General features: G+C 72.4%; 56 protein-coding genes (1 of these 56 running past the window's edge). 25 read left to right on the plus strand and 31 right to left on the minus strand.

From position 1 onward, the window contains the following. The first annotated feature begins 110 nt into the window (after positions 1-110). The 4 genes from ABD831_RS04850 (at position 111) to ABD831_RS04865 (ending at position 3559) form a co-directional block, all read left to right on the plus strand. Positions 111-1187 carry a semialdehyde dehydrogenase gene (locus ABD831_RS04850; RefSeq protein WP_344942336.1) on the plus strand — a complete coding sequence of 359 codons (1077 nt, stop codon included), beginning with the start codon at positions 111-113 and terminating at the stop codon, positions 1185-1187. Next, positions 1184-2485, plus strand: a complete 1302-nt coding sequence (locus tag ABD831_RS04855) for an NAD(P)/FAD-dependent oxidoreductase (protein WP_344942338.1) — start codon at positions 1184-1186, stop codon at positions 2483-2485. Before ABD831_RS04850 ends, ABD831_RS04855 begins: the two co-directional genes overlap by 4 nt. A gap of 142 nt (positions 2486-2627) precedes the next feature. Beyond that, complete coding sequence (locus ABD831_RS04860; RefSeq protein WP_425582777.1) at positions 2628-2888, plus strand: DUF4287 domain-containing protein; 261 nt, start codon at positions 2628-2630, stop codon at positions 2886-2888. Further along, positions 2885-3559 (plus strand): class I SAM-dependent DNA methyltransferase, encoded by a 675-nt coding sequence (locus ABD831_RS04865; protein ID WP_344942344.1) that lies wholly within the window; start codon positions 2885-2887, stop codon positions 3557-3559. The genes ABD831_RS04860 and ABD831_RS04865 overlap by 4 nt, the downstream gene beginning before the upstream one ends. A 13-nt stretch (positions 3560-3572) precedes the next feature. Here ABD831_RS04865 and ABD831_RS04870 read toward each other — a convergent pair whose 3' ends face one another. After that, positions 3573-3959, minus strand: coding sequence for an iron chaperone (locus ABD831_RS04870; protein WP_344942347.1), 387 nt, complete (start codon positions 3957-3959; stop codon positions 3573-3575). A gap of 135 nt (positions 3960-4094) precedes the next feature. Between ABD831_RS04870 and ABD831_RS04875 the strand changes: the two genes are divergently transcribed. Continuing rightward, complete coding sequence (locus tag ABD831_RS04875) at positions 4095-4961, plus strand: thermonuclease family protein (RefSeq protein ID WP_344942349.1); 867 nt, start codon at positions 4095-4097, stop codon at positions 4959-4961. A gap of 137 nt (positions 4962-5098) precedes the next feature. Here the strand turns inward: ABD831_RS04875 and ABD831_RS04880 are convergent, their stop codons facing one another. From ABD831_RS04880 to gndA, 4 genes are all read right to left on the minus strand, one after another. Further along, complete coding sequence (locus ABD831_RS04880; RefSeq protein ID WP_344942352.1) at positions 5099-5863, minus strand: GNAT family N-acetyltransferase; 765 nt, start codon at positions 5861-5863, stop codon at positions 5099-5101. A 50-nt stretch (positions 5864-5913) separates the two neighbouring features. After that, complete coding sequence (locus ABD831_RS04885) at positions 5914-7989, minus strand: VWA domain-containing protein (RefSeq protein WP_344942355.1); 2076 nt, start codon at positions 7987-7989, stop codon at positions 5914-5916. 146 nt (positions 7990-8135) lie between these two features. Then, positions 8136-9530 (minus strand): sigma 54-interacting transcriptional regulator, encoded by a 1395-nt coding sequence (locus ABD831_RS04890; RefSeq protein ID WP_142175588.1) that lies wholly within the window; start codon positions 9528-9530, stop codon positions 8136-8138. Positions 9531-9627: 97 nt separating this feature from the next. Then, positions 9628-11079 carry an NADP-dependent phosphogluconate dehydrogenase gene (gndA, locus tag ABD831_RS04895; protein WP_344942360.1) on the minus strand — a complete coding sequence of 484 codons (1452 nt, stop codon included), beginning with the start codon at positions 11077-11079 and terminating at the stop codon, positions 9628-9630. 100 nt (positions 11080-11179) lie between these two features. Between gndA and ABD831_RS04900 the strand changes: the two genes are divergently transcribed. Both ABD831_RS04900 and ABD831_RS04905 read left to right on the plus strand, forming a co-directional pair. Further along, positions 11180-12058 (plus strand): DUF429 domain-containing protein, encoded by an 879-nt coding sequence (locus ABD831_RS04900; RefSeq protein WP_344942363.1) that lies wholly within the window; start codon positions 11180-11182, stop codon positions 12056-12058. A gap of 37 nt (positions 12059-12095) precedes the next feature. Continuing rightward, positions 12096-12560 carry a GNAT family N-acetyltransferase gene (locus tag ABD831_RS04905; protein ID WP_344942366.1) on the plus strand — a complete coding sequence of 155 codons (465 nt, stop codon included), beginning with the start codon at positions 12096-12098 and terminating at the stop codon, positions 12558-12560. A 101-nt stretch (positions 12561-12661) separates the two neighbouring features. Here ABD831_RS04905 and ABD831_RS04910 read toward each other — a convergent pair whose 3' ends face one another. From ABD831_RS04910 to ABD831_RS04930, 5 genes are all read right to left on the minus strand, one after another. After that, positions 12662-13768, minus strand: coding sequence for an SGNH/GDSL hydrolase family protein (locus ABD831_RS04910; protein ID WP_344942369.1), 1107 nt, complete (start codon positions 13766-13768; stop codon positions 12662-12664). A 162-nt stretch (positions 13769-13930) separates the two neighbouring features. Beyond that, positions 13931-14755, minus strand: a complete 825-nt coding sequence (locus ABD831_RS04915) for an SDR family oxidoreductase (RefSeq protein ID WP_344942372.1) — start codon at positions 14753-14755, stop codon at positions 13931-13933. Between the two features lie 352 nt (positions 14756-15107). Continuing rightward, positions 15108-16001, minus strand: a complete 894-nt coding sequence (locus ABD831_RS04920; protein WP_344942375.1) for an alpha/beta fold hydrolase — start codon at positions 15999-16001, stop codon at positions 15108-15110. Next, positions 15998-17236 (minus strand): RNA polymerase sigma factor, encoded by a 1239-nt coding sequence (locus ABD831_RS04925; RefSeq protein WP_344942378.1) that lies wholly within the window; start codon positions 17234-17236, stop codon positions 15998-16000. The genes ABD831_RS04920 and ABD831_RS04925 overlap by 4 nt, the downstream gene beginning before the upstream one ends. Before the next feature lie 13 nt (positions 17237-17249). Beyond that, positions 17250-17645 (minus strand): YciI family protein, encoded by a 396-nt coding sequence (locus ABD831_RS04930; protein ID WP_344942381.1) that lies wholly within the window; start codon positions 17643-17645, stop codon positions 17250-17252. 163 nt (positions 17646-17808) lie between these two features. Between ABD831_RS04930 and ABD831_RS04935 the strand changes: the two genes are divergently transcribed. Both ABD831_RS04935 and ABD831_RS04940 read left to right on the plus strand, forming a co-directional pair. After that, positions 17809-18945, plus strand: coding sequence for a glycoside hydrolase family 76 protein (locus ABD831_RS04935; protein ID WP_344942383.1), 1137 nt, complete (start codon positions 17809-17811; stop codon positions 18943-18945). A 169-nt stretch (positions 18946-19114) separates the two neighbouring features. Continuing rightward, positions 19115-20203: an alpha/beta hydrolase family protein gene (locus ABD831_RS04940; RefSeq protein ID WP_344942384.1), complete on the plus strand. Its 1089-nt coding sequence runs from the start codon at positions 19115-19117 to the stop codon at positions 20201-20203. Here the strand turns inward: ABD831_RS04940 and ABD831_RS04945 are convergent. Both ABD831_RS04945 and ABD831_RS04950 read right to left on the minus strand, forming a co-directional pair. Then, positions 20196-21119 (minus strand): amidohydrolase family protein, encoded by a 924-nt coding sequence (locus tag ABD831_RS04945; RefSeq protein ID WP_344942386.1) that lies wholly within the window; start codon positions 21117-21119, stop codon positions 20196-20198. The genes ABD831_RS04940 and ABD831_RS04945 overlap by 8 nt on opposite strands. After that, a complete protein-coding gene (locus ABD831_RS04950) occupies positions 21116-22450 on the minus strand; it encodes a C1 family peptidase (RefSeq protein ID WP_344942389.1) in 1335 nt (444 codons plus the stop codon). The genes ABD831_RS04945 and ABD831_RS04950 overlap by 4 nt, the downstream gene beginning before the upstream one ends. Positions 22451-22626: 176 nt before the next feature. Between ABD831_RS04950 and ABD831_RS04955 the strand changes: the two genes are divergently transcribed. Beyond that, positions 22627-23145, plus strand: a complete 519-nt coding sequence (locus ABD831_RS04955; RefSeq protein WP_344942392.1) for a hypothetical protein — start codon at positions 22627-22629, stop codon at positions 23143-23145. 3 nt (positions 23146-23148) lie between these two features. On the opposite strand, the gene ABD831_RS04960 is transcribed toward ABD831_RS04955, so the two are convergent. Continuing rightward, positions 23149-23778 (minus strand): DNA topoisomerase IV subunit B family protein, encoded by a 630-nt coding sequence (locus ABD831_RS04960; RefSeq protein WP_344942395.1) that lies wholly within the window; start codon positions 23776-23778, stop codon positions 23149-23151. A gap of 174 nt (positions 23779-23952) precedes the next feature. Here ABD831_RS04960 and ABD831_RS04965 point away from each other — a divergent pair, with 174 nt between their 5' ends. After that, positions 23953-24948 (plus strand): NAD-dependent epimerase/dehydratase family protein, encoded by a 996-nt coding sequence (locus ABD831_RS04965; RefSeq protein WP_344942398.1) that lies wholly within the window; start codon positions 23953-23955, stop codon positions 24946-24948. 22 nt (positions 24949-24970) lie between these two features. Here the strand turns inward: ABD831_RS04965 and ABD831_RS04970 are convergent, their stop codons facing one another. Beyond that, positions 24971-25549, minus strand: coding sequence for a CGNR zinc finger domain-containing protein (locus tag ABD831_RS04970; RefSeq protein WP_344942401.1), 579 nt, complete (start codon positions 25547-25549; stop codon positions 24971-24973). A 57-nt stretch (positions 25550-25606) separates the two neighbouring features. On the opposite strand from ABD831_RS04970, the gene ABD831_RS04975 reads away from it, so the two are divergent. Continuing rightward, entirely contained in the window at positions 25607-26917 is a 1311-nt protein-coding gene (locus ABD831_RS04975) for an MFS transporter (protein WP_344942404.1), read from the plus strand. On the opposite strand, the gene ABD831_RS04980 is transcribed toward ABD831_RS04975, so the two are convergent. Next, positions 26839-27315, minus strand: coding sequence for an ATP-dependent zinc protease family protein (locus ABD831_RS04980; protein ID WP_344942407.1), 477 nt, complete (start codon positions 27313-27315; stop codon positions 26839-26841). The two genes, ABD831_RS04975 and ABD831_RS04980, sit on opposite strands and share 79 nt — an antisense overlap. A 24-nt stretch (positions 27316-27339) precedes the next feature. Here ABD831_RS04980 and ABD831_RS04985 point away from each other — a divergent pair, with 24 nt between their 5' ends. Beyond that, positions 27340-28533, plus strand: coding sequence for a RimK family alpha-L-glutamate ligase (locus ABD831_RS04985; protein WP_344942410.1), 1194 nt, complete (start codon positions 27340-27342; stop codon positions 28531-28533). Between the two features lie 167 nt (positions 28534-28700). Here the strand turns inward: ABD831_RS04985 and tatA are convergent, their stop codons facing one another. From tatA to ABD831_RS05005, 4 genes are all read right to left on the minus strand, one after another. Continuing rightward, a complete protein-coding gene (gene tatA, locus ABD831_RS04990) occupies positions 28701-28943 on the minus strand; it encodes a Sec-independent protein translocase subunit TatA (protein WP_344942414.1) in 243 nt (80 codons plus the stop codon). Positions 28944-29064: 121 nt separating this feature from the next. Further along, positions 29065-29892, minus strand: a complete 828-nt coding sequence (locus ABD831_RS04995) for a DinB family protein (RefSeq protein WP_344942418.1) — start codon at positions 29890-29892, stop codon at positions 29065-29067. 106 nt (positions 29893-29998) lie between these two features. Continuing rightward, complete coding sequence (locus tag ABD831_RS05000) at positions 29999-30664, minus strand: peptidoglycan DD-metalloendopeptidase family protein (RefSeq protein WP_344942421.1); 666 nt, start codon at positions 30662-30664, stop codon at positions 29999-30001. A gap of 37 nt (positions 30665-30701) precedes the next feature. Next, positions 30702-31424 (minus strand): DUF4396 domain-containing protein, encoded by a 723-nt coding sequence (locus tag ABD831_RS05005; protein ID WP_344942424.1) that lies wholly within the window; start codon positions 31422-31424, stop codon positions 30702-30704. A gap of 136 nt (positions 31425-31560) precedes the next feature. Here ABD831_RS05005 and ABD831_RS05010 point away from each other — a divergent pair, with 136 nt between their 5' ends. The 5 genes from ABD831_RS05010 to ABD831_RS05030 all read left to right on the plus strand — a co-directional run bounded on the left by ABD831_RS05010 (position 31561) and on the right by ABD831_RS05030 (position 35462). Next, positions 31561-32457 (plus strand): hypothetical protein, encoded by an 897-nt coding sequence (locus ABD831_RS05010; protein WP_344942427.1) that lies wholly within the window; start codon positions 31561-31563, stop codon positions 32455-32457. Between the two features lie 103 nt (positions 32458-32560). After that, positions 32561-33343 (plus strand): ABC transporter ATP-binding protein, encoded by a 783-nt coding sequence (locus ABD831_RS05015; RefSeq protein WP_344942430.1) that lies wholly within the window; start codon positions 32561-32563, stop codon positions 33341-33343. Next, a complete protein-coding gene (locus tag ABD831_RS05020) occupies positions 33340-34128 on the plus strand; it encodes an ABC transporter permease (RefSeq protein ID WP_344942433.1) in 789 nt (262 codons plus the stop codon). The genes ABD831_RS05015 and ABD831_RS05020 overlap by 4 nt, the downstream gene beginning before the upstream one ends. Positions 34129-34228: 100 nt before the next feature. After that, positions 34229-35002, plus strand: a complete 774-nt coding sequence (locus ABD831_RS05025) for a MerR family transcriptional regulator (RefSeq protein WP_344942436.1) — start codon at positions 34229-34231, stop codon at positions 35000-35002. A gap of 10 nt (positions 35003-35012) precedes the next feature. Further along, positions 35013-35462, plus strand: coding sequence for a VOC family protein (locus tag ABD831_RS05030; protein ID WP_344942439.1), 450 nt, complete (start codon positions 35013-35015; stop codon positions 35460-35462). A 55-nt stretch (positions 35463-35517) separates the two neighbouring features. Here ABD831_RS05030 and ABD831_RS05035 read toward each other — a convergent pair whose 3' ends face one another. Next, on the minus strand, positions 35518-36033 hold the full coding sequence (locus tag ABD831_RS05035) for a putative immunity protein (RefSeq protein WP_344942442.1): 516 nt from the start codon (positions 36031-36033) through the stop codon (positions 35518-35520). Positions 36034-36117: 84 nt separating this feature from the next. Between ABD831_RS05035 and ABD831_RS05040 the strand changes: the two genes are divergently transcribed. Further along, positions 36118-36708 carry a GNAT family N-acetyltransferase gene (locus tag ABD831_RS05040; RefSeq protein WP_344942445.1) on the plus strand — a complete coding sequence of 197 codons (591 nt, stop codon included), beginning with the start codon at positions 36118-36120 and terminating at the stop codon, positions 36706-36708. Between the two features lie 25 nt (positions 36709-36733). Here ABD831_RS05040 and ABD831_RS05045 read toward each other — a convergent pair whose 3' ends face one another. The 9 genes from ABD831_RS05045 to ABD831_RS05085 all read right to left on the minus strand — a co-directional run bounded on the left by ABD831_RS05045 (position 36734) and on the right by ABD831_RS05085 (position 48170). Further along, positions 36734-37441: a 4a-hydroxytetrahydrobiopterin dehydratase gene (locus ABD831_RS05045; RefSeq protein ID WP_344942448.1), complete on the minus strand. Its 708-nt coding sequence runs from the start codon at positions 37439-37441 to the stop codon at positions 36734-36736. Positions 37442-37515: 74 nt separating this feature from the next. Beyond that, positions 37516-39978 carry a replicative DNA helicase gene (gene dnaB, locus ABD831_RS05050; protein ID WP_425582778.1) on the minus strand — a complete coding sequence of 821 codons (2463 nt, stop codon included), beginning with the start codon at positions 39976-39978 and terminating at the stop codon, positions 37516-37518. Between the two features lie 457 nt (positions 39979-40435). Then, entirely contained in the window at positions 40436-41215 is a 780-nt protein-coding gene (locus tag ABD831_RS05055) for a glucosamine-6-phosphate deaminase (RefSeq protein WP_344942451.1), read from the minus strand. Next, positions 41215-42189 carry an ROK family protein gene (locus tag ABD831_RS05060; protein WP_344942454.1) on the minus strand — a complete coding sequence of 325 codons (975 nt, stop codon included), beginning with the start codon at positions 42187-42189 and terminating at the stop codon, positions 41215-41217. Before ABD831_RS05060 ends, ABD831_RS05055 begins: the two co-directional genes overlap by 1 nt. Beyond that, positions 42186-43610 carry a beta-N-acetylhexosaminidase gene (gene nagZ, locus ABD831_RS05065; RefSeq protein WP_344942457.1) on the minus strand — a complete coding sequence of 475 codons (1425 nt, stop codon included), beginning with the start codon at positions 43608-43610 and terminating at the stop codon, positions 42186-42188. The genes ABD831_RS05060 and nagZ overlap by 4 nt, the downstream gene beginning before the upstream one ends. A 1-nt stretch (position 43611) precedes the next feature. Further along, positions 43612-44475, minus strand: a complete 864-nt coding sequence (locus ABD831_RS05070) for a carbohydrate ABC transporter permease (RefSeq protein WP_344942460.1) — start codon at positions 44473-44475, stop codon at positions 43612-43614. Then, positions 44472-45419 carry a carbohydrate ABC transporter permease gene (locus ABD831_RS05075; RefSeq protein ID WP_344942462.1) on the minus strand — a complete coding sequence of 316 codons (948 nt, stop codon included), beginning with the start codon at positions 45417-45419 and terminating at the stop codon, positions 44472-44474. The genes ABD831_RS05070 and ABD831_RS05075 overlap by 4 nt, the downstream gene beginning before the upstream one ends. 110 nt (positions 45420-45529) lie before the next feature. Next, positions 45530-46897, minus strand: a complete 1368-nt coding sequence (locus ABD831_RS05080; RefSeq protein WP_142175515.1) for an extracellular solute-binding protein — start codon at positions 46895-46897, stop codon at positions 45530-45532. Between the two features lie 136 nt (positions 46898-47033). Continuing rightward, entirely contained in the window at positions 47034-48170 is a 1137-nt protein-coding gene (locus tag ABD831_RS05085) for an ROK family transcriptional regulator (RefSeq protein WP_344942467.1), read from the minus strand. A 110-nt stretch (positions 48171-48280) separates the two neighbouring features. On the opposite strand from ABD831_RS05085, the gene ABD831_RS05090 reads away from it, so the two are divergent. The 4 genes from ABD831_RS05090 (at position 48281) to ABD831_RS05105 (ending at position 51430) form a co-directional block, all read left to right on the plus strand. Continuing rightward, positions 48281-48556 carry a DUF2277 family protein gene (locus tag ABD831_RS05090; RefSeq protein ID WP_142175510.1) on the plus strand — a complete coding sequence of 92 codons (276 nt, stop codon included), beginning with the start codon at positions 48281-48283 and terminating at the stop codon, positions 48554-48556. 145 nt (positions 48557-48701) lie between these two features. Then, the gene (locus tag ABD831_RS05095) at positions 48702-49352 is read left to right on the plus strand and encodes a class I SAM-dependent methyltransferase (RefSeq protein WP_344942472.1); all 651 of its coding nucleotides are present in this window, start codon (positions 48702-48704) and stop codon (positions 49350-49352) included. 33 nt (positions 49353-49385) lie between these two features. Then, positions 49386-50096: a DNA alkylation repair protein gene (locus tag ABD831_RS05100; protein ID WP_344942475.1), complete on the plus strand. Its 711-nt coding sequence runs from the start codon at positions 49386-49388 to the stop codon at positions 50094-50096. Then, complete coding sequence (locus ABD831_RS05105; protein WP_344942478.1) at positions 50093-51430, plus strand: MATE family efflux transporter; 1338 nt, start codon at positions 50093-50095, stop codon at positions 51428-51430. Before ABD831_RS05100 ends, ABD831_RS05105 begins: the two co-directional genes overlap by 4 nt. Here ABD831_RS05105 and ABD831_RS05110 read toward each other — a convergent pair. Then, positions 51363-51725: a pyrimidine dimer DNA glycosylase/endonuclease V gene (locus ABD831_RS05110; protein WP_344942481.1), complete on the minus strand. Its 363-nt coding sequence runs from the start codon at positions 51723-51725 to the stop codon at positions 51363-51365. The genes ABD831_RS05105 and ABD831_RS05110 overlap by 68 nt on opposite strands. Before the next feature lie 390 nt (positions 51726-52115). Beyond that, positions 52116-53117, minus strand: a complete 1002-nt coding sequence (gene iolC, locus ABD831_RS05115) for a 5-dehydro-2-deoxygluconokinase (RefSeq protein WP_344942484.1) — start codon at positions 53115-53117, stop codon at positions 52116-52118. 212 nt (positions 53118-53329) lie between these two features. Between iolC and ABD831_RS05120 the strand changes: the two genes are divergently transcribed. Both ABD831_RS05120 and ABD831_RS05125 read left to right on the plus strand, forming a co-directional pair. Beyond that, positions 53330-54661, plus strand: coding sequence for an extracellular solute-binding protein (locus ABD831_RS05120; protein ID WP_142175498.1), 1332 nt, complete (start codon positions 53330-53332; stop codon positions 54659-54661). Between the two features lie 130 nt (positions 54662-54791). Continuing rightward, positions 54792-55772: the 5' portion of an ABC transporter permease subunit gene (locus tag ABD831_RS05125; protein WP_142175496.1), read on the plus strand. It continues 15 nt past the right edge of the window; 981 of the gene's 996 nt are visible here — the first part of the coding sequence; it begins with the start codon at positions 54792-54794; its stop codon lies off the right edge, out of view.

A 55772-nucleotide genomic window follows, 5' to 3' on the forward strand; every position in this document is an offset into this window, starting at 1 on the left:
CACGTATCACTCCCTGCGCCCGCTCCTCCTCTCCTGCAACGGCGCCGGCCTCCGCTGCACGGGGTGGCCGCCCTCGGAATCCCCGACCGCAGGCCCCTCAGGAGCAACCCGTGAGCAGCACCTTCGCCTTCACCGTCCACCCGCGAGCGCGCCTCGGCGAGGACCTCGCCCGCGTCTGGTCACCGCTCGGCCGCGTGCCGGACCCCGTCTACGACGCCGCGCTCCGCCGACTCCCGCTGCGCCCGGTCTCCATGGCCGGCATCCACATCGGCGGCGAGCGCGTCGGTCACGTCGTGCTCGTGCCCTACGGCGCGCGCCACCTGCTCACCTCTCCCGGCGAAGGCCGAGCCCGCGTTCACCGTGCGGTCGACAAGGCCCGCGCCCTCGGCTGCGACGTCGTGGGGCTCGGCGCCCTGACCGCCACGGTGACCGCGGGCGGGGTCTCGCTCCGGGGCCGCACCGACATCGGCGTGACGAACGGCAACGCCTTCACGGCAGCCATCGTCGACGACCAGGCCCGGCGACTGCTGCGCGATGCCGTCGACCACGCGTCGGACCCCCACGTCGCCGTCGTCGGCGCCACGGGCAGTGTGGGCGCTGCCGTCACCCGGCTCCTCGCCCGGGACCGCGCCGCAGCACGGCTCACGCTCGTCGCCCGCGGGACCGGACGCCTCGACGCGCTCGCCGCCGACGTCGGCCGGCAGGTCCCGACCACGACGGCCACGTCGATGGACGCCGTCGCCGACGCCGACCTCGTCATCCTGCTCACCGCGTCCGCCGACGCCCTCCTCGGGCCGCAGCACCTCGCGCCCGGTGCCGTCGTGCTCGACGCCACCCAGCCGCGCAACACCTCGCCCTCCCTCGTCGACGAGCGACCCGACGTGCTCGTCGTCGACGGCGGCGTCGTCGACATCCCGAGCCTGCGCCTCACCGGAGGCAACATCGGGCTGCCGGACGGACGCTCCTACGCGTGCTTCGCCGAGACCGCGCTGCTCGCCCTCTCGGGCCACCGCGGCCACTTCTCCATCGGCGTCCCGACGCTCGAGCTCGTCGACACGACGCGCAGGATGGCCGCCGACCTCGCCCACCTCGGCTTCCGTGCTGCCGACCCGACGAGCTTCGGCCGCCCGGTCTTCCTCCGCCGCGCCGTCACCCGCACCAGCCCGTCCCTGGCGGTGGCGTCATGACGACCCTCGTCCGCGGCGGCCACCGGGCCCGCCACCGGGTCGTCCTCCTCGGCGGCGGCTACGTCACCCTGCACGCATATGCCGGCCTGATGCGTCACGCCGGACGCGCGGTCCGCCGCGGCGACGTCCAGGTCGTCGTCATCAGCATCGACGACGCGCACAGCTTCCACGGCTTCACGGGAGAGGTGCTGGCCGGGCTGCTGCCCTACGACCGCACCCGCACGCCCCTGGTCGAGGCCATGCCGCACGCCCACGTCGTCCTCGGTCGGGCGACGGCGATCGACCCGGAGCGCCGCCTGGTCCGCTACGAGCTGGTCGACCGGACCGACGAGTCGCCCACCGAGCGGGTCCTCGACTACGACGCGCTCGTCATCGGCACCGGCGGCCGCGAGCCCGCCGCCGCGGTCCCCGGGCTCGCCGAGCACGGCTTCACCCTGCGAGCGCCCGGCGACATCGCCGTCCTGACCGAGCGCATCCGCGATGCGGCGACGCACCGCGGGATCCGCCGGCACACCGTGGTCGTCGCCGGTGGAGGCCTCGCCGGAGTCGAGATGGCTGCCGCCGTCGCCGACCTCGGCGGCGCGCGGGTCCGCGTCGAGCTCGTCCACTCCGGCGACGCGATCCTGCCCGAGCTGCGCGACGACCAGCCGCGCCTGGCCCGCCGGGCCGAGCAGGAGCTCGAGCGCCTCGGCGTCCGGGTGCGGCTGGGCGTGCGCCTCGCCTCGGTGACCGAGGACCTCGCGCACCTCTCCGACGGCACGGCGCTCCCGGCGAGCACCGTCATCGCGACGATCGGCCAGCGGCCAGTGCAGGTCCCCGGGCTCGATGAGCACCGTGACCCGCGCGGCCGGCTCGTGACGCGCCCCGACCTCTCCGTCGTCGACGGCGTCTGGGCCGCCGGAGACGCCGCCTGCGTCGTCCACCCGACACGTGGCGAGCCCGTCCCGGCCAACGCGCTGTGGGCGATCAAGGGCGGCGAGCACGTGGGGCGCAACCTCGCCCGGATGCTTCGCCGTCGCCCGACCCGCCCGTTCGCCTACCGCGGGCTCGGCCAGGCCGCGTCGTTCGGCTTCGGCCGCTCGATCTCCGAGCTCTACGGCCTCCCCTTCACGGGATGGCTCGCCTGGGTGCTGCGCCTGACGTTCTTCCTGCGCTTCATGCCGAGCCGCCGCAAGGCGGCCCAGGTCGTGGGCGACGTCGCCCGCCACGCGGCATACGGCCGCAGCGCTCCCCGCCCGGCACTCGCCGAGCCCGCCGAGCCCGCGGTCGCCGAGCTCGCCACGGCCCAACCCGCCTAGACCGCTCGGGAACGGATGACGGGACGTACCCTTGGCGTCCTGCACGGCGCCCTCGCGTATGCCGTGCCGTCCCGTCAGGCGTCCCGTGCCGTCGCGCACCGGGCAGCTGTCGAGAAGCGCGCGCGCCGTTCGACGTGAGGGCATGACGACCACTCCAGGAGACCGCTTGAGCACCCAGCCCGCCGCCGGCCCCACGGGCCCGGCGTCCTACTTCCCGTCGATCGAGAAGAACTACGGCCGGCCCGTGGACCACTGGATCGGCCTCGTCCGCGAGCAGCAGGCCGCCGGCACGGTCAGGCACGGCGAGCTCGTCACGTGGCTCAAGACCGAGCACGGCATGGGGCACGGCCACGCGAACGCCGTCGTCGCCCACACCCTCGGCCTCGTGAAGGCGGGCGTGTGACCGAGCCGCTGCACGCCACGGAGCCCATCCACGTGACCGAGACGCGTGCGGCCTACGACACCGTGGCGGTCGACTACGCGCGGTTGCTCGAGGGCGAGCTCGCGCGCAGCCCGCTCGACCGGGCGCTGCTCGGGCACTTCGCCGAGCTCGTCACCCTCGAGGGCGGCGGTCCGGTCGTCGACGTCGGCTGCGGGCCTGGTCGCATCACCGGGCACCTGGCCACGCTCGGCCTCGACGTCAGCGGGATCGACCTCTCGCCGGGGATGGTCGCGGAGGCACGGCGGCGCCACCCCGACATCGACTTCCGCACCGGCAGCCTCGCCGGGCTCGGCCTCGCCGAGGGTTCCGTGGCGGGAGTCGTCGCGTGGTACTCGGTCATCCACACCCCTCCCGCCCTGCTACCCGAGGTCATCGCCGAGCTGCACCGCGTCATCCGACCGAACGGCCTGTTGCTGCTGGCCTTCCAGGCGGGCGGCTTCTCGGTGCGGCACGAGCGGGCCTACGGCCACGAGGTGACCTTCGAGGCGCACCGGCACGACGCCGACGACGTGACGTCGCAGCTGGTCGATGCCGGCTTCCGCGTCACCGTCCGCACCGAGCGGGCGAGGCAGGGCCAGGAGAAGACACCGCAGGCCTTCCTCCTCGCCCGCCGGGGCCCATTCGAGGACTGAGGCGCCGCTGCCGTCAGCCGGTGTGGCGTGCCGCGAGCGCCCGGGCGATCCGCTCGATGAGGTCGTAGGGCACGCCGTCGGCGTAGAAGAACTGCACCGTGTCCTTCTTCGCCCGGTGCGGCGCCACCTCAGCCTCGAGGTCCGGGTCGAGCTCTCCGACGGGGTAGAGCCCGATGTGCTTCTTCCACCCCGCGAAGTGGATGCCGTAGCGACCGGTGAACATGACTGCCGGCATGCCGTAGCGAATCTTCTCCTCGCCGCCCGGCACCGCCCGCCGGAGCGCGGCCCGTACCTGCTCAAGCACCTCCCGCTGCCCCTCGGGGAAGCCGTCGACGTATGCCGTCACGGTCGTCGGCACAGCCGTGGCCTTCGTCGTGGATGCCCTCTCGACCTCGCTCATCGGTCCCCCTCGTCGTCGCAGCCCTGACCCTTGCCAGTGTGACGGACGGCGGGTCCGGGGGCCGTGGTCGATTCGCCGGACAGTCGCCTGCGGATCGCCTACGGTGAGCCGATCATCAGGGGACCAGGGAGCAGGATGCGCAGCCGCAGGGCCAACGGACTCGTCACGATCGCCGCCCTCGTGGCCCTGGCCGCGGTCGGCGGCAACGCGGCACGAGGTTCCGGCGACGTCACGCTCGCCGGCGCCGGCTCGGCGCCCGTCGTCGCGATCACCCGCACCCCGGCACCGACGAATGCCCGGACGAGTGCGTCGGCGGCCGCGACCACGCAAGCGGCAAGGCCACAGGCGGGGACGTCTGCCGCCGCCTCGACCTGGGCCGTGACGAAGGTCGTGGACGGCGACACCATCTGGGCGTCCCGGGACGGCGTGACCCGCAAGATCCGGTTCATCGGCATCGACACCCCGGAGACGGGCCAGTGCGGCTTCACCGAGGCCCGCAACGCCCTGCGCGGCATCATCGGCGGTCAGCGGGTCACCCTCACGCCCGGCGCCCGGGACGACGTCGACCGCTACGGCCGCCTGCTGCGCTACGTCGACGTGAACGGCGTCGACGCCGGCCTGCGCCTCGTCAAGCAGGGGTATGGCGTCGCCCGCTACGACTCGCGCGACGGCTACGGTTACCATCCGCGCGAGGCGGCCTACGTGCGCGCGGACGCCGGGAGCCCGAAGGCGGCGTGTGCCGCTCCCGGCTCGAGCGGAACCTCCGGGTCGACAGGCACCACGGGGTCGACGGGCACCAACGGCGGCGTCGGCCTCTCCGGGTCCTGGCCGCAGGCCGGCGACAGGTACCCGTGCCCCCGGTCCCGCCCGGTCAAGGGCAACGAGAGCTCGATGATCGCCCACGAGCCGACCGACCGGTACTACGACATCACGAAGCCCGAGCAGTGCTTCGCGACGATGAGCGACGCCGAGGCCGCCGGCTTCCGTCCCGCCAAGGTCTGACCGCCGCGCGGCGCCTCCACTCGCCCCCCCCACCGTGTCCGCAACACACCGGGCATTCGCCAACCGGGGCGGTTGCAACCGGCTCGGGCTGACGGTTTCCTGGTGTGTTGCGGGGCAGCGGGCACCGGCGCCGGAGGTCAGTCGCCGAGACCGAGGATGCAGGCGGTGCCGACGTCGACGAAGCCCACCCGGCGGTAGATGTCGGCGGCAGCATCCGACCCCGCTGACAGGAAGACGACCTCGACGCCCCGCTCCCGGCACGCTGCGACGAGGGTGCTCGTGATCGCCGTGCCGTGGCCGCGGCCGCGGTGCCCCGGCGGCACGGCGATGCCCATGAGCTCGGCGACGTCGCCACGGGGAGCCGCCGACCCCGCGCCGCAGAGGCGGTTGCCCTCGAACGAGGCCACGACGACGAGGTCGCCGCGCTCCATCAGCTCGGGCTGCCTGCCCGGGTCCTTGGGCTCCACCTCGTCGTGCCCGGCGAACCCCGCCGACACCGAGCCGAGAGCCAGCGACAGGTGCGGCTCGGCCGGGTTCAGCGCGCGCGCCCGCGGGTCAGCGACCACCGCGACGTCCGGCGGCATGACGAGCAGCGGGTAGCGGTGCGGCTCGTGGCCGGCCGCCCGGACCGCAGGCAGCAGCGACGGCGTCACCTCGTCGACCCACTCGATGGCCCGTGGCAACCCGAGGGCCTGCTGGCGCTCGAGCACTCGGCCCACGTCATCGGCGGTGAAGCCGGCCCGGACGCCGCGGCGAGGCCGGGCGTAGAACTGCCACCCGGTGCCCTCGTCGGCGACGAAGAGCGTGAACGGCCCGACCTCCTCCACCGTCGCGACGGCGCGCGGGACGCAGTCGTAGTACGCCTCGATGCGGTCCAGCCGCGCGTCGTGAGCTCGCCCCATGGCGCCACGATGACAGCGTGCGACCCTTGCGGGCGACCGAATTGCCGCCCTCAGCGCCGTCCGCGGCGGGTGCGGAGGTAGTCGGCCACGACGTACTCGCCCAGCCGTGCGATGTCGGGCGTGAAGACGCGCCCACCCGCGCGCCGGGCGACCGCGTCGACGAAGCGCGCCAGCCCCGGGTCGTCGCCGAGCATGAAGATGTTGAGCTGGGCGCCGGACCGTCGCAGCTCGTCGACCTGGGCCACCGTCGCGCGCACCGTCTCCTGGGTGGCCGGCCAGTGGAACGTCGGCCGCCCGTCGACCTCGAGGTGCGCCGTCGGCTCGCCGTCGGTGACGACGAGCACGACCGGCTCGGCGTCGGGGTGGCGCCGCAGGTGGCGCGAGGCGAGCATCAGCGCGTGCTGGAGGTTGGTGCCCTGCACCCACTCGGGCTCGGCCTCGGCCAGCTCGACGGGGGTCAGGCGCCGCGCCGCGAGGTTGAAGCCGATGATCTGCAGCGCGTCGTGCCGGAACCGGGTCTGCACGAGGTGCGAGAGCGCGAGCGCGGTCTGCTTCATCGGCCCCCACCGCCCCTCCTGCAGCATCGAGAACGACATGTCGACGCACAGCGCGACCGCGGCCACCGCGCGCCGCTCCGTCTCGGCCACCTCGAAGTCCTCGACGAGCAGCTCCACCCCACCGCTTCGGTATGCCGTGTGCCCGGCCCCCTTCGCAAGGGGCCCGCCCGACGTGGCGGGGTCACCGACCGTGGCCGTCGAGTGGTCGGGTCCCCCGGCTCGGGCCTGGCGTTGCAGGGCGTTCGAGACGGTGCGCACCGTGTCGATGGGCAGCTCGTCGCCGAACTCCCACTGGCGGCTCAGCCCGGTCAGCTCGTCGGCCTGCCCGGCTGCGCGGTCGTCGTGGTCGCCGCGTCCGGCCGCCTCGACCCGCTCGAAGACCCGCTTGAGCGCCGTCTCCCCGAGACGCCGCACGGCCCGGGGCGTGAGGCGCAGGCCGTCGTCGCCGCGCGAGACATAGCCCTGCCGTTCGAGCTCGCGCTCCAGCTGGCGCAGGGCCTCCATGTCGCGGGCGGCGTCGGCACCGAGGTACTGCTCGAGCCGTTCGACGTCGACGTCGTCGAGGGTCGCCCCGAAGTAGCCCTGTCCGAGCTGCTCGCCGAGCTGCTCGAGGTCGGCGAGCTCGGCCACCGCCCCGACGGCGTCGCCGTAGCCCATCGGCTCGCCGCCCTGACCCTGTTGCACCGGACTGCGCCGGTCGAGGCCGGGCCGCAGCGCCCGGAGGTTGTCGGACAGCTGCGCCATCTGCGAGGCGAGGTCGGGGTCACCGAGCGCATCGGACATGAGCTGTCCGAGCTGCTCGCGCTGCTCCGGGGTCAGCGAGGCCATCAGCCGGTCGGCCGCGGCCTGGCGCCGGGCAAGGGCGTCGATGAGCTCGTCGACGTTCTCCGGCTGCTCGGGGAAGAGGTCGCCGTGCTTGTCCATGAAGTCGCGGAACTGGTCCTCGGTGTCCTCACCGCGCGCGTGGGCGGCGAGCAGCCGGTTGAGGTCGGCGAGCATGTCCTTGACGGCCTGCATCGCCTGCGGGTCGTTGCCCGACAGCGCCTGCTTGAGCCCCTCGAACTGCGCACCGACGACCTCGCGCTGGAGCAGCTGCTGGATCTGCTCGTAGGTCTGCCTCGCCTCGGGCGAGTGCCACTCGTAGTCGCCGAGCGCTCGCACGGCGCCGGCGACGTCGTCGGGGATCGTCGCGAGGTCCATCTCCGCGAGCCGTGCGTCGTCACCGGACTCGCCGGCGAGGGCATCGCGCTCCTCGGCGAGCGCCTGGTCGAGCATCGCCCGCACCTGGTCGAGCGTGCCGCCGAGGTCACCACGCCGGCGGGCTGCCTCCCGCAGCCGGCGGACATGCTCGGCGAGGTCGTCGAGGCCGCGGCGCCCGTCCATGCCCCGGCGCAGCAGCTCGCGCAGCGACTCCCGCAGCGAGCCACCCGCCAGGACGTCCTGACCGACCTCGTCGAGCGCCGACCGGACGTCGAAGGGCGGCGCGAGCGGGTCCGGGCCGCCGTGCCAGGGGGTGTAGCGGAACCGCCCGTGCACGTCACCGCCGTCGCCCGGTCCTCTGGGTGTCATCGGGCTCACCGCCCCGCCCGAGCCGGCGCCCCCGGCAACACACCGAGCAACCGCCAACCACCGGTGGCTACAACCGCAGGAGCTGGCGGTTGCTCGGTGTGTTGCGGAGGAGGGGGCGCGGAGGTGGGGGTGTGGTGGGGCATGGGTCAGGCTCCGTAGACGGTGCGGCCGGCGACGGAATCCTTGTCGATGCGGCGCGTCAGGTGCAGCCCCTCGAGGACGAACTCGATGGCGGCCGCGACCTGACCCGGCGTCGCGTCGTCGCCGTGTCCGAGCCGGTCGAGCACCTTGGACAGCCCCGACACCGGGCCCACCTGGGCCAGCAGGTCGGAGCCCGGCACGAGCTCCCCGGTCTCGACGACGGCGCCCTCGGCGAAGAGGTTGGTGAAGCCGGTCAGGTCGAGGCCCGACAGCCGCGCGCGGTAGGTCTCGGCGACGGCGAGGCGCAGCAGGTGCGTCAGCACGTCGCGCTCACGGCCCTCCTCGCCCATCTCGAACTCGACCTTGCCGAGGAGGGTGGGCACGACGGTGGGGACGTCGCAGACGCGCGCGACGGCATACGCCTCCCCCGACCGGGCGGCGCGGCGCAGCGCGGAGCCGGCCACGCCCTCGGCCGCCGCGATGGCGAACCGCGCCGAGACACCCGACCGCTGGTCCACGGCGGAGGACTCCCGCAGACCCCGGGTGAAGCGCGCGATGACCTCGAGGAGGTGCTCGGGCACGTCGGCGACGAGCGCGGACTCCTGCGCGATGAGGGCGATCTCGTCGCTCACCTCGGACGGGTAGTGCGTGCGGATCTCGGCGCCGAAGCGGTCCTTGAGCGGCGTGATGATGCGACCGCGGTTGGTGTAGTCCTCGGGGTTGGCCGTGGCGACGAGCAGGATGTCGAGCGGCAGGCGCAGCGAGTAGCCGCGGATCTGGATGTCACGCTCCTCGAGCACGTTGAAGAGCGCGACCTGGATGCGCTCGGCGAGGTCGGGCAGCTCGTTGAGGCCGAAGATGCCGCGGTTGCTGCGCGGCACGAGGCCGTAGTGCACCGTCTCCGGGTCGCCCAGCGTGCGGCCCTGCGCCACCTTGACCGGGTCGACGTCGCCGACGAGGTCACCGACGCTCGTGTCGGGCGTCGCGAGCTTCTCGGTGTAGCGCTCGCTACGGTGGCGCCACACGACGGGCAGGTCCTCGCCGAGCTCGGCGGTCAGCCGCCGGCAGCGCACGCACGACGGCTGGTGCGGGTCGTCGCCGATCTCGCAGCCCTCGACAACGGGGCTCCACTCGTCGAGCAGCCCCGCGAGCGTGCGCATGAGCCGGGTCTTGCCCTGGCCGCGCTCGCCGAGCAGCACGAGGTCGTGGCCCGCGAGCAGCGCCGTCTCGAGCTCGGGCAGGACGGTGTCGTCGAAGCCGACCATCCCCGGGAACGCGTCCTCACCCGCCCGCAGCCGGGCCAGCAGGTTCTCGCGGAGCTCGCTCTTGACGCTGCGGTGCACGTGGCCGGTGGCGCGCAGCTCGCCGAGGGTGGTGGCACCGGTGTCGGGGTGGGTCATTGCCTCACGCTACGTCCGACGCCCGACGGTGTCGAAGGGTGCGTCCAGGGCTGGTCTCCTTGCATATGCCGTATGCCGTGTGCCCGCGTCCCCGGCCTCAGCCTGCCGACGACTCGGCGCGGTCGCCGGCCCAGTCGGTGTGGAAGCTGCCCTTGCGGTCGATGCGCGTGTAGGTGTGCGCGCCGAAGTTGTCGCGCAGCGCCTGGATGAGCGCGGCTGGCAGCCGGTCGCGGCGCAGCGCGTCGAAGTAGGAGAGCGACGACGCGAACGCCGGCGCGGGCACGCCCCGCTCGGCCGACACGGCCACGACGCGGCGCCAGGCCTGCACGCCCTCGCTGATCGCGTCGGCGAACCACGGCGCGGTCAGCAGCGTCTCGAGGTCGGGCTCGGCGGCATACGCCTCCTTGATCCGGTCGAGGAAGCGGGCGCGGATGATGCAGCCGCCGCGCCAGATCGTCGCGACCTCACCGAGGTCGAGGTCCCAGCCGTGCTCCGTGGAGCCGGCGGCGAGCTGGTCGAAGCCCTGGGCGTAGGCGACGATCTTGGAGGCGTAGAGCGCGGCGCGGACGTCGTCGACGAAGGCGTCGCGCTCGACCTGGCGCTGCGTGGACGGGTCGAGGTCGGCCAGGTCGGCGAAGGTCGAGCGGACGGCGGCGCGCTGGCTCGTGTGACCCGAGAGGCTGCGGGCGAAGGTCGCCTCGGCGATGCCCGTGACGGGGACGCCCAGGTCGAGGGCGCTCTGCACGGTCCAGCGTCCGGTGCCCTTCTGCTCGGCCGCGTCACCGACGACGTCGACGAACGGCTTGCCGGTCGAGGCGTCCGTGTGGGCGAGCACGTCGGCCGTCATCTCGATGAGGAAGGACTCGAGGTCGCCCTCGTTCCACTCGCGGAAGACGTCGGCGATCTCGGCGGGCTCGAGCCCGAGGACGCTGCGGAGCAGATCGAAGGACTCGGCGATGAGCTGCATGTCGGCGTACTCGATGCCGTTGTGGACCATCTTGACGAAGTGTCCCGCGGCGTCGGGCCCGAGGTGCGCGGCACACGGGGTGCCGTCGACCTGGGCGGCGATGGACTCGACGACCGGCGCGAGGCGCTCGTAGGCGTGGTCCGAGCCGCCGACCATGATCGACGGGCCGTTCAGCGCGCCCTCCTCACCGCCCGAGACGCCCATGCCGACGAAGTGGATCCCCTGGTCGGAGAGGGCCTTCTCGCGCCGGAGCGTGTCGGCGAAGTGCGCGTTGCCGGCGTCGACGACGATGTCGCCCTCGTCGAGCAGGGGCACGAGCTCGTCGATGACGGCGTCGGTCGGGGCGCCGGCCTTGACCATGACGATGATGGCTCGCGGCTTCTGGATCGCGGCCACGAAGTCCTCGACAGTCTCGGCCCCGACGAAGTCGCCCTCGTCGCCGAACTGCTCGACGAGGCTCGTCATGCGCGAGGTCGTGCGGTTGTGGACCGCCACAGTGTGGCCGTGTCGGGCGATGTTGCGGGCGAGGTTGCGGCCCATCGTCGCGAGGCCGGTGACGCCGATCGTTGCGCGTGTCTCCATGAGGAGAGCAACCTCCTCGGCGACCGGTGCATTCCGTGCTGTCCACCCTCGGCGACCGACCGGCCCTGACGCACGCGGCTGGATGCGGTTGGGTGGGGCCATGGACCCAGACGTGCAGCGGCGGATCGGTGAGCTGGTCGCCGAGCTGTCGGCAGGGCTGCCCGGCGCCGATGACGACGTGCGGACGGCGGCGGCCGAGAGCGTCGCGGCGCTGCGCCGGCTCGCGGACGTCCTCGAGCGGCCGGCAGGCGCGGGCACGAGCGACGGCAGACCTGCTCCGGTCGAGGTGGTCGTGCCGGTCCTCGGCGTCGACGGCTGCTCGGCGGGCTGGGTCGGGGCGCTGCTCGAGCCGGGGGCTCCGCGCCCGCGCATCGTCGTGGCGCCGACGATCGCTGAGCTCGTCGCCATGGTGCGGGAGTCGACCGGCATCCGCGTAGTCGGCATCGACATCCCGATCGGCCTGCCCGACAGCACGATCCGTGAGGCCGACGTCCTCGCCCGCCGCGCGCTCCCCGGCAAGGCGTCGTCGATCTTCTCGACGCTGACGCGCTCCGCGTATGCCGCAGCCACGCGTCTCGAGGCCGACACCGTCAACCGCGGCCTCGTCGGCCAGGGCGTCGGCGCGCAGGCCTTTGCCCTGCGCGACAAGATCGTCGAGGTCGACGCCTGGCTGCGCACCCGCCCGACCGTCACCGTCCTCGAGATCCACCCCGAGGTCTCGTTCGCGGCCATGACCGGCGCCCCGATCCTCGCGAGCAAGAAGACCGACGAGGGCCGCGACCAGCGCCTCGCGGCCCTCGAGGCGGCCGGACTCCCGCGGCCGTCCGTCCTCCAGGGCTCGGGGTATGCCGTCGACGACGTGCTCGACGCCTGTGCCGTCGCGTGGTCGGCCGCCCGGCACACCATCGGCCTGGCGCGGTCGCTGCCCGACCCGCCCGAGGTCTTCTCGGACGGCATCCCGGCCGCGATCTGGGCCTGAGCGCGGCCAGTCGCGGCAGGGCCCGAGGATGGGTGCCATGCGCATCACGGTGGACGACCTCACCGACCCTGTCGACACCGCCGTGGTCGACCTGCTCGACGAGCACGTGTCCCAGCTGCGGTCGATCTCGCCGCCGGAGAGCACACACGCCCTCGACCTCGACAGGCTGCGAGCGCCGGGCATCACGTTCTGGGTGGCCCGTGACGGCGACGAGGTGCTCGGCTGTGGGGCCCTGACCGAGGTCGAGCCCGGGCACGGCGAGGTCAAGTCGATGCGCACCGCCCCGACGGCCCAGCGCCGCGGCGTCGGGCGCGCGGTACTGGGCGAGATCCTCGCCGAGGCTCGGCGCCGACGGCTGGCACAGGTCAGCCTCGAGACCGGCTCGGACGACTTCTTCGCGCCGGCCCGCGCGCTCTACGCCGCGCACGGCTTCACCGAGTGCGGCCCGTTCGGCTCCTACGGCCTCGACCCGCACAGCACCTTCATGACCCTCGAGCTCTGAGCCGGCCCTGCCGACGACCGTCGCCGTGAGTGCACTGGGTGGGGTCAGGACCCCGCCCAGTGCACACGCCCTCTGCCGGGAGTGCGCAGTGGGGTGGGTCCTCAGCCGGTGACGGCGACCCGGAGGGCTCCGGCGGTCGCGTCCCAGCCGGGCTGGGTCGGGTGCACGAACTCGGCGGTGTCGCGGCCGGGCGTGCCGACCGGGACGAGCCAGGCCTTGGAGTTGTCGGCGACGACGTGCGGGTCGAGCCCGTGGACGCGGCCACCCCACGCGGCCTTGACGGTGTCGACGAAGTGGAAGTGGTCGGCGCCGGGCTCCGCGTTGAGCGCGGCGACGCCCCGCGCCTGGAGGTCGTCACCGAGCCGCTGGAGGTCGTTCAGGGCCGCGCCGGCGTCGTAGACGGGCGCGGCCTCGGGGATGCCGTAGCTCTCGGTGTTGATGAGGAAGGGGTAGCTGAGCAGGTAGACCTGCGCGTGGCCGCCGGACCTCTGCTCCACGGCGCGCAGGGCGTCCTTGGTGCGCTCGACCATCTGCGGCGCCTTCGCGGAGGCTGCGTCCAGGGCCTGCTTGCAGCTCGACGGGTCGCGCAGGGTCAGGCAGTCGACGACGATCGTGGAGAAGCCGATGTCGTTGCCGCCGATGGTGACGAAGACGTAGTCCGTGGCGGGCGTGACCGAGTCGATCTGCGCCCGCGTCACGAGCTGGCACGAGACGGTGCCGGTGTAGAGGCTGCCCGCGCCGGCGCCCGCGACGAACGTGTACGTGTAGGAGAAGTCGGGCTGCGCCGGCACCCCGCAGAGGCGCTCGGTCTGGGCACGCCGCAGCCACTCGGCCTTCTGGTCCGGGTAGCGCGCGGGATCGATGGAGTAGGTCGCCGTCCTCGTGAAGGCGCTGCCCAGGTCACGCGGCTCGAGGATGTCGGCGACGACCCCGCCGCTGCACGCCGCGTCCGTGTAGGTGGCGCCGATCGAGGCAGCGACCTGCGAGCCGTAGTTGTCCGGGGAGCGGTAGCAGCTGCGCTCCTCGTAGGTGCCCGTGCCGTTCCCGGCCGAGTAGGAGTCGCCGAGCTGGACCACGTGAGGGGCCGTGGTCGCCGCGGCCTCGGGCGCCGCCGATGCGACGGTCGCGGCGGCACCGAGCGCCGCGACGAGGGCGAGAGCAGCGCGGGCGAGCCGGGTGGTGGGGCTGGTCGGGCGGGAACGGGGCACGGCGGGACTCCTTCGTCCGGTGTCGGTCTCGGAGGAGAACGAGGCCGCCACCGGCGAGGTCACGCGGGCCGCGGGCGGTGAACGCAGCCCTACGGGCGGAGGTATGCCGCCACGACGGGCGTGACGGCATACCTCCTCTGCGTGTGCTGCGCGTGGCGCGGATCAGCCCTGAGCGAGCTGGGACACGTCGTCCCACTTCTCCCACGTCTCGAGGCGCGAGGAGTAGTCGGCCTTCGCGATCGACAGCGGCGCCGCCCCGAAGAAGACGCGCAGCGGCGGCTCGTCGGCGTCGACGATCCTGAGCACCGCGGCGGCGGAGGCCTTGGGGTCGCCGGGGCCGGAGGTGTTGCGGGCCGCGCGCTCGCGGTGCGTGCGCTCACGGATGTCGTCGTAGGCCGGGAGGGGCTCGGAGTGCTTGGCGGACGGGCCGGCCCAGTCGGTGGAGAAGCCGCCGGGCTCGATGAGCGTCACGTGGATGCCGAACGGCGCGACCTCCTGGGCGAGGGACTGGCTCAGGCCCTCGAGCGCCCACTTCGACGCGTGGTAGGCGCCGACGATCGGGAAGGCCGAGATGCCACCGATCGAGCTCACCTGGATGATGTGGCCCGAACCCTGCTCACGCAGGATGGGCAGCGCGGCCTGCGTGACCCACAGCGCGCCGAAGAAGTTCGTCTCCAGCTGGTCGCGGACGTCGGCCTCGCTCAGCTCCTCGACGAAGCCGAAGTGGCCGTAGCCGGCGTTGTTGACCACGACGTCGAGCCGGCCGAAGCGCTCGTGCGCCTGCTGGACGGCGGCGAGGTCGGCGTCGCGGTCCGTGACGTCGAGGGCGATCGGCAGGAGCCGGTCCCCGTAGAGCTGCGCGAGGTCGTCGAGGGTGCTCGTGTCGCGGGCGGTCGCAGCGACGTTGTCGCCCCGCTCGAGGGCGGCGGCGGCCCACTCGCGACCGAACCCACGGGACGTTCCGGTGATGAACCACGTTTTCGTCATGCGCTCGACGCTATGACTTCGAGTGCGCTCCAACGCAAGTGGGCGACGGGCCCCGGCCGGACGAAACATCGATGTCACGGCGAACTCACCGTGGCGCAACCTTTCGCGTGCACCGTGGTCGGTGACGGCTTCGCGCGGGTGATCGCGGAGTGCATGCGATGAGGCCGCCGCGGGGTCGTCTGTCGTGATCCAGCCAGTCCCGCCGAGGAGCAGCCATGAACCGCCTGAGATCGATCGTCCGATGGCTCGACGAGTACACCCTCTGGGCCTTCAACCCGCGCTCCGTGTCGAGGTGACGCCGACCGCAGCCAGCTGCCGGACTCACCTCGAACCAGCTGTGGGCCGCTGGGAGTCAGGCGATCCGGGCGGCGCGAGCGAGCCAGGTGAGGGCCTGCTCGGCCGTGCTGAGCACCGAGATGTGCCCGTCGTCGGGCTGGAGCCACAGGTCCGCGCCCGGGATCGTGCGCGCGAGCCACTCACCGTGCGACGCCGGCACCATGCGGTCGGCACCGCCGTGCACGACGAGGGCCGGGGCGGTGACGTCGGCCGGGTCGAAACCCCAGTCGGAGACGTAGGCGAGGTCGTCGTCGATGAGCGCGGCCGGACCGGCAGCGAGCGCCGGGCCGACGACCGACCCGAGCCAGCCCCACGGCCCCGAGAAGGCCGCCTCGTCCGCAGGCACGAACCCGAAGTCGACCTCGCCCTCGGCCGCCTGGGCCGCCACGGCCTCGTGAGCCTCCTTGGCCGCGCGTCCGGCGGCGGCAGCCCGCAACGACGCCTCACCGCCCGGTGCCATCCCGGCGAACCAGTCCAGCCCGGAGGCGCCGAAGGGTGCCACCGGTGAGATGCTGGCGACCCCTCGCACCCGGTCACCCAGCAGCGCGGCCGGCGCGAGCGCATGCGTGCCGCCACCCGAGTGGCCCATCACCGCAAAGGAACCCACCCCGAGCGCGTCCGTGACAGCCGCCACGTCACGGGCCGCGGAGGCGACGTCACGGCCGGGGCGCGGGGTCGAGCCGGCGTAGCCGGGCCGGTCGTAGGACACCCACCGGATGCCGAGACGGGCCGCGGCCGCGAAGAGCGGCCGCGGCGGCGCGCCGAGGTTGGGCGTCCCGTGGTGCCACACGACGACGAGCGGCTCGACGTCCGCGGTCCCCGGGTCCCCCGTGTCGTAGACGTGCAGCACGTGCCCGTCGCCGAGGTCCACGTCGCTCTCGGTCACCTGGGTGGTCGGGGTGTCGCTCACAGGGCTTCGGCCTTTCGTCTGAGGTGGTCCTGCTCGGGGATGCTCGTCGTGAGACGCGACGCGAGCAGGTAGCTGTCGCGGGCACGCTCGGTGTCGCCCGTCATCTCGAGCAGGTGTGCGCGCACGGCGTGCAGGCGGTGGTGCCGGGCGAGGCGCTTGTCCTGCTCGAGGTCGTCGAGGACGGCGAGGCCTGCCGCCGGCCCCTCGACCATGGCGAGGGCAACGGCTCGGTTGAGCGTCACGACCGGGCCGGGCGCGAGCTGCTCGAGCAGCCCGTAGAGCGCGAGGACCTGCTCCCAGTCCGTCTCCGCCGCGGACGGCGCCTCGTCGTGGACGGCGGCGATCGCCGCCTGCACCTGGTACGGCCCGAGCCGGGTCCGGGTCAGGGCGTCGCTCACGAGGGCGACGCCCTCCCGGACGTATGCCGTGTCCCACCGCGTGCGGTCCTGCTCGGCGAGCGGGACGAGCTCACCGGCGGCGTTCGTGCGGGCCGGGCGACGGGCCTCGGTCAGGAGCATCAGGGCGAGCAGGCCGGCGACCTCGCCGTCGTCGGGCAGCAGGGCGTGCACCTGACGCGTGAGCCGGATCGCCTCCGCTGTCAGGTCGATCCGGTGCAGGGCGTCACCGCTGCTCGCCGTGTGTCCCTCGGTGAAGACGAGGTAGAGGACGTGGAGCACCTCGCGCAGCCGCTCGGGCACGTCGTCCGCGGGCGGCATCCGGAACTCGGCGCCGGAGTCTCGGATCTGCTTCTTGGCGCGGCTGATCCGCTGGGCCATCGTGGCCTCGGGCACGAGGAACGCGTGCGCGATCTGGGCCGTCGTCAGACCGCCGACGGCTCTGAGGGTCAAGGCGATCCGCGCCGCCGGGGTGAGCGCCGGGTGGCAGCAGAGGAGCAGGAGCGTCAGGGTGTCGTCGTGCTCGGCCGGCCCCACGGCATACGCCGGCGGGGCGACGAGGGCGTCGGCGGGCGCTCGGGTGGCGTCAGCGAGCTCCCGGCGCTCACGGGCCTCGTCGCTGCGCAGCCCGTCGATGAGGCGCCGCGAACCGACGCGGATGAGCCACGCCTTCGGGTCGTCGGGCAAACCTTCCTCGGGCCACTGGACGGCGGCGGCGAGCAGCGCCTCCTGCGCGGCCTCCTCAGCCCGGTCGAAGTCCCGGTAACGGCGCACGAGCGCACCGATGACCTGCGGCGTCACGGTGCGCCACAGGTCGTCGGTGACCACGGATCCGTCCATGCGGCAAACCTTCTCAGAGGTCCTCGGCCGAACCGCCCATGAGCGGACGCACCTCGACGCCGGCGAACCGCGCGTCGGGGAAGCGCCCGGCGATCTCCTCGGCCCGCTCGGGCGTCGCGCAGTCGACGACGAAGTAGCCGGCCATCTGCTCCTTCGACTCGACGAACGGGCCGTCGGTGACGAGGCTCTCGCCCTCACGCACCCGGACGCTCCGCGCCGTGAGCGGGTCTGCGAGCGCCTGGGCGGTGACGAGCTCACCCGACTCGCTGATCTCGGTCATCAGCTCCTCGAAGTCGCGCAGCATCGCGGCGCGCCCCTCGTCGGTCATCGCGGCGGCCTCGGGCGTGCGCAGGAAGATCGGGTGCCCCCACGTCTGCGGGTTGCTCCAGATCATCAGCAGGTACTTCACGTCGACTCCTTCGTCTCCACGCCGTCGTCTCGCGCGCGTCGCGGCGATCGGCCCTCGTGCGTCCCTCGTTCATGAGGGACGTCGGAGCGGTGGGCGCCGTCTCGACACCTGCCCGACCCTGCCACAGACGCCCGACCGGCGTGCGCCGCGATAGCGTCGCTGCGTGTCCGCAGACGCACGCCCCGGCCAGCCCCTCACCGCCCTCGACGAGCGGGCGGCCGAGGCGGAGCGGTCGGTCACCGCCCTCTTCGGCGGCTCCCTCGGCGGGCTTCCGCTCACGCACCTGGCCCGCGTCGCGCACCCGGCACCGGTCGGGTCGGGGCCCTTCGGCCGGTTCCGCGGCACGTGGCACTACTGGTGGCAGGCGCACTACCTCGATGCCGTCGTCGACGCGGGCCTGAGGGCCCTGCGGACGGGCGACATGGCGGGCGTTCAGCAGCACGCCGCGCGGGGGGACCGGCTGCTCAGCACGATCCGGCTGCGCAACCGGGTGCGCTGGGTCAACGACTTCTACGACGACATGGCGTGGCTCGCCCTCGCCTCGGGCCGGCTGCAGACCCTCCACGACGCGATCGGTCGCACGGCCCGGAGACGACGGCTCGACTCGGCCGGCCGCCACCTCACCGAGCAGCTCCGCACCGCGCACACCGACGACCTCGGCGGCGGCCTGTTCTGGAGCCGGGACCGCGACTTCAAGAACAGTCCCGCCACGGGCCCGGCCGCCCTGCACCTCGCCCGCCGCGGCGAGACGGACGAGGCGCGCCGGCTCGTCGACTGGCTCTTTGCGCGGCTGTGGTCACCCGAGAGCGGGATGGTGCTGGACGGCATACGGCTGAAGGGCGGCGCGGAGGTGCTCGTGCCGGACGTCTGGTCCTACAACCAGGGCACGGCGCTCGGCGCGCTCGTCACGCTGGGGGACCCCACGAGCCTCACCCGCGCGGAGGCGCTCGTCAGAGCCGTCGATGCCCGGCTGACCGCCCCGGTGGACGGGTCGCAGGTGCTGCGGACGCACGGCGGCGGGGACGGCGGCCTCTTCACCGGCATCCTCGTGCGCTACCTCGCGCTGGCGGCGGCCGCCGGGTCCGGGCTCGACGACGACGTGCGCGCCGTCGCCGGCCGGCTCGTCCGCGACACGGCCGACGCGTTGTGGCGCGGACGCGGGAGCCTGCGCGTCGCGGGGCACCGGGACCCGACGGTCTTCCCGTTGGCGCCCGGCGGGCCGGCACCGGGGCTGCCGCTCGAGCTGTCGCCGCAGCTGCAGGCCTGGACCGTCCTCGAGGCTGCCGCCACTCTCGCCTGAGCCGACCGACGACCTTTGGTATGCCGTCCCGCCCGTTCCCGGCGTGTCGCGCGGCGTGTCGGAGGGCCGGCGCGACCAACGGTCGTCGGTGGGTCGCCGAGGTCTCGGATCGGGCACGAGGACTGGGAGCGGGCTGGGAATCGCGGCGGTCCCGGGTGAGACTCGGGGGGTGCGCACTCCCCGAGCTCTCGTCGTCGGCCTGACCGCCGGCGCCCTGCTCGGCGCCTGTACGACCGCGGGGCCCACCGACCAACGGGGTGGCGGCACCACGGGACCGGGCCCCACGGCATACGCCAGCAGCAGCACGACCACGCCACCCGTCACGAGCGCGCCGACGACGGGCACTCCCAGCTCCACTCCCTCGTCGAGTGCTCCGAAGCCCGCACCCGACCCGGCCTCGATCGAGGCGCTCATCGCGACGCGCTACGACGGCGGCAACCTCAGGCTGGGGCGCGAGCGCGGCAGCACGAGCGCCTACCGGCAGTACTTCGTCACCTACGAGAGCAACGGGCTGACGATCTCGGGCCGCATCAACATCCCGCGCGGGAAGGGTCCGTTCCCGGCCGTCGTCCTCGCGCACGGCTACGTCGACCCCGCCACCTACACCAACGGCGAGACGATGCTCCGCGAGCGCGACCACCTCGCGCGGCAGGGCTACGTGACGCTGCACATCGACTACCGCAACCACGCGCAGTCCGACAAGGACCCACGCAACGACGCGAACCTGCGCGCGGGCTACACGGTCGACGCCGTCAACGCCGGGCTCGCGCTGCAGAAGGTCGCCTACGTCGATCCCGACCGGCTGGCGATCGTCGGGCGGTCCATGGGTGGAGGGGTGGTCTACAACGTGCTGGTCGTGCGGCCCGGCCTGTTCCGCGCGGCCGTGGCCTACGCGCCGGTGAGCTCGGACACCGTCGACAACTTCGACAAGTGGGTGCGCCGTGACGCGTCCCGGGCGGGCGCCGCGCGGGCCGTCATCGACCGTCTCGGCACCCCGGAGGCGAACCCGACGGCGTGGGCGGCGACGAGTCCCCGCACCTACTTCGGGCGCATCACCGAGCCGCTCCTGATCCACCACGGCACGGCCGACGAGGACTGCCCGCTCTCGTGGTCGCGCGAGTCGGTCGCGGCGCTGCGCGCGGAGGGCAAGTCGGTCGAGCTCGACGTCTACCCCGGCGGCCGCCACACCCTGACGTCACCGCAGTGGGACACCTCGATCCGGCGCACGGAGGCCTTCTTGGCCCGCAACCTCAGGTGAGTCCCATCAGACGGGCGCCGTTGTGCCACAGCACCGCCCGCATCCAGTCGTCACCCAGACCGAGTCGGGCGAGCGCCTCGAGCTGGTGGGCGTACGGGTAGGGGATGCTCGGGAAGTCCGAGCCGAGCACGACCCGGTCGCGCAGGGCACCGAGGCGCTCGACGTAGCCCTCGGGGAACGGCGCCAAGCGGTCGGTGAAGTCGGTCCCGCTCATCGTCGTGTCGAGGTGGACGCCCGTGAACTCGTCTGCGAGGTCGGCGAACTCGTGGTACTCCGGCATGCCGAGGTGCGCGATGACGAGCACCAGGTCGGGGTGCCGCCGCAGCACCTCACGCACCGCCGACGGCCCTGTGTGGGTGCCGCGGATGGGCGCCGAGCCCGCATGGAGGACGACGGGCACCCGGGCGGCCTCGAGACGCGCCCACGCCGGCTCGAGGCGATCGTCGTCGGGGGTGAAGTCGCCGACCTGGACGTGCATCTTGAACAGCCGCGCCCCGTCGTCGAGCGCCGCCGCGACCTCGTCGCCGATGCCGGGCTCGGGGTAGAAGGTCGCGCAGTGCACGGCGTCGGGCACGCGACGGGCGAAGTCGGCGCACCACTCGTTGAGCCACGCCACCATGCCCGGCTTGTGCGGGTAGACGAGAGCCGGGATCGCCCGGAGCCCCAGCGCGCGCAGGGTCTCGAGACGACGCTCCTCGTCGACGCGGTAGCTGATCGGCCACGGCAGCCCGTAGTGCAGCTCGGCCTCGTCGAAGTAGGCCCAGACCTTGCGCTGCATCGCGTCGGGCAGGAAGTGCACGTGCACGTCGGCGAGACCGGGCAGCCCGAGCGAGCGGACGTATGCCGGCACCCCGGCGTCCGTCCCCGGGCCCGGTGTCGTGGGGTGCTCCGGTGTCGCCTGACGCGCCCCGCTCAACGGGCGAGGGCGCCCATCGGGTCCCAGGCGGGGAGCACGATCGGGTCCTGACGCAGCGCCTCCCGCAGCTCCGCGGGCAACGCGTCTCGGCGCACGGCCACCTCGAACACGAACTCGGCGAACCAGGAGTCGTTCATCGTCATGAAGCCCTTGTCGCCCTTCTCGGTGCCCCAGCTGTTCTCGACGCGCCACCGGCGGGGCACCTCGTCGTGGAGGTCGACGCCGGTGAAGAGCATCGCGTGCGTCATGAGCGACTCGTGGTGCAGCAGGCGGTCGGCCTTGCCGAGGCTGGGCTCGGTGCCGTAGACCGCCGCGTGGTCGAAGAGGGCCGCGTCCCAGACGCCGAGGTCGGCGTGGGACATCTGCCCGGTGTCGCAGCCGAACCACACCGGCTCGCCGCCGACGATCGCCTGCGCGGCCAGCGACTTCATGAGGTCGGGCTCGACGTTGAGGTAGGTGACAGGTGGGGCGCCGACGACGTTGCCGAGGTGCTCGACGGTGAACGTCCGGCCGTAGGGGCTGCTGGCGCGCGGGTCGTTGACGAGGCAGACGTAGTCCTCGAGCGGCACCGTGACGTAGCGCTCGGCGAACTCGAGCGGCGTCATCGCGCCGTCGCGGTGGAAGCCGCCGTCGGTGTCCTTCCACTGCCAGACGAACGACTCCGGCGGCGTGCCGAGGTGGATGCACAGGAGTCGGTGGACCGAGGCGAGCACCTGCTCCTTGGCGTCCTGGAGGTCGTCGGCGCCCTCGCCGGCAGCCGCACGGGCCCGCAGGTCTCGCGCGGCCTGGCGCAGGATGGTGCTGAGGTCGCGGTTCATCAGGCGCGTGTTGCTCGAGCTCTTCGTCTCGGGCATCGCGACCTTCGGCACGAGGCCGTGCTTGACCACGAGCGCGACGAACATGTTCCACTGGCCGCCGTCCTCGGCCGGGGTGGCGAGCAGGTGGGCGACGGTGCGGTCGTCGACGTCACGGCCGGCCGTCGCGATGATCGACTCGAGCCAGTGGTTGGCCTTCTCGAACTTGTCCCAGAAGAGCAGGTGGTTCTGCGAGAACTCGAAGTCCTTGACGCCTAGCTTCTCCCGCGCGCCGGCGCGCAGCAGGTTGGTGCCCGCAAAGAGCCAGCAGCGGCCGCTCTTCTCCTGCGACGTCGCCGCCCAGTCGTCGAGCAGGTGCGAGACCGAGTGGTCGATGCTCGTCACGACCCGGCGGTCGAGTGCGATGTCGTCGACCGAGGTCGTCGTGACGGCGTTCTGCAGCATCCGTGCGGTGGGGTCGGCCTCGAACGCCTTCGTGAGGCGCTCGACGAGGTCGGGGGCGAGGTCGTGCGGCATGGGCCACTCCTTCGAGCTTCTCGGGATCCTCGCATCGTATGCCGGGGCCCTGCGCCGAGGGGCCACTCCGGTGAGCGCCCGGTCACAGCCGGGTCGGACCACCCACGACGGCTGCGCCTCGCGAATAGCCTCGAGGTAGAGGTCGCGGCGGCTCGAGCCGCCTGGAGGTGGGCACCGTGGAGACCGAGCTGTTCGTGCACTTCGCCGAGATCGCCGGCGTCTTCATAGGGTTCGGCGCCCTCATCAGCCTGAGGAGCGCGCACGTCACCGATGTCCACGACGTCGTCTACCTCCAGGCGGTGCTCGCGCTCGGCGTCTGGGTGGTGGTCTCCTCCCTCGTCCCGGTTGTCGTGAGTCGCTACGGCGTCGTGGGTCACGGGCTCTGGCTGCCATCGGCTCTTGTGGCCCTCGCCATCTGGGTCGCCTTCATGACCGCCTTCGTCCGCAGACCCGAGACCAAGGCCCTCAACCGCAGCCTCGAGCGCCTGGACCGGTTCTTCCCCGTCGTGGGCCTTCCGCTGCACATCGTGCTCGCGGGCAGCCTGGTCCTCATCGTGCTGGGCCGGTGGCCGGGCACGGAGGCGGCGCTCTACGTGACTGCGCTCGCAGCAGGGGTCGTCTTCGCCGGCTACACGCTCCTCGTCTTCGTCCTCAGCCAGAAGCGCGACAGCACGTCGGACCGGGACGGCTCCTGAGCGTCAGCTCGCGGCCGGCCCCCGACCGTCACCGACACGGTGCTCGGCGACGACCTCGACAGGGACGGTCGCGGCATACGCACTCGCCAACCGGCGCACGTCGTCGGCATCGACGACCCCGGGCACCAGCGCCGCGTCGGGCCGGAAGTGCACGACGGTCCCCGGCCTCCCCGGCCCGGCCAGGGCCTCGAGCGCGCCCTGCGGCAACCCGCGCTCGAAGCGCTGCTGCCACCCACCCTCGGCGCGGCGGTTCGTGTGGACCACCCACTCGCTGAGGGCGGCGACGACGGAGATGCCCGAGCGACGGTGTCCGTCGGGGAGCAGCGGCGCGTCGTCGCGGCCGTAGAAGCGCAGGTCCTTCGTGGCCATGATCGGCTTGACCCGCGCGACCCCGTCGGCGTCGACGCGCGTCTCGGTGCCCCGACCGTCGTCGGCCACGGAGACCGAGCCGTCCGCGTGCAGCACGACGCGGATGCGGGTCGTCGTCCCCTCGGCGGCCTCGTCGACCGGATAGGCGAGCACCTCGAGGGCGAGGTGCAGAGGCCCACCGGGTGCGAGCGCCCTCGCATCCCGGCGGATCTCCTCGAGGTGGCTGAGGTCGACCGGCTCGCTCCAGTCATGCGTGGCTCCCATCCGGCCACCCTCCCAGACGCGAGCGCCTCACCCGCGGGTCTGTCGAGGGTCCGGCAGAGCAGCGGCAGCCGGGTCATGGGGCCAGCGTTCCCGATCGCCGACTGGGCCTGACACTCCTCACGCCGAGAGCGAAGGTCCTTGGCGCGGCGGCATCCCGGGGCGAGGATCGAGCCCATGAGACTGCTCGTGCTCGGAGGCACCCATCACGTCGGCCGCGCGTTCGTCGAGGCCGCCCTCGCTCGTGGCGACGAGGTCACGACCGTGACCCGCGGCGTCAGCGGCACCCCCGTCGAGGGAGCCTCGGCGCGGCACGCGGACCGGCTCGACCCGGAGGCGATGCGCGCGGCCCTCGGTGACGACGAGTGGGACGCGGTCGTCGACACGTGGTCCGCAGCGCCGGTCGCGGTGCAGACGTCGGCACGACTGCTGCGCGGGCGGGTTCCGCACTACACCTACATCTCGTCGTGCTCGGTCTACACCTGGCCGATCGAGCCCGGGTCGGGCGAAGGCGCCCCGGTCGTCGACGGCGACCCGGCGTCGGCGGAGAGCGCCGACTACGCCGCAGCCAAGCGCGGGGGCGAGCTCGCGGTGCAGGAGGAGTTCGACGGCGACGTCGCGATCGCCCGGGCCGGGCTCATCCTCGGGCCCTACGAGATGGTCGGCCGGCTGCCGTTCTGGCTGCGCCGGATCGCCGCGGGCGGCCGGGTCCCGGCGCCCGGGCCCCACGACCGCCCGTTGCAGTACGTCGACGGCCGCGACATCGCGGACTGGGTGCTCGGGTCGCGGCCGGTCGGCACCTTCAACACGGTGAGCGAGCCGGGCCACACGACGATCGGCGCCCTGCTCGACGAGGTGCGCACCGTGACGCAGAGCGACGCAGAGCTCGTCTGGCTCGACCCGGCCACGGTCGAGGCCGCCGGCGTCGAGCCGTGGACCGAGCTGCCGATCTGGGTGCCCCCGACCGGTGAGCTCGCCGGCCTGCACTCGCTCGACACCGCCGCCGCGGCGGCCGCGGGGCTGCGCGTCCGGCCGATGCCGCAGACGGTGGCCGACACGTGGGCCTGGCTCCAGCGCGAGGGGCTGCCCGAGCGCCCGACCAACCGCGGCGGCGGCCCGATGGACGCCGCCGCCGAAGAGCGCCTCCTCGCCCTCCACGACGCGACGACCTGAGCCTCCACGAGCTCCGTCCGCGTCAGCGCGTGCGCGCGCGGTGGGCGGCGGCCTTGACGCGGCTCTGGCACTGCGGCGAGCAGAACCGGCGGGTCCCGTTCTTCGAGCCGTCGACGTAGACGCGGTCGCACCCCGGGGCGTCGCACACGCCGAGCCGACCCCCGAGGTCGCTGCCGAGCGCGACGGCGAGGCCCGACGCGAGTCCCGCCTGCCAGCCCCGCACATAGCCGTCGTCGGGACCGTGGAAGTGCAGCTGGAACCGGCCCTCGGCGTCGGGGTCGAGCCGCGGACGCGCAGCGGTGGCGTCGAGCAGGTCGTTGACGACGCCGGCCGCCGTGGCCAGGTCGTCGCGGGCCGCGGCCTCGAAGACCGCCCGCGCCCGGGGCACGACCTCGAGGAGCGCGTGCGCCTGTGCCGCCGTGGGCCGCGAGCGCCGGTCGGGTGTCGACGTCGCCTCGCGCACGCCACGCAGGAGGTCACGTCCGACGGGAGGGACGTAGGCCGTCCCGCGGGCCTCGCCGGGGCTCGCGAGGTTGACGAGCGCTGCCGTGACGTCGAGCAGGCGCTCGATGTGACTGTCGAACCGCATTTGACCAGTCACCTCTCGGATCGTAGGTTCGTGACTGCCAAAGTCTAGTTCGACAGTCAGGAGCTCGTGATGGACCGGGCAGCCCCCACTCCTCGAGCGGCACCTCTCCCCGCCCGGCTGTGGGTCCTCATCGCGGCCCGGTGCGTCAACCGGCTCGGCGGCTTCTCGATGGCCTTCCTCGGCGTCCTCCTCGCCCGCGAGCTCGGCGCCGGACCGGGCGAGATCGCGCTCGCCCTGACGTGCTTCGGCGTCGCCACGATCCCGTCCCGCATCCTCGGCGGCCACCTCGCCGACGGCTGGGGCCACCGGCCGACCATGCTGCTCGGTCTCGTCGGGTGCGCGGCGGCCCAGCTCGTCATCGCGGCCGCGCCCACGACGTCGGGCGTGCTCGCCGGCGCCGTCCTGCTCGGTCTGGCGTACGAGATCGTCGAGCCCCCGACCCAGGCCCTCGTCAGCGACCTCGTGCCCGAGCACGACCGCGCCGTCGCCTACTCCGCCCTGGGCGCCTCGCTCGCCGTCGCGGGCGTGCTGGCCGGGCTCGTCGCGGCTGCGGTGTCGGGGTTCGGGCTGCGCTGGCTCTTCGTCGTCGATGCCGCCACCTGCCTGGCCTGCGCCGCTCTCGTCGCGGCGTGCCTGCCCGGCGTGGCGGGTGCGGCCGGCGAGGGAGGGCGACCGCTCGCTCGGGCCACGGGTGGCGTGGGCGCGGTGCCCGAGATCCGGGGCGCGACCGACGTGCGCTCGACGCCAGCTCGTGCGCGCTGGGTCGGCGCCCTCATGGACCGACGGCTGCGGTCGCTCGTCGCGTTCGGGACCGTCGTCGCGACCGTGACGATGGTCGTCGTCTTCGGCGTGCCGCTCCTCGTCGAACAGCGGGGCCTCGCCCCCGCCACGACGGGGTGGATCCTCGCCGCCGGCGCCGCCGCGAGCGTCCCGGGCGCGTGGCTTGCCGCCGCGCTCCGGCGCCGCACCGACGACTGCGGCGTCCTCCTCGTCGGTGAGGTGACCGCAGCGGCTGGTCTCGGCCTGATTGCCGTCGCCGTCCATCCCGCCGGACTAGCAGCCGGTCTCGTCGTCTTCGACGTCGGCAGCCTCCTCGTCATCGCCACGACGATGGCCCGCGCCGGCACTCTCGCTCCCGACGGTGCGCGCGGCACCTACCTCGCCGTGCTGGGACTCACGTGGGGCCTCGCCACGTCGGTCGCGCCGGCGGTCCTCGCGACGCTCGGCACGGCATACGGCCCCGGAGCGCCGTTCGGCGCAGCCGGCATCGCCCTGCTCGGGTCGGCGGTCGTCCGCGCGGGTCAGTGGCCGCGGTTGCGGCGGCGGACGTCCTTGGGAGGGCGGCCACCGGCATACGAGCGCGAGGGGTCCACGACGTAGCCCTGGCGCAGCGCCTCTCGACCGACGAGCATGCGGAAGCCCATCCGGTCGCGCTTGCTCAGGGTGACCTCGGCAGGCACCGTGCGGCCCGCGAGCGTGAGGTCGAGGCGCACGACGTAGCGCTTGGTCACGTGGCCCGACGAGCTGCGCACGCTGCGCCGGTCGTGGACCGGGCACTCGACCGTCTGCGTGTCGTCGGAGGTGTCCTGCCACGGGTGCACGGTGAAGCGGACCCACGGCTCGCCGTCGCGGTCGAACTCCTCGATGTCCTCGGCGTGCAGCGACGACGTGCGCGCGCCCGTGTCGATCTTGGCCTTGAGCCACGGCAGCCCCGCCTCGGGCAGGGAGACCCACTCCCGCCACCCGACGGGAGTGCTTGAATAGGCCGGCCCAGACACCCGCCCATCTTGGCAGGACCCTGCATGAAACTCGCGATCCTCTCGCGCGCGCCGCGTGCCTACTCGACGCAGCGCCTGCGCACCGCAGCGCTCGACCGCGGACACCAGGTGCGGGTGCTCAACACGCTCCGCTTCGCCATCGACCTGTCGGGCCCCGAGCCCGACCTGCAGTTCCGCGGGCGGCCGCTGTCGGACTACGACGCGATCCTGCCGCGCATCGGCAGCTCCATCACCTACTTCGGCACGGCCGTCGTGCGCCAGTTCGAGCAGATGGACGTCTACACGCCCAACACCGCGAACGGCATCGCCAACGCCCGCGACAAGCTCCGAGCGGCCCAGATCCTCTCGCGCCACCAGATCGGGATGCCGGCGACGACCTTCGTGCGCAACCGCGCCGACGTCATGCCTGCCATCGAGCGCGTCGGCGGTGCGCCCGTCGTCATCAAGCTGCTCGAGGGCACCCAGGGCATCGGCGTCATCCTCGCGCCGGACATCAAGATCGCCGAGGCGATCATCGAGACACTGCACAGCACCAAGCAGAACGTCCTCATCCAGAGCTTCGTGACCGAGAGCCGGGGCCGCGACATCCGCGCGCTCGTCGTCGGCGACCGCGTGGTCGCGGCCATGCGGCGCCGGGCCAGCGGCGACGAGTTCCGCTCCAACGTCCACCGCGGCGGCACCGTCGAGCCGGTCGAGCTGACCCCGGAGTACGAGCAGGCCGCGGTCCGGTCGGCGCAGATCATGGGCCTGCGAGTCGCCGGTGTCGACATGCTCGAGGGCAACGACGGGCCGCTCGTCATGGAGGTCAACTCCTCCCCCGGGCTCGAGGGCATCGAGACCGCGACCGAGCTCGACGTCGCCGGCGCGATCATCGACCACATCGCCGGGCAGGTCGCCTTCCCCGAGATCGACGTGCGCCAGCGCCTCACGGTGTCGACGGGCTACGGCGTCGCCGAGCTCGTCGTCCACGCGGGCGCCGACATCATCGGCAAGACGATCGGCGACTCCGGTCTCGAGGAGCGCGACCTCCAGGTGCTCACCCTGCACCGCGGCGCGAGCGTCATCCCCAACCCCCGCCGCCGCGTCGTGCTCGAGGCCGAGGACCGGCTGCTCTGCTTCGGCCGCCTCGAGGAGATGCGCTCGATGATCCCCGAGCGGCGCCGGCGCCGGGCCAAGGTGCGCAAGCTGCCGAGCGACCCGATCCACACCGTCGCCTGAGCGGCTGCGCCCGGCACACGGCATACGTCCTTCTGGAAAGGGTGACGCACCTTCGCGGTCGGCGACGGGCTGCCTGAGCACGAGCGCGTCCCGTCTGCGCGGGAACCTTCGTCATCCGTCCCCGCCGCTGCCGGACCGGACGGGCGTATGCCGGCAGGCGGGCTGCGTCACGCCTGGTGCCGTCGCGCCTCGAGCTCCTCGCGCAGGCGAGCGACCTCGGCGTCGGCGGATGCCGCCCGCTCGTCGGCCTCGGCAACCGGGTCCGGCGTCTTCATCTGGTCCACCTCGGACTTGAAGATGCGCGCCGACCGCCCGAGGCTGCGGGCCATGTCGGGCATGCGCTTCCAGCCGAAGAGGACCACGACGGCGATGGCGATGATGGTGAGCTCCGGCCACCCGAGATCGGCCACGGGAACCTCCTGAGGGTCAGCGGGACCGGCCACTGCCGGCACCCGCGCACGCATGGTGATGGGGCACCGTAGGAGTCCCGGCTGGGAAGCGGCCGAGGACGCGCTGGGACCTCGCCGGGCGTCAGGGCGTCGGAGCCGCTCCCGGGCCCGCGCCGGCCGCGAGCGCGTCGAGGTCGCGCTCGGCGTAGAGCCGGTGGAGGTACTCCTCGTTGAGGATCGTGCGCAGGACCCGGGTCACGGCATACGGCTCGGGCTCCGGGTAGCCGGGCTCGAGGACCGGCTCGGTCGTGCCGGCGAGCGCCTCGTCGGTGAGGTCGTCGACGACCCTGCGCACGGTCGCCATGCGGTCGGCGCGCAGCGCGAGGACCGCGTCGAGCGACGGGCGGACCTGGCGGTCGCGCGGCACCGGAGGGCTGTCGGGCATGTCGTCGTGGGGCAGGTCGAGGGCGTCCCACGGCTCGGGGTCACCGAGCAGCGCCCGGCACACCCAGGCATCGGTGGCGAAGACGAGGTGGCGCAGCGTCTCGATGAACGACCACTCCCCGTCGACCCGCTCGTGCAGCAGCTCGGGCGCGAACGTGCGCGCCCGGTCGACCGTCCCGGCCCAGAGCCGCTCGACGACGTCCCAGGCCTCGCGGTAGCCGTCTGCGTCGGTCGGCCGCATCTTCGGACGGTCGGGGTCGCGCCGGTCGAGCTCGGCCTCGACGAGCGGGGCGATGTCGACGCCGTTGATGCGGACGTTCTCGACGTCACCGGTGATGTCGACGTCCTCGAGCCAGACGTCGCGGGCCCGCAGGCCGCGCAGGTCGACCATGCGCAGCGTGGCGCCCCGCAGGTCGACGTCGTGCAGGCGCGCGCCGTCGAGGTAGACGTCCTCGAAGCTCGCCCCGGTGAGCCGGACCCGCTCGAACCGGGCCCCTCGCTGGTCGTCATAGGCCACGTCGCCCATCCCTGCCTCCTTCGCGTCACGGGCAGCGTAGGACCCATCCCGGACGTTCCGCGTCCCTTGCGCGTCCCTTCCGCACCTTTTCGGCCCGGGTCGCGCCGGGTCCGGGTCACGGCACGACGACGACCTCGGACTCGGTCGGCATCCAGGCGCCCCCGCCGGTCGGGCGCCGGAAGAGCATCGGCAGCCCCTGCGCCGACGCCCAGTCGACCGAGTCGGTGACCTGCACGTGCACGTGCGGCTGGGTGCTGTTGCCCGAGTTGCCGCAGCGGCCCACCACGTCGCCGGTGGCCACGGCGTCGCCGGGGGCGACCCCCAGCGAGCCCCGCTGCAGGTGGGCCAGCAGCACGTAGGGACCGACCGGAGCGAGGGCGATGACGACGTGGTTGCCGGCGACCGCGGGCGGACCACCACGGACCCGCCCGGCCTGACCCATGGCATACGCCAGGAGGGTGAGCTGGGAGCGGCGGGCGACATGGTCGACCTCCCCGTCGTGGGTCGCGACCACCCGCCCCGCAGCCGGCGCGAGCAGCGGCTCGCCGAACCCGCGGAAGAGCTCCGGCCGCTCCACCGAGAACGCCGTGCGCCACGTCCGCGGCGCCGGCAGGCCGTGCTCGTCGACGGCGACGAAGTCGATGGCGTATGCCGTGCCGAACAGGCGCGTCCCATGGCTCGGCACGCGTCGGGCCGGGCTGTTGCGGGCCATCCACCCCCCGCCCCGGAAGGGGAGGTCCAGCACGACGGGCACCTCGTCGTGGGGCCCGGGGGTCGTCATGCGTCCACTCTGCCCCGTGACCGGTCCCGGCGGCCGGTCAGCGAGTGCTGGACGCGGCGTGGACGGGCGCCGGAGCCTCGGCCGATGCCGAGGCCGCGAGACCGTTGGCCACGGAGACGACGAGGCCACCCAGCATGAAGGCGGCGATGGCGGCCGCGAGCGCCGAGGTCGGCAGCACCGGGATGAAGCGGCGGGCGCCGGTGACCGCGCCGGCCGCGCCGTGGTGCTCGTGCGTCAGCGCGTGACCCTTGCCGCGGGCGAGCAGGTAGCGGTTGACCGGGTAGGCGGCGAGAAAGGCCGCGACGAGCGAGATCGACATGCCGACCCAGAAGACCGCGTTGACGAGGCCCGCGTTCATCGCGCCGGGGATGACGGCCATGACGAGGTTGTCGACGACCTCCATCGTGAGGATCGAGACGGTGTCCGCGGCCAGGACGAGCCGCAGCGCTGCACCGAGGGCCAGGCCGCTGCGCAGCAGGGGCAGGCTCGAGAGGGTGTAGCCGAAGAGGAAGGCCAGGGCGACCGACAAGGCGATCGTCTGCCCGTTGCCGAGACCGGCCGCGGTGCCGAGCATGAGCCCGAGGATCTCGCCGATCGCACAGCCGGTGAGGCAGTGGAGGGTGGCGCTGGCCGCCATCGACACGAGGCTGCCGCCATGGCCCTCGTGGGTGGCATGGGCGGCGTGGCCGGCGTGCGGCGCGTGGGCGCTGTGGGCAGGGGAAGTGTGCTCGGCGTGCGGTGCGGGTGCTGCGTCACTCATGGTCTCGCCCTCTCACTCTGATATACCCCCCACGGGTATATAGGTCTGGGTCGGACAACGAGTCGCCACCGCCGGGCATTCCCTAGTCGGGCGGCCGGCGTGGAGCCGGATGCCCCTGACACGCAAGAATGCCCGCATGACCACGCCGGACAGCGCCGACGCCGTGACCGAGCTCCTCCTCGCCCACGTGGATCGCGCCACGACCGGTCCGCTCGACGACCCGGCCGTGGTCGCGGCGGTCGTCGGGGTCGAGAGGCTCGTCGTCGCCACCGGCTCGACCGACGCCCACGTCCTGCGCGACGCCCTCGCGGGCCGGCCCGTGGCGGGAGCCGACGCCGGCCACGTCGCCGACCTCGTCGCGGAGGCACGCGGTCACGTCGCCGCCGGCCTCATCCGACGTGACTCGGGTCAGTCCGTCGACGCCGGCGTCGTCAACCCGGCCTCCGGCGGCTACGAGATCACGACCGACGCGAACCTGCTCCGGGCCGCGGTGCGCGCTGCGCAGGGGTCGATCGACGCGATGCCCTACTACGGTGCCCGCTACGGAGCCCGAGGATCCCGGTTCGCGACGACGGACTCGGCGTGGCTCATCTCCCTGGCCAGGCTGGGAAGCGACCGCGCCATCCACCAGGTCGAGTGGCTCGCCCGGGTCCTCGCCGCCCGGGGCATGCCGTCCTGGCTGCTCGAGATCCACCTCGACGCCCTCGTGGCAGAGGTCCGCGCCGTCGCCGGCGAGGACGCCGTGGGATCGCTCCCCGCGGCCGCACTCGCCCTCGCGGCGGTCCGCCGCCGGCACGTCGACGACGACCTGCTGCGCGCGGCCGACGACTGGGCGGACGAGGCGCTCGGAGACGCTCTCCCCGTGCCCCGCGCCGGGGCTCTCATGGCCGCCGCCGTCGCCGACCTGCGGGCGGGCGTCACGCGTGACGACAGCTCGCTCGTGGACTGGCTCACCGACCCGGCGCGGGTGCCGGAGACCGTCGTCACCGCGCTGCTCGCGGTGCGCCAGCGCATCCTCGACCAGGCGCTCTGACCGAGTCGCACCGCCGAGTCGCACCGCCGAGTCGGACCGGCCGTGAGGATGTCCCAGATTGGGGCTTGACCTTGACGCAGCGTCAGGGTTGCAGCCTTGGTCCATGACCACATCACACGCCATCGAGATCGCGGGACTCACCAAGTCCTACGGCGACCAGGAGGTGCTCAAGGGCGTCGACCTGGCCGTCCCCCGCGGCACCGTCTTCGCCCTGCTCGGCTCCAACGGCGCCGGCAAGACGACCGCGGTGCGGATCCTGTCCACGCTGCTCCGAGCCGACGGCGGCGCCGCCTCGGTCAACGGCTTCGACGTCGCCACCCAGCCCGCGCAGGTGCGCGAGTCGATCAGCCTGACGGGGCAGTTCGCAGCGGTCGACGAGATCCTCACGGGCCGCGAGAACCTCGTCCTCGTCGCGGAGCTGCGCCGGCTCGAGGACCCGGAGGGGATCGCCGACGACCTGCTCGCGCGGTTCGCGCTGACCGACTCGGCCGAGCGCCGGGCCGCGACCTGCTCCGGCGGCATGCGCCGCCGCCTCGACATCGCGATGAGCCTCATCGGCGATCCTCCCGTGCTCTTCCTCGACGAGCCCACGACGGGGCTCGACCCCCAGTCGCGCAACGAGGTCTGGAAGACGGTTCGCGAGCTCGCCGGGCACGGCACGACGGTGCTGCTCACCACGCAGTACCTCGAGGAGGCCGAGCAGCTCGCCGATCGGATCGCCATCCTGCACGAGGGCCGCATCATCGCCCAGGGCACCCTCACCGAGCTCCAACAGCTCTTCCCCCCGGCCACCGTCGAGTACGTCGAGAAGCAGCCGACGCTCGAGGAGGTCTTCCTCGCGATCGTCGGTCACGACGACGCCGTCACCCAAGGAGACCAGCGATGACCACCACCGTCGGCACCACCCCGCGCGTCGGGCACGTCGGCAGCGACACGACCGTCCTGCTCAAGCGCTCCCTGCGCCACATCCTGCGCAGCCCCGACACCATCATCACCACGGCCATCACCCCGATCGCCATGCTGCTGCTCTTCGTCTACGTCTTCGGCAGCGCCATCAAGGTCACCGGCGACAGCTACGTCGACTACCTGCTGCCGGGCATCCTGCTCATCACCGTCGCCTCGGGGATCGCCTACACTGCGTTCCGGCTCTTCACCGACGTCTCGAGCGGCATCTTCGAGCGCTTCCAGTCCATGCCGATCGCGCGGTCGGCCGTCCTGTGGGGACACGTCCTCACCTCGCTCGTCGCCAACCTCGTCTCGCTCGCCCTCGTCATGCTCGTCGCTCTGGCGATGGGATTCCGTTCGCACGCAGGACTGCTCGCGTGGCTCGGCGTCCTCGGGATCCTCGTGCTCTTCACGCTGGCCCTGACCTGGCTGGCCGTGATCCCCGGGCTGACCGCGACCTCGGTCGACGGCGTCAGCGGCTTCTCCTACCCGCTGATCTTCCTGCCCTTCATCAGCTCGGCCTTCGTGCCCACCGAAGGCATGCCGCCACCGGTGCGGTGGTTCGCCGAGCACCAGCCGGTCACCTCGATCGTCGACACCATCCGCAACCTCTTCGCCGGCCAGCCGCTGGGCAACGAGGTCTGGGTCGCCCTCGGCTGGTGCGTCGGGCTGCTCCTGCTCGCCTATGCGCTCGCGATGCGCACCTACCGCCGCAAGCTCGGCTGACGGCTCGACCCACCAACCTTCCCGCCCGCGCCAGCGCGCCTCGTCCCGGTCCCGTCCGGGACGAGGCGCCTGGACACCGTCACCACAGGAGAATGAGGTCATGCTGACCATCAGCCAGCTCGCGGCATACGCCGGCGTGACCGTGCGCGCGGTGCGGCACTACCACGCCAAGGGGCTGCTGCCCGAGCCCGAGCGCGACCACTCCGGCTACCGGCGCTACGACGCGGCGGCCGTGGTGCAGCTCGTCCGGATCCGCATCCTCGCCGACGCCGGCGTGCCCCTCTCCCGGGTTCAGGAGCTGCTGACGGCCGACGACGAGGAGTTCGCGGCGGCGGTCGACGACATCGACCGCCGCCTGCGCGAGGAGATCCGCGAGCGGCGTCTGCACCGCGAGCGGATCGCGAAGCTCGCGGCGGGCGACAGCCTGGCGCTGCCGCCCGAGGCCGTCGCCTACGTCGAGCGGATGCGCGAGCTCGGCTTCCCGGAGCGGGTCATCGAGGTCGAGCGCGACAGCTGGATCCTCATCGCCGCCCAGATGCCCGAGGCGGTGACGTCGCTCATGCAGATCAAGCAGGTGCAGATCAACCACGAGCCGTTGCGCCGCCTCTACCTCGACATCGGCGACCTCGTCGACTGCGGGCCCGACGACCCGCGGCTGCCGGCACTGGCCGACCGGGTGGCCGCCTTCATCGAGGCCGCGGCCGCGCAGGGTGAGGGGGTCGAGGACGAGCACCCGGTCAGCCCCGAGCTCGTCGCGCTGCTCGACGCGGCGTTCCTCGAGTCCTTCGCCTGCGCGGCGCGCCTCCTCGAGCTGCTCGAGGAGCGCGGCTGGACGGGCTGGACCGATATCCGACGCAAGGAGCAGCCGGTGTGAGGATGGCGTCATGACAGGCGTACGACGCTTCGACCACGTCGGCATCACCGTCGCCGACCTCGACACCGTGACGGCCTTCTTCGTCGGGATCGGGCTCGAGCCGACGGGCCCACGGATGGTCGTCGAGGGCGAGTTCCTCGACACCGTGATCGGCATCCCCGGGGCCCGCACGGAGATCGTCATGCTGCGCCCGCCCGACGGAGGCACCTGCCTCGAGCTCTCGAGCTTCGCCCGTCCCGAGCACGAGCCGGGCTCGCCCACGGCGATGGCCAACGAGCTGGGTCTGCGCAACGTCGCCTTCGAGGTCGACGACCTGCGCTCGGTGCTCGAGCGGCTCGGCGCCGACGGCTACGGCCTCGTCGGCGGGGTCGGTGAGTACGAAGGCGTGTGGCGCATGGCCTACGTGCGCGGGCCGGAGGGGATCATCGTCTCCCTCGCCGAACGCCTCGAGCACGCCTGACGCGGCGACCCTCTCCCCGCAGCCCGGCCGCTCGTCGGTCGTCAGTCGTCGGTCGTCAGTCGTCGAAGACCGACCAGCAGATGGCGTTGCGCGCCAGCTGGTCGTCGAGGACGAGCTCGCGCACCGGTGGCGGGAGCTGGTCGCGCTGCCACGCGCACTCGGTGCGCCCGGCGGCCGCACTCTCGTCCACCGACACCGCTGCTCGAGCAGCCTTGATGGCGTAGGCCGCCGCGCCCAGGTCGTGGGCGGCGACGTGGGCGACGCACGCAGCCTGTCCTGCCGCGTATGCCGCGAAGCGCGGTGCGCCACGCAGGTCGCGCGCGGCGCCCATCGCGTGTCCACCGGCAGCCCGGGCCGTCATCATCGTCACCTCGCCGCGCGTCCAGGCGCGGGCGTGCTCGATGGCCTTGCGCGGGCGCGGGTCGTCCGGCCGCTCGGACTCGAAGTGACCGAGCACGTGCTCTGCGCACGTGGCCGCCCAGAGGGCGAGCAGGTGGTGGTCGGCGTCCGTCAGCGTCCCGCCCCGACGGATGGTCACCAGGCGCGGGTCACGGACCGCGGGAAGGATCACGTGCCGACTCCCGACACGGTTGGGGACTGCATCCGTCGACCCTACGACGAGCCCGTTGACGGGCGAGACGGGTTACCGTGCGGCATGGCCACCGAGTCGACCTACACCGTCGCGCCGCTCAGCCCCGAGACCTGGCCCGCCTTCGATGCGCTGGTGCAGCGGCACAACGGCATCTTCGGTGGCTGCTGGTGCATCTGGTTCCACCCCGACGGTCCCGAGCGCGGCCAGGGCGCCGAGGCCAACCGGGCGCTGAAGAAGGCCTACGTGGAGCAGGGCAAGGCGCACGCCGCACTGGTGATGGACGGCGACGACGCCGTCGCGTGGGCCGAGTACGGCACCCCGGCCGAGCTGCCCAGCCTCCACCACCGCAAGGAGTACGACGCGACCAAGACCGCGGACCCCGACTACCGGATCACCTGCGTCTTCGTCGACCGGCGCCACCGGCGACACGGCCTGACGGAGCTGGCGATCACCGGTGCGCTCGAGCTCATCGCCCAGGCCGGCGGCGGGAGGGTGGAGAGCTATCCCCATGACCTGACCGACCAGACCAAGAAGATGTCGTCGTCGTTCCTCTACAACGGCACCCGTCGGCTCTACGAGCGGCTCGGCTTCACCTACGACCGGCCCAAGGGCCTGAAGAACTGCGTCATGGTCAAGACCGTCGAACCTGCATGAGGTCGCGGACCAGCGGCACGGCAGCTCAGTCCGTCGTCGCCGCAGACGCGTCGACGCACACGACTCCCGTGTTGCCGTCCTGGTCAGCGATCACGGTGAGGGACGGCGCGTCGCTGTCGTCGACGACGGTCCCACCAGCGGCGACGGCGGCGGCGATCCGTGCCTCGGCCACCTCGGGCGCCACGTAGACCTCGACGTGGAACCGCTGACGCGGGGTCTCGTGCTCGTCGGAGTCCCCGAACCAGAGGTTCGGTATGCGCCCCGTGGCGTCCCGGATCTCGTCGCTGGGCGACCCGCGGCCCTGGGACTCGGCGCTCCCCGTCAGCAGGGCTGCCCACACCGGGGCGATGGTCGCGGAGCGCGCCGTGTCGAGACCGATCTCGATCTCGCTGACCGAGCCCGGGTCGGCGTCGATCCCGTGGTCGGCGGCGATCTCGGTGATGCGTCGCGCGAGGTCCACGTCCTGCTGGGTCACCCATTCGACGACGTGCTCGGTGCCCTCGTCGTCGCGGTAGACGGCGTCGTCGCTGACCAGCTCGAGGTGGACGTGCCCGTTGCCGATCGACACGCGCGGGTGGTGGTTGAGCTGGTCGCCTGCCTCGCCCACCGCGGTGACGAACCGTGCCGCGGCCGCGAAGTCGTCGACCACGTAACGGGCGTGCAGTCCCTGGGCCAGCTTGCGCCAGTCGACCAGCTGGGCCTCGGCGATCTGTTCGCTCTTCAGCATGTCCATGGACGGGGACGGTATCCCCGATTCAGACCCAGCAGGCGCTTCGTCGCCCACCTCGTCGTGCTGGTGGCGGCCGGTCAGAAGTTGTTGGCCATGTTGGTGAAGCGGCTGAAGTGGCCCTGGAAGGCCACGACGATCGTGTCGGTGGGGCCATTTCGGTGCTTGGCCACGATGAGGTCGGCCTCGCCCTCGCGGGGAGAGTCCTTCTCGTAGGCGGCCTCTCGGTGGAGCAGGATCACCATGTCGGCGTCCTGCTCGATCGAGTTGTGCACGGCGATGCCGTTGGCGATGAAGTTGTGCGTGCCGATCACCGTGGCGTCGAAGACTTCCTCGACCCCGTCGGGCTCGATGGTCACGACGTCGTCCCACAGCACGTCGTTGGCGGCCTCGAGGTCGAGGTCGAGGCTGTGGAAGACCTCCTCGAGGCGCTCGAGGCTCATCCCGTTGTCGTCGAGCACGCCGTCGGCGATGTCCTCGGCCCGGAAGCCGACCCGGCGGGACGAGCGGGTCGGCACGGCAGCGTCCTCGGGCACGTCGGCGCCGGACCGTTCGCGCACGATCTGCAGCAGCAGCTCCGCCGCAGCGGACTTCTCCGTGTGCACGGCGATCTCCTGGAGGAAGCGACGCTGGTCGTCGACCCCGCGCACGTCGAGCTCCCACAGCTTTTCGCGTGCCGCGACGGTGGTGGAGATGCCGAAGCGGAGCAGCAGGTGTGCCACGTCGTCGAGGAGGCGGCGTGACGCATGGCGCAGGACGATGCGGCCCTCGCGCGCGTCCTCGTCAACGGTGATCTCACCGTCCAGGGCGAAGAGACCGTCGATGAGCAGGCTGATCTGACGCTTCGGGAAGCGGGCGATGTCCGGCATGAGGGCGCGCTCGCCCATCTCGACGACGTCGAACCCGATCGCGCAGCCACGCGAGGCCAGTCGGCCTCGGGAGTCGTCCGGAGTGCGCGACGACAGGATGAGCGCACCGAGCCGGAGGTCGGCGTCGTCCAGGACCTCGTCGAACATCTCCGGGGCCGGGACGTGCCTCGGCACCGCGACGCGGCTCCCGTTGCGGAGGTCGCCGAGCTGCGTCCAGCCCGAGGTGGTCAGGAACGGGTGGTTCTCCGTCGCGCGGATCGTCTTGCCGGACGCCAGGGTCAGCCGGAACACCGGACGGACGCCGGTCGAGAAGACCTTGGTCATCGGACGCTTGACGTAGCGCAGCGACTCGTCGAGACCCCACACGGGGACCTCGCGGTCGGGGTGGCGGTCGTACTCGTCGACGAGCTCGGCCATCGACATCGTGGCGCCGGTGTCGGCGCGCAGGATCCGGGTGTCTGCCGTGAGGCAGCCGGACTCACGCAGGTCGCTCATCGCGGGCTTCTTGTCGGCGCGCTGCTCGGCGCCACGGTTCAGCTGCGAGATCGCGATGACCGGGACCTCGAGCTCCTTGGCGAGCAGCTTGAGCGCACGCGAGAACTCCGAGACCTCCTGCTGGCGCGACTCGACGCGCTTGCCCGAGCTCATCAGCTGGAGGTAGTCGATGACGACGAGCTTGAGGTTCTCGCGCTGCTTGAGCCGGCGGCACTTGGCGCGGATCTCCATGAGCGACATGTTGGGCGAGTCGTCGATGAAGAGCGGGGCGTCGGAGACACGGCCCATCGTCGAGGCGAGGCGGGTCCAGTCCTCCTCGCGCATCGTGCCCTTGCGCATGTGCTGCAGCTGGATGCCGGCCTCGGCCGACAACAGACGCATGGTGATCTCGGTGCGGCTCATCTCGAGCGAGAAGACGACGGAGGCCATCTTGTGCTTGATCGCGGCCGACCGGACGATGTCCAGACCGATGGTCGATTTTCCCATCGCCGGCCTGGCGGCGATGACGATCATCTGGCCGGGGTGCAGACCGTTGGTCAGGGCGTCGAACTCGGTGAATCCCGTTGGCACACCGGTCATCTCGCCGGAACGGCCCGATGCGACCTCGATCTCGTCGACCGTGGCCTCGATGATGTCACCGATGGCGTGGTAGTCCTCGCCGCCACGCTTGTCGGCGACGGCGTAGACCTCGGCCTGGGCCGCGTTGACGATGTCCTCGACGTCGCCGCCGCCCTGGGCGTAGCCGAGCTGGACGATGCGGGTGCCGGCCTCGACGAGGCGGCGCAGCACGGCGCGCTCGGCGACGATCTGGGCGTAGTAGCCGGCGTTGGCCGCGGTGGGGACGGAGGCGATGAGCTGGTGGAGGTAGGCCTGGCCGCCGACGCGCCCGAGGTCGCCGCGCTTGGTCAGCTCGTCGCTGACGGTGATGGCGTCGGCGGGCTCGCCGCGGCCGTAGAGGTCGAGGACGGCGTCGTAGATGAGCTCGTGCGCAGGACGGTAGAAGTCGGTGCCCTTGAGCTGTTCGACACAGTCGGCGATGGCGTCCTTGGACAGGAGCATGCCGCCGAGGACGGACTGCTCGGCGCCGACGTCCTGGGGCGGGAGCCGGTCGTCGGGTGGCCCCCCGTCACGCTTCGACGACGACGCAAAGGCACTGGTGCTCAGCTCGTCGAGCGACACGTGCTCCCCTTCCCCTGAGTGGTGAATGACCTCGGTGCAACCCGGTCCACACCAGTAGACAGCGCAGCCCTGACAGTGCCGGCTCCGGGGGCCGGGACGAGACCCGGACGGCCTGTCTGCTCCCCTCCCCGAGGAGCACCCGCCCCACCGTAGGTGCCTAGTCGGCCGACAACAACCTCAAGTGCCCCGGCCTTGCTAGCGCCTGTGGACAACCGGTGGACGGGCATCCCCGACACGCCGTCAACAGGTGTGGACAACGTGTGTGTACAACTGTGGGCATGTGGTGGCGGTCACACCCGCCCGTGCTCGTTGACCTGCACGGATGCCCGTCCACGGGCTGTGGAGAACAAGTTCCTCACCCCTGTGCGTTGTCCACAGACGTGCGCGACACGCCCGAACGTGGGGTATGCAGCGTGCCCGGGTCACGCGCCCCGTGCTCACAGCGGCTCACCGCTGCTCACAACCCCGCGGCCGAGGCGTCGTAGTAGTCCCGGTTGCGCAGGCCCGCCGCGGCCGCCTCGTCGAGGACGGCGGTGGCGTCGGCGTGCCACTGGAGCACCGACGCCGGGCACGATGCCGACAACGGTCCCTCCAGCGCAGCGGCCACGGCGTCGGCCTTGCCCGCCCCGGACGCGACGAGGACGAGACGTCTCGCGTCGAGCACGGTGCCCAGCCCCTGGGTGACGCAGTGGGTGGGCACGTCGTCGATCCCGTCGAAGAACCGGGCGTTGTCGTGCCGGGTCCGGTCCGAGAGGCGCTTGACCCGGGTGCGGGACGACAACGCCGAGCCCGGCTCGTTGAAGCCGAGGTGGCCGTTGGCGCCGATGCCGAGGATCTGGACGTCGATCCCGCCCGCGTCGGCGATGAGTCGCTCGTACTCCGCGGCACCGGCGACGAGCTCGTCCTCGTCGCGGCCCGAGCCGTCCGGCACGTGGAGGCGGTCCACCGGCAGCCCGAGCGGCCCACAGACCTCGCGGAGCAGCACCTCGCGATAGGACTGCGGGTGTCCGACGCGCAGCCCGACGTACTCGTCGAGCGCGAAACCGCGGGCGTGACCCAGGTCCAGGCGCCCCGCGCGTACCGCTGCGGCCAGCTCGGCGTAGAGCCCGACCGGGGACGAGCCGGTGGCGAGTCCGAGCACCGGCTCCGTGCGGCGTGCAGCAGTGAGGCCGTCGATGACGACCTCGGCGGCACGACGCGCGACGTCGGCGGGCGTGGGCAGCACGAGGACCTCCATCAGCCCACCCTCTCACCGGACGGGACGGCCGGGCGGACTCCGCCTGCGGACGGCCGTGCCGCGACGTGCGACCAGCCTCTGCCCCCGATCCACGCGGCTCCGAGTGCCGCCACGGGGACGTCCGGCGGCAGCAGCTCCACCCGGCCCGCGAGGTCGAGGGCCTCGATGATCCGGGAGCCGCGCGCTCGCCGAGCCAGGTCTGCCCGGACCCCGTCGAGCAGGGGCCCACCGAGGCCCGACAGACCACCGCCGACGACGACACGCTCGGCTCCGGACGCCAGGGCGAGCACCTGGACGGCGAGCCCCACTCCCGTGCACAGGACGTCGACGGCGGCAGCTGCGAGCGCGTCACCCGCCGCCGCGGCGACGAAGGGGTCGCGGGCTCGACGCGCGCCCTCGGGCCACAGACGGGCGAGGGCGGACCCGGACGCCACCGTCTCGAGGCAGCCGACCTGCCCGCACGTGCAGGGCGCGTCCCCCGCGATGGGAAGGTGCCCGATCTCCCCGGCGGCGCCGTCGATGCCCCGGACGACGACGCCGTCCCGCACCACGGCCGACGCCAGCCCCGTCCCCAGGTTGAGGTAGGCCAGGGCCTGTCCCACGGCACTTCCGGGTGGGCGCATCCGCCAGGCGCCGTAGGCCGCGGCCTTGACGTCGTTCTCGACCACCACGGGCGCGCCCAGGCGCGTCGACAGCTCGCCGGCGAGGTCGAGGGAGTCGACGCCGAGGTTGACCGCATGCCGCGCCCACCCCGTCACGGGGTCCACGAGACCGGGCATGCAGGCGCCGACCGAGGCGCCGCCACCCCCGCACGAGTTGAGCACCTCGTGGGCCAGCGCGGCTGCGACGTCGACGACGCCGGCGGGACCGCGACCCGAGGGCGCGGACCGCAGTCCCTGCACCGTGCCGTCGTCGGCCACGAGGGCGACGGCGGTCTTCGTGCCACCGATGTCGATGCCGAGCGCAGCCGTCATCGCGTCGGCACCCCGAGGTAGCGTCCGAGCGCCTCGGCCACGACGACGGAACCGCCGAACGTCACGAGGTCGGCACCTCCTCGGGGCCAGCCGCAGTCGACGACGATCGTCGGGTGTCCCTGCGCGCGAAGCCGTTCGGTGACCTCCCAGGCAGGGTGCCGGGCGGAGAGCCCACGCCCGGCGACGGCGACCTTGGCCCCGGCGGGCACGTCGTCCTCGGCCGTCGCCAGCCCCGCGGCCCTGGGTCCCCAGGCGACCGGACCGACGGCGAGGTTGTGGTCCGACGCGACCTGCACGATGACGGGCTCACCCGGGGTGTCGAGCCAGGGACGCACCGCCTCCCCGACCTCGAAGCCCCGGACGAGCGCGCCGTTCGCCCAGCCGGGCACGTCACGGCTGCCGCGGACCTCGGCCCCCGCACCGACACCAAAACGCCTGGACATCAGAGCGACCCGGTCCGCCGCGTCCTCGAGGCGGCCGACCGGCAGACGCCCGGACAGTGCCGCATCGACGATGGCGTTCACGACGGCGAGGAAGCAGTCCTGGCTCGTCTCCGACCCGATGCACAGCAGGTCGCATCCGGCCACCAGGGCACGCACGGCCGCCTCCGGGATGCCCGTCTCGGCGGAGGCTCCCGCCATGTCCAGCGCGTCGGAGACGATGACGCCCTCGAAGCCGAGTCGGTCACGCAGCACGTCCCCGAGCACGGTCGGCGAGAAGGTCGCGGGCCGCTCGGCGTCGATGGCGCTGACGACGACGTGCGACGTCATGATGCACGCGACGCCGGCCTCGATCGCCGCACGGAACGGCTCGAGCTCTCGCGCGTCGAGCACGTGCGCCTCGGCGTGCACCCGCGGCAGCGCGTGGTGCGAGTCGGTCACGGTGTCGCCGTGTCCCGGGAAGTGCTTGGCGCAGGCGGCGATCCCGACGGACTGCACCCCCTCGACGTAGGCCGCCGAGTGCCGTGCCACGTGGGGCGCATCGGCCCCGAAGCTGCGCACGCCGATGACGGGGTTCTCGTCAGCCGAGTTGACGTCGACGACCGGCGCCAGGTCGAGGTTGATCCCGTATGCCGCGAGCTCGCCTCCGATGGCCGAGGCGGACGCCCGCGTGAGCGCGGTGTCGTCGAGGCGCCCGAGCAGGGCGTTGCCGGGCTGGGTCGAGCCGGTCGGGTAGTGCAGCCGGGTCACATCACCCCCCTCCTCGTCGACGGCGACGAGGAGCTCCGGACCCGCGGCCCGCAAGGACGAGCACAGCCGGGCCAGCTGGTCGGGGTCGACGACGTTCGCGGCGTAGAGGCAGACGGACGCGAGGCCCACGGCATACTCCCGTTCGATCCAGGCAGGGACGGTCGTGCCGACGAATCCGGGCATGAGCGTGCCGACGGCGAGGCGCCGCAGCGCCTCTCGTGAGGTGGTCATCTCAGCCCTTCACCGCCCCGCCGACGAGGCCGTTGCTCATGCGTCCCTGGACGACGAGGAAGAAGATGATGACGGGCACGGCGACGACGGTCGACGCGGCCATCACCTGGCCCCAGTCGGTCTCGCGGGTCGCGCTCGCCTGGACGAAGCCGCGCAGCCACAGCGGCAGGGTGCGCGACTGCTCCTCGGTCATGACGACCAGCGCCACGGTGAACTCGTTCCACGCCTGGAGGAAGGCGTAGACCCCTGACGCGACGAGCCCGGGGGCCAGCAGCGGGAACGTGATCCGCAGGAACGCCTTGGTCCGGGAGAGGCCGTCGACCATGGCGGCCTCCTCGAGCTCGACCGGCACACCGGCCACGAAGCCGCGCAGCATCCACACGGTGAACGGCACGACTGCGGCGGTGTAGAGGAGCGCGAGTCCGAGGACGTTGTTCAGCAGTCCGATGGAGCTCATCATCTTGTACTGCGCGATGAAGAGTCCCTCGGCCGGCAGCATCTGGATGAGGAGCAGCGCGAGGATGAACGACCGTCGACCCCGGAAGCGGAAGCGGCTGATCGCGAGCGCCCCGAGGAAGGCGATGACGATCGCGGCGGCCACGGTGATGAGCGTGACCGCCAGCGAGATCCCCAGCGCCCGAACGAATCCCGTGTCACCGAAGACGGTCGAGAAGTTGTCGAGGGAACCGCCGAAGGGCAGGAAGGTCGGCGTGCTCGACTGGAGCGTCACTTTGTCGAGGAAGGCCGAGTTGAGCATCCAGTAGACGGGGAAGGCCCAGACGAGGGCGAGCGCGACGGCGACGACGGTGAGCAGCGATCGCCGGGTCGACCGGCGTGATCGGGCGGGTCCGAGGATGCGACTCACGACTCCTCCTTCATGAGGGAGCGGACGTAGAACCAGCTGACCGCGACGGTGAGCAGCAGCATGAGGATGGAGACGGCGCTGGCCATGCCGAAATCGCCTGCGCCCGTGCCGAGCTGGTAGATGTACGTGCCGAGCAGGTGCGTCTCGTTGGCGACCCCGCCGGCGTCCTGGAGCAGCTTGATCTGCGTGAAGACCCGGAGATCCCAGATCAGCTGCAGCAGCAGGACGATCGAGATGACGGGCGACACGAGCGGAAGGATGATGTGCCGCAGGCGTTTCCAGCCGCCGGCTCCGTCGATCTCGGCCGCCTCGAGCACCTCCGGCGAGAGCTGGGTCAGGCCGGCATAGATCGACAGCGCGACGAACGGCACGCTCATCCACACGACGATGACGGCCGCGACGACGAAGAACGACAGCGGCTCGACGAGCCAGTTGTGGCCCTGCGCGTCGACGCCGATGCGCTCGAGGGCCCAGTTGAGCAATCCGTTGCGCCAGTTGACGATCCACGTCCACACGGTCATCGAGGCGACGACGGGCATGGCCCAGGCCAGCAGCAGCGCGACCTGGAGGGTGAGTCGTCCGACGGCGTTGACCGCCCCCATGAGCAGGGCGAGGGCGAGACCGATCACCACCGTGAGCAGTGCGCAGACGAGGCAGAAGGCGAGCGAGCGGCCGACGACCACCCAGAGGTTCGGGTCGGTCAGCAGGGCGGTGTAGTTCGACAGGCCCACCGACTCGGGCGGCTGGCCGAACTGCTGCATCATCCCGAAGTGCTGGAAGCTCGTGATCACCTGCCAGCCCACGGGGTAGCCGAGGGCGGCGGCGAGCAGCAGGATCGCGGGGACGACGAGCAGCGCGGGCGTGTGCCGTCTGGCTGGGCGGGCGCGGGTCGCGGGCTCCGGCGCGGGGGCGGTCTCGGGCGGAGCGGTCGCGGTGGAGGTCATGGTCTGGCCTTTCGAGCCGGTGCGAGCCTGGTCGGGCGTCTTCGGACCGTGGTACCGGCGGCCGGGTGGGTGGGCACCCGGCCGCCGGGGCTTGGGTCAGGCGACCGGCGTCACTTGAGGTTGAGCAGCGGCGTGATCTTGGCGTCGTACTCCTGCGCGAGGGCGGTGAGGTCCGAGGCGTCGCGGATCTTGGAGAAGAACTCCTCCATGATCTGCTTCGACTCGACGACCGCCCAGCCCGGAGCGGCAGGGGTCAGCTTGGAGTTGGACGCGGACTCGATGAGCGCCTTGGCGAACTGGTCGTCACCGAGCGAGCTGACGTAGTCGGAGTTGGCGGGGCCGAGGCCGGCGCCCCCGAGCTTCTTCTGGTAGTCGGCCGAGAAGATGATCTTCAGCAGCTCCTTCGACAGCGCCTGGTTCTGGCTGGCCTTGGAGATCGCGATGTTGGACCCGCCGGCGAACACGGGCGCGGGCTTGCCGTCGTTGCCGGGGAGCACGAAGGTCGTGAACGTCTTGTCGTTCCACTCACGGACCTTCTTGCCGTCCTTCTCCTTGAGGTCACCGATCGACCAGTGGGCCCACCCGGGCGCCATGATGGTGGCGGCGGCGAGGGAGGTCTTGCCGGTGACCTTCTGGTTCTCGTCGAGGATCTCGTCGGAGTCGTTGACGTAGAGCCACGGCGTGACGTCCTTGGCGTCGGCGGGTGCCTTGGACGCGTTGCGGTAGAGGTCCTGCAGCTGGGTCAGGCCCTTGACCGTGTTGGGGTCGGCGAGCGTCGAGACCCACTGTCCGTTCTGCTGCTTCGCGAGGTCACCGCCGTTGGCGAAGATCCACGAGATCCCGTTGCGCCAGTCCTGCCCGCCGATGAAGAAGCCGCTGAAGTTCTTGATGTTGCGCGGGTTCTTGGCCGTGATGGCCTTGACCGCGGTGTCGAACTCGTCGAGGGTCTTCGGTGCGGCGACACCGGCCTCCTTCCAGAGGTCCGCGCGGGCGAACATGTAGCGCGAGCCGAAGTAGTAGGGCAGCGCGTACTGCTTGCCGTCGACCGTGCCCACGTCGACGAACGACTGGAGCAGCTTGCTGCCGCCGAGCTCCTGGTAGACGTCGGACAGGTCGCTGAAGGCGCCGACGTTGGTGAAGGTCGGGCTCTGGGTGTTGCCGATCTCCGTGACGTCCGGCGTGTTCTTCGGGTCGGGCAGCGCGGTCGTCAGCTTCGTGACGAGGTCGGGCCAGGTCTGCTCCTCGATCTTGAGCGTGGCGCCGGTCTTCGCCTTGAAGGTGTCCTGCAGGTAGGTGCGCAGCTCCTTCGGCGTGTCGGTGCCGGCGAGCCAGAGGGTGACCGTCTTGCCGGCGTTGCCGGCGGTGCCCGACGCGCCCGCGGACGGGTCGGTGGTGGAGCCGGTCGCGCCGCCACCGCAGGCGGTGAGCACGAGGGCCGCGGTGGTCGTGGCGACAGCCAGACCCAGGGTCTTCTTCATCCTGTCTTCCTTTCGAAGGGCCGCGGAGCGGACCGGTTGTTCGCGTGGACGCGAGTTGAGGGGTGTCCCTGTGGAGGGGAGTTCGGGGGTGTCCGGACCGTTCGGGAGGGCGTATGCCGTCCCGCCGGGCCGGTCGTCAGGCGACACCGAGCTGGTCCCAGAGGACGAGGACGGCGGCGCCACGCAGGACGATGTCGTCGGAGCGGTGCGCGAGGCGCACCGTCAGGTCGGTGGTGGTGCGGGCGAGGAGCCGGGCTCGCAGCGTCTCGTCGAGCGCGTCGCGGAGGACGCCGCCGAGCAGGTGCTCGGGGCCGCTGAGCACGACCTCCGAGAGGTCGAGGGCGGCGACGACCGGGGCGAGGGCGATGCCGAGCCGCTCGCCCGCCTCGCGGAGCGGCTCCTGCGGTGCATCGGCGGCAGCGGCGGCGAGCGCCTTCTCGAGGTTCGGGGCGGAGATCCAGGTCTCGAGGCAGCCGAACTTGCCGCAGCGGCACATCGCGCCACCGTCGGTGCCGACCGTGACGTGACCGATCTCTCCGGAGGCGAAGTGGGCGCCGCGCACGCGCTGGCCGCCGACGATGAGACCACCGCCGACACCGCGGCCGATCTTGACGAGGACCAGGTCGTCGCCGCCCTCACCGAGCGTGTAGTCGGCGTGGACCGCGGCGTCGGCGTCGTTGACGACGAAGACGGGCAGCCCGGTGGCGGCGGCGACGATGTCGCGCAGCGGCACGTCGGTCCAGCCGAGGTTGGGGGCGGTGTCCACGACGCCGCCGGGGCCGACGATGCCGGGGGTGCCGACGCCGATGCCGAGCAGCGGGGCCGTGGCCGCGCCGACGACCTCGTGGACGAGGTCGAGCACCGTGTCGACGACGGCCTGCCCGGAGTCGTCCCCGATCGGGCGCTCGGCGCGGACGAGGATGTTGCCGTCGAGGTCGAGCACGGCGGCGCGCAGCACCTCGTGCTCGGCGAGATCGACGCCGATGGCCTGCAGGCCGGTCCGGTTGACGTCCACGAGGGTGCCGGGCTTGCCGGGGCGCACCACCTCGGACGGGCCGAGCTCGACGGCGTGACCGCTCTCCATGAGCTCGGAGACGAGGTCCGACACGGTCACCTTGCTCATCCCGAGGCGGCGGGCGAGGTCGGCGCGGCTCATCGCTCCCACGGAGTAGAGCATCTGGAGCACGAGGGAGAGGTTGTGCCGCCGGCCGTGGGCGGGCAGCACGGCGGAGCGGGGGGAGACCCGGCGGGCACGAGGAAGGGCGGTCGTCACGAGAGTTAGTAAAGTTTACTAACTCTCGTGTTGGCAAGGGGTTCAGGCAAATTTTCTCCGCCGCGACGACCTCGCCCCACGAGGTGGGTGGTGCGACCTACAGTCGAAGCATGTGCCGCAACATCCGACAGCTCCACAACTTCGAGCCCGCCGCGACCTCGGACGAGGTGCGTGCCGCCGCGCTGCAGTACGTCCGCAAGGTCAGCGGCAGCACCAGGCCGAGCCAGGCCAACCAGCACGCGTTCGACGAGGCCGTCGAGGCGATCGCCCACGCGACGCAGCACCTGCTCGAGCACCTCACGACGAGCGCGCCGCCCAAGGACCGCGAGGTCGAGCGCCAGAAGGCCCGCGAGCGCAACGCCGTGCGCTTCGGCACCCCCGCCTGACGCGACCCGCCTGTCCCGCCACCGCCGACCTACCCTGCTCACCTGCCCTGCTCACCCGCCCGGCTGACCCGCCCGGCTGGCCCCGCCGGAGATCCCCGGCACCATCCTCCTGCGCGCGCCCTGACGGCCGTCCTAGTCTGGCCGCATGGGCATCTGGGCGACCCAGGTCACGCCGCGCATCGTCGCGGCCGGGGGTGAGGACGACGCCGTCCGCACCCTGCGCGCCCGCGCCTGTCACGGCCTGCGCGGCCAGGTCGTCGAGCTCGGCTTCGGCAGCGGCCACAACGTCGGCCTCTACCCGCCGGAGGTCACGCGCATCGTCGCGGTCGAGCCGTCCGACGTCGCCTGGGAGCTCGGCGCCGCACGCCGAGCCCGCAGCTCGATCCCCATCGTCCGTGGGGACCTCGACGGGCAGTGGCTCAGCCTCGAGGACGCGAGCGCCGACGCGGTCCTGTCCACCTTCACGCTGTGCACGATCCCCGACGTCCACCGCGCCCTCCTCGAGGTGAGGCGGGTGCTGCGTCCCGGCGGAGCGCTGCACTTCCTCGAGCACGGCGTCGCGCCCGAGGAGGGTGTGCAGCGGTGGCAACGCCTCATCGAACCGGTGCAGAAGAAGGTCTTCGACGGCTGCCACCTGACCCGCCGCATCGACGAGCTGATCGAGGAGTCCGGCCTCGTCATCGAGGACGTCGAGCGGGCCTACGCACCGATGCCGAAGGTCATGCGGCCGTGGGTCTTCGGCTACCTCGGCCGCGCCGTGCGGCCCGCCCGCGACGTCGTCGCCCTCGACGACTGACGGCCCGTCGGCGGCGCCGACTACGGTTGGCGCATGACGAGCGGCCCACATCCCGACCTTGTGTCGGAGGTGCAGGCGGCGCTCGTCGCCCGGGCGGATCCCGAGCGGGCCCTCGGGCAACAGCGGTACATGAAGTCGTCGATGCCCTACTTCGGTCTGACGTCCCCTCAGCTCAAGACCGCCCTCGGCCCCCTCCTGCGCGACCCCGGCCTCGCCATGGAGTCGCGCGAGCAGTGGGAGGCGACGATCCGCGCCCTCTGGGACGGTGCCACGCACCGGGAGCAGTGGTATGCCGCCATCGCCCTCGCGCGTCACCGGCCCTACCGCACGTGGGTCGACAGCGACGCAATGCCGTTGTGGGAGAGCCTGATCCGGGCCGGTGCCTGGTGGGACGTCGTCGACGACATCGCGACGCACCTCGTCCGCGACACGGTGCTGGCCCACCCGACGATCGAGGGCCTGCGCATGCGCGACTGGGCCGGGTCGGACTCACTGTGGGTGCGACGTGCGGCGATCATCTGCCAGGTCGGTGCGCGCGACCGCCTCGACCAGCACCTCCTGTCCGACGTCATCGAGCCCAACATCGACGACCCGGACTTCTTCAGCCGCAAGGCGATCGGCTGGGCCCTGCGCGACCACGCCCGCGTCGACCCCGCCTGGGTGCGGGCCTTCGTCGACGCGCACCCAGGCCTCTCCGGCCTGTCCCGGCGCGAGGCGCTCAGGCACCTCGGACCGCTGTCGTGAGCGCACCGCCCCCTCCGGTGAGCCACCGGCGCGAGATCGTCCGCCTCGCCGTCCCCGCCTTCCTCGCCCTCATCGCCGAGCCGCTGTTCCTGCTCGCCGACTCCGCGATCGTCGGACACCTCGGCACGGCAGAGCTCGCCGGGCTCGGCGTCGCGAGCGCCGCCCTCGTGACGGCAGCCGGCATCTTCGTCTTCCTCGCCTACGGCACGACGAGCGTCGTCGCGCGTCACCTTGGCGCGGGCGACGAGCGCGCCGCGGTCAGCGCCGGCATCGACGGGCTCTGGCTCGCCCTCGGGCTCGGCGCCCTCACGGCCGCCGTCGTCGCGGTTTGGGCAGGCCCGATCTGCGCGGTCTTCGGCGCCTCGCCCGCGGTCCTCGAGCAGGCCACGACCTACCTGCGCATCTCGGCCCTGGGCATCCCCGCGATGCTCGTCATCCTGGCCGTCACCGGGGTGCTCCGGGGTCTGCAGGACACGACGACGCCCCTCGTCGCCTCCGTCGTCGGCTTCGGCGCCAACATCGTGCTCAACCTCGTCTTCGTCTACGGGTTGCACTGGGGCATAGCCGGATCCGCGTGGGGAACCGTCATCGCACAGACCGGGATGGGCGTCGCGCTCGTCACTGTGCTGCTCGTCAAGGCGCGGGCGCGGCACGCCCGGCTGCGCCCGCATCCCGCACGCGTCGTCGCGGCCGGCCGCACCGGCATACCGCTCCTCGTGCGCACGGTCGCCCTGCGCGCGACGCTCCTCGTCACGACCTGGGTCGCCGCCTCCCTCGGCGACGTCCCGTTGGCCGCGCACCAGGTCGCGCTGACCGTCTGGTCGTTCCTCGCCTTCGCGCTCGACGCGCTGGCGATCGCGGCCCAGGCGATCACCGGTCGGGCGCTCGGTGGCGGCGACCGCGACGGCGTGCGGCTCGCCATGGGCACGATGGTGCGTTGGGGTGTGGGGGGTGGCCTCGCGCTCGGACTCGCCATCGCGGCCCTGCACGTAGTGATCCCGCCGCTCTTCACTCCGGACCCGGCAGTCCAGCAGGCGCTCGGCGCTGCCCTCGTCGTCGTCGGCCTCGGCCAGGCGGTCGCGGGCTACGTCTTCGTCCTCGACGGGGTCCTCATCGGCGCGGGCGACGGCAGCTGGCTGGCTCGCGGGATGGTCGTCACGTTCGTCGCCTACCTCCCGGTCATCCTCGCCGTGCGCGCAGCCGGCCCGAGCGGCTCCCCCACGCGCGACGTCGTCGTGCTGTGGCTGGCGTTCACGGCCTTCATGGTCATCCGTGGCGTCGTGCTCGGGTGGCGCGCGCGTCGCGACGACTGGATGGTCGTCGGCGTCCGCTGATCGGGCTCAGCCGGGCCGGTCGGCCTGGCGGCGAGCCTGCCAGGCCTTCTTGGCGGCGTCGCTGCGGCGACGGCGGCTCGCCTCCCGCGCCTTCGCAGCGCGTCCGGCGGCGGCTGGACTGCACCGCGTCGTCGAACAGCCAGGCGGGCAGGGCATCGTCGACGACGAGCTCGCCGCCGGGGACGGTGAGGGCGCGCACGATCTGGATGACTTCGACACGCTGCTTGCCGAGACGCCGGGTGTCGAGCACCGCGGCCGTCCGAGCGAAGTCCGCGTAGGGCACGAAGGTCTGCACCGCACACCCTCCCGTCGTGGCGTCCATGACGTCCCGCACCCTCGAGACCGCAAACCCCGCGGCCGTCGCGCCGCACACGGATGGCGTATGCCGGGAGCGGGCTCCCGCACCCGGCAGCGGACCCGCGCCGGCGAGGTCATGGCCAACTGCTACGGGTTTCCCAGCCTTCTTTAAGGTCAGGCGCCCATAGTCGTTCTCGTGAGTTGCTCCTGTGCGACTCGGTGATCTCCTCCCCCTGTCGGATCACCGGGTCAAAGGGCACCCGCTCCCGCTGGTCGAGTTCGGCGACGTGACCAGCGGGGGCGGGTTTTCTCGTATCCGGGGACGTCCACCTGGGGCCGGCTTCCTCGTGCAGCCTCCGCCAGCGGCCTCTCTCAACCGCCTTCGACGTCAGATGGCGCCGTCGGCGACCTCGACGTCCGAGAGCAGGGCCTGCACCTCGGCCGTCGTCGGCATCGCCGTCGAACAGGCGCGACGGCGTGCGACGAGCGCGCCGGCGACCGTGGCGAAGTGCAGCGTGCGCTCGAGGTCCCAGCCCGCGAGCAGCCCGTGGATGAGGGCACCACCGAACGCGTCCCCCGCGCCGAGGGCGTTGACGACCGTCACGGGGAAGGCGTCGACGCCGACCACCTCGTCCGGGGTCATGGCCAGCACGCCGCGAGACCCCAGTGTGACGACCGCCAGGTCGACGCCTGCCGTGAGCAGCGCACGGGCGGCCTGTCGGGGGTCGGACTCACCGGTGACGAGCTCGCACTCCTCGAGGTTGCCGACCGCCACGGTGGCGTGACGCAACGCCTCCAGCGCCTGGGTGCGGGCCTCGTCGCGGGCAGCACCCGCACTGTGGTCACGGTCGCGCCAGAAGACCGAGAGGTAGTCGAGGTCGAGCACCGTCAGCGGCGCCCGGCCGCGCTCCTCCCGGGCGGCGACATGGGCGGCACGGCTCGGCTCCTGGCTGAGCCCGGTCAGGTTGGACCAGTAGACGCGCGCGTCGCGAATCGCCTGCAGGGGAAGGGATTCCGGAGTGATGAGCAGGTCTGGCGCAGTCGGGTAGCGGTAGAACCAGCGCGGGAAGTGGTCGGGCGGGAAGAACTCGCAGAAGGTGACCGGGGTCGGCGGCCCGTCGGTGATGGTCTGCACGTAGGCGTCGTCGACGCCGAGCTGCAGCAGCTCGCGGTGGACGAACCGTCCGAAGGCGTCGGCGGCGGTGGCGCTGACGATGGCCGCGTGCCGGCCGTGGCGCGCCGCGGCGACCGTGACGTTGGCCGCGCTGCCGCCGAGGAACTTCTCGAAGGTGTGCACCTCGTCGAGGGTCACGTTGTGCTGGAGGGGGTAGAGGTCGACGCCCACCCGACCGATCGCGACGAGGTCATGGACGGTCGGGGTGACGGTCATGGTGCCTCCTGCGGATGCCAGGCTCGGGCGACTACCGGGACCTCCACGCTAGCCGCGATCGGGCCGCTCCATCAGGTCACGGAATGGTCACGCCTCTTGACCGATGCCTCCCCCCGCCGCCATTCTCCTCGTGAGAGCGCTCTCACGGCCGCGTTTCACGCACGGAGAGCGCTCCCACACCCACACTGGGGATGAGACCAAAGGAGCTCTCCATGACATCCCGTTCCACCCGGATCGGCGCGCCTTCCGTGCGCTCTCGCCATGCCGTACTCGCCACCCTCACCGTCGGGCTGATGGCCCTCACCGCCTGCAGCTCCGGCTCGGGCACCGACGGAGCCGCCACCCAGGCCGGCAGCACCGGCGGCGCAGCCGGTGGCCCGGTCACCCTGACCCTCGCCACCTTCAACCAGTTCGGCTACGAGGAGCTCATCCCCGAGTTCGAGAAGTCGCACCCGAACATCAAGGTCACGCACAAGAAGGCCGCCACCTCGAACGAGGCCCGCGACAACTTCTTCACGCGCCTCTCGGCCGGCAGCGGCATGGCCGACGTCGAGGCCGTCGAGGTCGACTGGCTCCCGGAGATGCTCCAGTACTCCGACAAGTTCAACGACCTCAACTCCTCCGACGTCGCCGGTCGCTGGCTCGACTGGAAGGCCAAGGCCGCCACCGACGCCGACGGCCACCTCATCGGCTACGGCACGGACTCGGGCCCTGAGGCCATCTGCTACCGCAGCGACCTCTTCAAGGCCGCCGGGCTGCCGAGCGACCGTGAGTCCGTCGCCAAGCTCTTCGGCACCACGTGGGAGAGCTACTTCGCCGCCGGCAAGCAGTTCAAGGCCAAGTCCAAGGTCCCCTTCTTCGACAGCATCGGGGCCACGTACCAGGGCATGGTCAACCAGCTCCCCGCCGCCTACGAGAACCCGAGCGACGACTCGATCACGGCCACCGAGAACGCCGACGTCAAGAAGGTCTACGACCAGGTGGTCCAGGCCGGCATCACCGACGGACTCTCGGCCAAGCTGCAGCAGTGGGGCGACGACTGGACCGCCAGCTTCCAGAAGGACGGCTTCGCGACGATGCTCTGTCCCGGCTGGATGGTCGGCGTCATCGAGGGCAACGCCAAGGGCGTCAAGGGCTGGGACGTCGCCAACACCTTCCCCGGTGGCGGCGGCAACTGGGGCGGCTCCTACCTGACCGTGCCCAAGCAGAGCGCCCACCCGAAGGAGGCCCAGGTGCTCGCCGCCTGGCTGACCGCCCCCGAGCAGCAGGTCAAGGCCTTCAAGAAGGTCGGCGCCTTCCCGAGCCAGAAGCAGGCGCTCGAGAGCCCGGACCTGCTCTCCTTCAAGGTGGCGTCCTTCAACGACGCCCCGACCGGGCAGATCTTCGCCGACCGCGCCAAGGCCGTGACGGCGACGCCGTACAAGGGCACGCACTACTTCGCGATCAACGACGCGATGCAGCAGGCCCTGACCCGTGTCGAGCAGGGCACGGCGCCCCAGGAGTCGTGGGACAAGTGGGTGGGCGACGTGAAGGCCCTCGGCTGACCTGACCCCGCCGGTCGACCGTCGCGACACACGCCGTCGCGACCCGCCGACCAGCCGACCGCGGACGGCCCGGTGCACCCCTCACCGTTCACCCGGGCACCGGGCCGTCCGCCCGACCATCGGAACCGCCATGACCGTTCAGTCCCCCAGCCGCACGACGCAGCCGGACCCGCCCGGCGCCCCGGCGTTCGTGCAGCGCTCCCCCCTCCAGCCCCGTTCCGGGTGGCGCAGGCGCCTGACGAAGCTCGACGAGAAGGGCGCGCCCTACGCGTACATCTCGCCGTTCTTCATCCTCTTCGGCGTCGTCGGGCTCTTCCCGCTGCTCTACACGGCCTGGGTCTCGCTCCACAAGTGGAGCCTGATCGGCGGCCAGGGCAGCTTCGTCGGGCTCAAGAACTACACGGACGTGCTGGCGCAGCCCTACTTCTGGAACGCGCTGAAGAACACCGTCAGCATCTTCCTGCTCTCGAGCGTCCCCCAGGTCATCGCCGCCCTGCTCATCGCCGCGGCCCTCGACAGCGGCCTGCGGGCCCGGACGTTCTGGCGGATGGGCGTGCTGCTGCCCTACGTCGTGGCCCCGGTCGCCGTCGCCCTGATCTTCAGCGACCTCTTCGGCGACAAGTTCGGGCTCGTCAACCACCTGCTTGGCCTCGTCGGCGTCGACCCGGTCCAGTGGCACAAGGAGGTCCTGCCGAGCCACGTCGCCATCGCGACGATGGTCAACTTCCGGTGGACCGGCTACAACGCCCTGATCTTCCTCGCCGCCATGCAGGCAATCCCCCGCGACTACTACGAGGCCGCGATGATCGACGGCGCCGGACGCGTCCGCACCTTCTTCTCGATCACCGTCCCGCAGCTGCGCGCGACCATCATCTTCGTCGTCATCACCTCGACGATCGGCGGCCTGCAGATCTTCGACGAGCCGCGGATGTACGACCAGTACGGCCTCGGCGGCGCCGACCGCCAGTGGCAGACGCTGACCCTCTACCTCTACCAGCTCGGCTGGACGCAGAAGAACTTCGGCCGCGCCGCCGCCGTCGCGTGGATGCTCTTCCTCATCGTCGTCGTCTTCGCGGTCGTCAACTTCCTCGTCACCCGCCGGATCGCCTCG

The sequence above is a fragment of the Terrabacter ginsenosidimutans genome, from assembly GCF_039539425.1.
GTDB classification, from domain to species: Bacteria; Actinomycetota; Actinomycetes; order Actinomycetales; family Dermatophilaceae; genus Terrabacter; species Terrabacter ginsenosidimutans.

What these genes read in the sequence shown, in the direction of transcription:
- iolC (WP_344942484.1), bottom strand. Translation starts at nt 53,117, where the DNA reads ATGACCGTCACCCCGACCGTCCATGACCTCGTCGCGATCGGTCGGGTG.
- ABD831_RS04875 (WP_344942349.1), top strand. Translation starts at nt 4,095, where the DNA reads ATGCGCAGCCGCAGGGCCAACGGACTCGTCACGATCGCCGCCCTCGTG.
- ABD831_RS05045 (WP_344942448.1), bottom strand. Translation starts at nt 37,441, where the DNA reads ATGGACATGCTGAAGAGCGAACAGATCGCCGAGGCCCAGCTGGTCGAC.
- ABD831_RS05000 (WP_344942421.1), bottom strand. Translation starts at nt 30,664, where the DNA reads ATGACGACCCCCGGGCCCCACGACGAGGTGCCCGTCGTGCTGGACCTC.
- ABD831_RS04905 (WP_344942366.1), top strand. Translation starts at nt 12,096, where the DNA reads ATGCGCATCACGGTGGACGACCTCACCGACCCTGTCGACACCGCCGTG.
- ABD831_RS04885 (WP_344942355.1), bottom strand. Translation starts at nt 7,989, where the DNA reads ATGACACCCAGAGGACCGGGCGACGGCGGTGACGTGCACGGGCGGTTC.
- ABD831_RS05075 (WP_344942462.1), bottom strand. Translation starts at nt 45,419, where the DNA reads ATGACCTCCACCGCGACCGCTCCGCCCGAGACCGCCCCCGCGCCGGAG.
- ABD831_RS04870 (WP_344942347.1), bottom strand. Translation starts at nt 3,959, where the DNA reads ATGAGCGAGGTCGAGAGGGCATCCACGACGAAGGCCACGGCTGTGCCG.
- nagZ (WP_344942457.1), bottom strand. Translation starts at nt 43,610, where the DNA reads ATGACCACCTCACGAGAGGCGCTGCGGCGCCTCGCCGTCGGCACGCTC.
- gndA (WP_344942360.1), bottom strand. Translation starts at nt 11,079, where the DNA reads ATGGAGACACGCGCAACGATCGGCGTCACCGGCCTCGCGACGATGGGC.
- ABD831_RS05030 (WP_344942439.1), top strand. Translation starts at nt 35,013, where the DNA reads ATGACAGGCGTACGACGCTTCGACCACGTCGGCATCACCGTCGCCGAC.
- ABD831_RS05095 (WP_344942472.1), top strand. Translation starts at nt 48,702, where the DNA reads ATGGGCATCTGGGCGACCCAGGTCACGCCGCGCATCGTCGCGGCCGGG.
- ABD831_RS04965 (WP_344942398.1), top strand. Translation starts at nt 23,953, where the DNA reads ATGAGACTGCTCGTGCTCGGAGGCACCCATCACGTCGGCCGCGCGTTC.
- ABD831_RS04960 (WP_344942395.1), bottom strand. Translation starts at nt 23,778, where the DNA reads ATGGGAGCCACGCATGACTGGAGCGAGCCGGTCGACCTCAGCCACCTC.
- ABD831_RS05100 (WP_344942475.1), top strand. Translation starts at nt 49,386, where the DNA reads ATGACGAGCGGCCCACATCCCGACCTTGTGTCGGAGGTGCAGGCGGCG.
- ABD831_RS05060 (WP_344942454.1), bottom strand. Translation starts at nt 42,189, where the DNA reads ATGACGGCTGCGCTCGGCATCGACATCGGTGGCACGAAGACCGCCGTC.
- ABD831_RS04900 (WP_344942363.1), top strand. Translation starts at nt 11,180, where the DNA reads ATGGACCCAGACGTGCAGCGGCGGATCGGTGAGCTGGTCGCCGAGCTG.
- ABD831_RS05005 (WP_344942424.1), bottom strand. Translation starts at nt 31,424, where the DNA reads ATGAGTGACGCAGCACCCGCACCGCACGCCGAGCACACTTCCCCTGCC.
- ABD831_RS05010 (WP_344942427.1), top strand. Translation starts at nt 31,561, where the DNA reads ATGACCACGCCGGACAGCGCCGACGCCGTGACCGAGCTCCTCCTCGCC.
- ABD831_RS04915 (WP_344942372.1), bottom strand. Translation starts at nt 14,755, where the DNA reads ATGACGAAAACGTGGTTCATCACCGGAACGTCCCGTGGGTTCGGTCGC.
- ABD831_RS05080 (WP_142175515.1), bottom strand. Translation starts at nt 46,897, where the DNA reads ATGAAGAAGACCCTGGGTCTGGCTGTCGCCACGACCACCGCGGCCCTC.
- ABD831_RS05055 (WP_344942451.1), bottom strand. Translation starts at nt 41,215, where the DNA reads ATGGAGGTCCTCGTGCTGCCCACGCCCGCCGACGTCGCGCGTCGTGCC.
- ABD831_RS04890 (WP_142175588.1), bottom strand. Translation starts at nt 9,530, where the DNA reads ATGACCCACCCCGACACCGGTGCCACCACCCTCGGCGAGCTGCGCGCC.
- ABD831_RS05020 (WP_344942433.1), top strand. Translation starts at nt 33,340, where the DNA reads ATGACCACCACCGTCGGCACCACCCCGCGCGTCGGGCACGTCGGCAGC.
- ABD831_RS04975 (WP_344942404.1), top strand. Translation starts at nt 25,607, where the DNA reads ATGGACCGGGCAGCCCCCACTCCTCGAGCGGCACCTCTCCCCGCCCGG.
- ABD831_RS05015 (WP_344942430.1), top strand. Translation starts at nt 32,561, where the DNA reads ATGACCACATCACACGCCATCGAGATCGCGGGACTCACCAAGTCCTAC.
- ABD831_RS04855 (WP_344942338.1), top strand. Translation starts at nt 1,184, where the DNA reads ATGACGACCCTCGTCCGCGGCGGCCACCGGGCCCGCCACCGGGTCGTC.
- ABD831_RS04880 (WP_344942352.1), bottom strand. Translation starts at nt 5,863, where the DNA reads ATGGGGCGAGCTCACGACGCGCGGCTGGACCGCATCGAGGCGTACTAC.
- ABD831_RS04925 (WP_344942378.1), bottom strand. Translation starts at nt 17,236, where the DNA reads ATGGACGGATCCGTGGTCACCGACGACCTGTGGCGCACCGTGACGCCG.
- ABD831_RS05025 (WP_344942436.1), top strand. Translation starts at nt 34,229, where the DNA reads ATGCTGACCATCAGCCAGCTCGCGGCATACGCCGGCGTGACCGTGCGC.
- ABD831_RS04950 (WP_344942389.1), bottom strand. Translation starts at nt 22,450, where the DNA reads ATGCCGCACGACCTCGCCCCCGACCTCGTCGAGCGCCTCACGAAGGCG.
- ABD831_RS05090 (WP_142175510.1), top strand. Translation starts at nt 48,281, where the DNA reads ATGTGCCGCAACATCCGACAGCTCCACAACTTCGAGCCCGCCGCGACC.
- ABD831_RS04860 (WP_425582777.1), top strand. Translation starts at nt 2,628, where the DNA reads ATGACGACCACTCCAGGAGACCGCTTGAGCACCCAGCCCGCCGCCGGC.
- ABD831_RS04995 (WP_344942418.1), bottom strand. Translation starts at nt 29,892, where the DNA reads ATGGGCGACGTGGCCTATGACGACCAGCGAGGGGCCCGGTTCGAGCGG.
- ABD831_RS04985 (WP_344942410.1), top strand. Translation starts at nt 27,340, where the DNA reads ATGAAACTCGCGATCCTCTCGCGCGCGCCGCGTGCCTACTCGACGCAG.
- ABD831_RS05040 (WP_344942445.1), top strand. Translation starts at nt 36,118, where the DNA reads ATGGCCACCGAGTCGACCTACACCGTCGCGCCGCTCAGCCCCGAGACC.
- ABD831_RS05120 (WP_142175498.1), top strand. Translation starts at nt 53,330, where the DNA reads ATGACATCCCGTTCCACCCGGATCGGCGCGCCTTCCGTGCGCTCTCGC.